Origin of the sequence: Streptomyces dryopteridis (assembly GCF_049606955.1) — a bacterium.
In the GTDB taxonomy this organism is placed as follows: Bacteria; Actinomycetota; Actinomycetes; order Streptomycetales; family Streptomycetaceae; genus Streptomyces.
In genome coordinates, this window is record NZ_CP187113.1 from 4,536,839 (window position 1) to 4,594,509 (window position 57,671).

Here is a 57,671-nt window from a genome sequence, read left to right on the forward strand (position 1 = left end):
GCCTGCCCGGCCGGGACGGGGGTGATGGTGCGGCCCACGTCGATCACGAAGGGTTCGTCCAGCAGCAGCAGGTGGTCGCCGGGGACGTCCACGACCTCGATCCGGCCGCTGGTGAGGGTGGCCCAGCCGTTGGCGGGCGCGTCGTGCAGGGTGCGGGCCGCGCCGTGCATGGGGCGCAGCACGTCGGGCAGCGGGGCCGTGGCCTTGACCAGCGTCAGGTCGATGGGCTCCGGCTCGGGCGTCCACTCGCGCAGCGCGTTCCAGTTCGCCTTGTACACGTCGAACAGGCGGCGGATCGCGGTCCGCGCGGTGGCCGCCGGCACGATCCCGACCTCCGCCGCGCGTTCGGCGATGTAGTCGAGGCGGGAGTCCTCGGTGTCGAGGTGCTCGGGGATCCGGTCCACGGGGGCGCTGCCGCCCCGGTCCACCCAGATCAGCTCCCAGAAGAACCACTCCATCATGGCCAGTTCGGCGACCTCCGGCCGCTCGCCCGGGTCCGGGGCGATGGAGTCCAGCAGCACCAGCTGTTCCAGTTCCGCCTCCCCGGTGCGGCGCAGTTCCCGGGCCATCTCGAAGGCCACGAACCCGCCGAAGGACCAGCCGCCGATCCGGTACGGGCCCTCCGGCTGCACCCGGCGGATCGCGTCCAGGTAGGAGCGGGCCAGCCCGGCCAGGGTGGTGATCGGGGTGGTGCCCGGTTCCGCGCCGGCCGCCTGGAGGGCGTACAGCGGCTGGTCCGCCGGCAGGTGCCGGGCCAGGCGCACGTAACAGAGCACGTTGCCGCCCAGCGGGTGCACGAGGAACACCGGCCTGCGGGCCGGGGCCCCGGCCGGCGCGGTGCGGATCGGGACCACCGGGTCGAAGGCCGCGCTCGCGTCCCCCGACCGCAGCCGCTCCGCGAGCGTCGCGATGGTCGGGGCCGCCACGAACGCCGTCAACGGCATCCGCACCCCGTAGCGCTTCTCGATCGTCACGATCAGCCGCATCGCCGTCAGCGAGGTCCCGCCGAGCGCGAAGAAATCGTCGTGGACACCGATCCCGGGCCGGTTCAGCATCTCCCCGAACAGCCCGGCCAGACCCGCCTCCAGGGCGTCCCGGGGCGGCACCGACTCGGCGCTCGGACCGGCCTCGATCTCCAGCGCCCGCAGTGCCGCGTCGTTGCGCTTGCCGCTCGGCGTCATCGGCAGCCGCTCCAGCCACACCAGGTGCGCGGGCACCATGTACTCGGGCAGCGACTCCCGCAACCGGCCGCGCAGCGCCGTCGGATCCGCCGCGCCCTCCTCGCCGAGGAGGTAGCCGACGAGGAAGGAGTCCCCGCCCTCGCCGCGCCGCTTGGCGACCACCGCCGCGCCCCGGATCCCCGGGAACTCCTCCGCCAGCGAGGTGATCGCGATCTCGACCTCCGCGGGCTCCACCCGGAACCCGCGCACCTTCACCTGGTCGTCGGCGCGGCCCAGCCACACCGTCGTCCCGTCCGGCAGCACCCGGGCCACGTCCCCGGTCCGGTACAGCCGCGCCCCCGGCCGCGAGGGGTGCGGCACGAACCGCTCCTCGGTCAGGTCCGGGCGGTCCTTGTAGCCCAGCGCCAGGCAGGCCCCGCCCAGGTACAGCTCCCCGGCCACGCCCACCGGCACCGGCCGCAGCCGCCCGTCCAGCACGTGCGTCTCCGCCCCGTCGATCGGCACCCCGATCGGCGGCAGCGCCGGCCACCCGGCCGGGTCCCCGGACAGCAGGTGGGCGCCCGCGATGTTCGTCTCGGTGGGCCCGTACTGGTTCTCCAGCAGCGTCGGGCGGGCCGCGCAGAACCGCCGCAGCTCGTCCGTCACCCGCAACTGCTCGCCGGAGGAGATCAGGATCCGCAGCGCGCGCGGCCGGATCCCCAGCAGATCGCTCGCCTCGGCCACCGCCTGGAGCGCCACGAACGGCATGAACCAGCGCTCGATCCCCTGCTCGTCGAGGATCCGCAGCAGCGCCGCCGGATCCCGCCGATCGCCCTCCGACACCAGGTGCAGGGTGCCGCCGCAGGCGGTGGTGGAGAAGATCTCCTGGAAGGACACGTCGAAGCTGAGCGGCGCGAACTGCAGGGTCCGGGCGCCCGGCGCGTTCGTCTCCGCCCGCAACTGCCACTGCGTGTAGTTCGCCCACAGCCGGTGCGGCAGCTCCACGCCCTTCGGCTCGCCCGAGGAGCCCGAGGTGAACAGGATCAGACACAGGTCGTCGAGGTCCGGGGTACGGTCCGCGATCCCCGTGCCGGCCGCCTCGACGGCCTCGGTCGCCGCCGCGAACCCGGGATCCCCGGGCATCGGCAGCCCCTCCACCGGCAGCAGCAGCGCCGGATCCGGCACCAGGCCCGCGTGCGCGGCGTGCGCGATCACCCGGAACGGGCGGGCCCGCTCGATCATCCGCGCGATCCGCTCCGCCGGGTACGACACGTCCAACGGCACGCAGGCCGCGCCGGCCCGCAGCACGCCCAGCACCGTCGCGATCATCTCGGGGGAGCGGTCCAGGGCGATGCCCACCCCCGCCCCGGCCGGCACCCCCGCCGCCAGCAGCGCCGACGTCACCTGCCGGGCCGCCAGGTCCAGCTCCCGGTAGGTCCACGTCAGCTCGCCGAAGACCACCGCCGGCGCGTCCGGGATCCGCCCGGCGGTCTCCGTGAACCGGTCCGTGACCGGACGCGGCACGTCCGTCGGGTTCGCCGGCAGCTCCCCGGCCGGGGCCAGGAAGTCGAAGGACACGTCCTCCGTCGGCCGGGTCGTGATCCGGCGCACGATCGCCGCCATCGCCTCCCCGTACAGCGCCGCCTGCGCCGGGGTGTAGATCCGGCCCGAGCCGTTCAACCGCAGCCGCACCGAACCGTCGCGCGGGTCCACCAGCGCGTTCACGAGCAGACCGAAGTTCGTCTCCTCCCACGTGGTCAGGTCCAGCAGCTCCAGCCGGTCCGCGTCCAGCACCGACTCCAGGTTGTGCAGCCGCACGAACGTGAACGCCGTGTCCAGCAGCGGAGCCCCGCCCCGCGCCTCCTGCACCGCGCTCAACGGGTACGCCCGGAACGGATGCGCCGCCCGCTCCCGCTCCACCACCTCCCGCACCACCGACAACCAGTCCGGCTGCCCGTCGCCCAGACGGAACGGCATCGTGTTCAGGAACAGGCCCGTGAGCCGGTCCGCGTGCTCCACCTCCGGCCGGCCGTGCGTCACCAGGCCCGTGGTCACGTCCCGCGCCCCCGACAGCAGCCGCAGGGTCAGGCAGTGCGCCGCGAACAGCAACAGCCGCAGCGGCACCGCGTACTCGGCGGTGAACTCACGGATCGAAGCCTGGAGTTCGGCGTCCAGCTCCACGTGGTGCACCACGCCCGCGCCGTCCCCCGGCGCCTCGTACGAGGTGAACGGGTCCAACTGGGTCGGCTCCGCGCCCGCCAGCGCCTCCCGCCAGAACTCCCGCGCCTCCGGCGAGGCCAACAGCTCCCGCTCCCGCCGCACGTGCGCCACCGGCGAGGGCAGCGGCGGGTGCTCGGGCAGCGACCCGCCCGCCGACAGCGCCAGGTAGTCGCCCAACAGCTCCGTCACCAGGTTCGCGACGCTCCAGCCGTCCAGGATCGCGTGGTGGAAGCTCACCACCAGGTCCAGCGTCCCGTCCCCGCGCACATGGCACCGCGTCAGGTGCAGCCCCGGCACCTCCGGGTCGTAGCGGAACGCCGCCCGCTCCGCCACGTGCGCCAGCACCGCCGCCTCGGCCGCCGCCGGGTCCTCGTCCCGCAGGTCCACGAGCTCCAACGAGCCCGCCACCCCCGCGTGCACCACCCGCAGCGGCTCCGTGTGCCCGCCCAAGGAGAACGAGGACCGCAACGCCGGGTGCCGTGCCACCAGCGCCGCGTGCGCCGCCCGCAACGCCGCCCCGTCCCACCCGGCCCGCAGCCGGTACCGGAACACGTCCTTGTAGACCCGCTCCGCGCCCTCCTCGTCCCCGTGGTACAGCATCCCCAGCTCCAGCCGGGTCATCGGCACCGCGTCCACCGCGCCCGCCCCCAACAGCCGCGCCCGGTCCATGCCCGTGACCAGCGCGAACGGCTGGTCCACGGGCTCGGGCACGAGCTCCGCGAGCGGGCTCGCCAACGGGGCCAGGGCCGCGATCGTGGGCAGCCGCGTCATGTCCGACAGGCCCACCGACCAACCGCGCCGCTCCGCCCCGGCCCGCGCCCGCAGCATCGTGATCGAGTCCCCGCCCAGCACGAACCAGTCGTCGTGCACCCCCACCCGGGGCAGGCCCAGCACCTCGGCCCACACCTCGGCCAGCACCGACTCCACCCCGTCCCGGGGCGCCACGAACCCGGCCGCCGGCTCCGCCCGCTCCGGCAGCGCCGCCAACAGCGCCCGCCGGTCCGCCTTCCCGTTCGCCGACAACGGGATCGCCGGCACCCGCGCGAACCGGGCCGGGATCATGTACTCCGGCAGGTCCCGCGCCAACACCGCCCGCACCTCGGCCGGATCCAGCTCCGCGTCCCCCACGTATACCCCGACCAGCACGGCGACCCCGACCAGGGAGTCCCCGCGCCCCGCCGACACCCGGTGCAGCACGACCGCGCCCCGCACCCCCGGCACCAGCGACAGGCGGTGCTCGACCTCACCGAGCTCCACCCGGTTCCCGCGCACCTTCACCTGGTCGTCCAGACGCCCCAGGTACTCCAGGGACCCGTCCGCCAAGCGGCGCGCCAGATCCCCCGTCCGGTACATCCGGGCCCCCGGCGTGAACGCGTGCTCCGTGAACACCGCCGCCGTCAGCTCCGGCCGCCCCAGATAACCGCGCGCCACCCCCACCCCGGCCACGCACAGCTCACCGGCCGCGCCCACCGGCTGCGGGTGCCCGTACGCGTCCAGCACGTGCAGCTCGACGTTGTCGATCGGGAACCCGATCGGCACCCGCGTCACCGGCGTCCCCGGGTCCGCCGGGCAGTCCCAGTACGACACGTCCACCGTCGCCTCGGTCGGCCCGTACAGGTTCACCAACGCCGGCACCCGCACCCCGGCCGCCGCGAACACCCGGTTGAACCGGTTCACGTACTCCGCCGGCAGCGCCTCGCCCGAACAGAACACCCGCCGCAGCGAACCCGCCCGCGCCGTCAGCTCCGGCCGCTCCTCCAACAGCTCCAGGAACTGCCCCAGCATCGACGGCACGAAGTGCGCCACCGTCACCCGCCGCGACTCCACCGCCTCCAACAACGCCCGCGGGTCCCGCTCCGCGCCCGGCGGCAACAGGGTCAGCTCCGCCCCCGCCGACTGCCACCAGAACAACTCCCACACCGACACGTCGAAGGTCACCGGGGTCTTCTGCAACAACACGTCCCCCGGACCCACCGGATAGCGCCGCTGCATCCAGTGCAGCCGGTTCACCACCGACCGGTGCTCCACCATCACGCCCTTGGGCCGGCCCGTGGACCCCGAGGTGTACAGCACGTACGCCAAGGACCCCGGCCCCGCCGGCTCCCCGAACCCCTCCGGCGCCGCCGGCAGCTCCCCGCCCGCGTCCACCACCTTCACCTCCGACAGCGCCCCCCACCCGGGCTCCACCCCCGGACCCGTCACCGCGACCCGAGCCCCCGAGTCCGCCAGCAACAGCCGCACCCGCTCCTCCGGGTGCGTCGGATCCACCGGCACGTACGCCGCGCCCGCCCGCAACACGCCCAGCAACGCCGGCAGCAGCGCCCCCGACCGCTCCATCACCACCGCCACCCGGTCCCCGGGCTCCACCCCGGCCCCCGTCAACGCGTGCGCGACCCGGGCCGAACGCTCCGCCAGCCCCGCGTACGAAAGCCGCTCCTCCGCCCCCGGACCCGTCACCGCGGCCCGCTCCGGCACCGCCGCCGCCCGGTCCAGGAACAAGCCGTGCAGGGTCGCCTCCGACGGGAACGCCACCGCCGTCCGGTTGTGCTCCGCGATCAGCGCGGCCCGCTCCGCCGGCGCCGGCCCGCTCAACGCCGACACCGGCGCGTCCGGGTCCTCCAACGCGGTCAGCACCAGGTTCCGCACGTGCCGGCCGAACGCCGCCACCGGGAAGTCCGCGTCGAACACGTCCGTCGCGAAGTCCAGGTCCACCACCAGGTCCGAGCCGTCCGCCGGCTCGTTCACCACCACCGCGAGCACGTCGTGGTCGTGCGCCCGCGTGGCTCCCGTCGTCTCCTGCGCGACCCCGGCCAACTCCTGCCCGGTGGGCCACTGCACGTACGACAGCGTCACGTCGAACAACGCCCGCCGGGCCCCGTCCGCCGCCGGCGCCTCCCGCAACACCTCGCCCAGGGGGAACCGCTCGTGCCGCTGCAACTCGCGGTTGTCCCGCAGCACCGTCGCCACCAACTCCGCGAACGGCACCTTCCCCGCCGCCCGCACCGGCAACGGCAGGGTGTTCGCGAACTGCCCCACCGTGCGCCGCTGCGCCGCCCCCCGCCGGTTGAACAGCGGCACGCCCAGCACCACGTCCTCCACCCGGTGCAGCCGCGCCAGGTGCACGGCGAACACGGCGGCCAGGAACGCGAACGGGGTCTGGCCCCGCTCCCGGATCCGGGCCGCCGCCGAGGCCGGCAGCGTGAACGAGTGCCGGGCCGAGACCCGCTCCCCGCTCCCCGCGCGCCGCGTGAACAACGCCGGCTCCACCCCCGTGAGAGCCGTGCGGAAATACCCGCGGTCCTTCTCGTACTGCGCGGAGTCCCGGTAGCGGGCCTCGTCCTCGAGCGCGTCCAGCGCGGAGGGCTCCACGCCGGTCGGCGCCTCGCCCGCCAGCACCGCCACCACCTGAGCGAGCAGCAGGTTCAACGCCCACGCGTCGGCCAGCAGGTGGTGGGCCACGACGCACAGGTGCACCGCGCCCGGCCCCTCCACCAGCACCGCGATCCGCACCGGGGCCCCCGCGAACAGGTCGAAGGGCCGGCCGGCCGTCTCGGCCACCCAGCGCTCCACCGCCCCCGGGCCCTCCTGCGACAGGTCCACGAGCGCCACGGCCGGGGCCGCCGCGCCGACCCGCTGCCCGGGCACCCCGTCGACCTCGCGGAACTCCAGGCGCAGCGCGTCGTGCCGGGCCGCGACCGCCTCGGCCGCCGCCCGCAGCGCACCCGCGTCCACCGGGCCCGCGAACCGTCGCGAAACGTGCAGATTGAACTGCGGCAGCCCCGGGAACAGCGCGTTCGCCACCCAGATGTCCCGCTGCCAAGCCGTCAACGATGCCCACGCCGGTGAATTCACGGTTCCCCTGTCGAGTCGAGCCCTGCGGACGTTGCGCCGCTCAGCCTGTGCGCCGAGTTCCACCGGATCCAGAAATTCCCCTGCCTGGTACTGCCACTACCAGGCAACGCTGTGCCGGCCTCGGAAACACCCCCGAGAACGCTGCCCGGCGGAACACTTCCGGGACGACCCGGAAATAACCGGACAGTCCGGCGACCCCCCTGGCGGAGACGGGTTTCCCGTGGCAACAATCCCAGGGGTGTCCACGCCCGTCGACCGGAAAGGAACGCAGTGAGCAGGGAAGTGCCGCTCGTCCCCGGCCAGCCGTTTCTCGGCTCGCTGAAGGAATTGCGCGAGGACGTACTCGCCGCGTATCTCAAGGCCCAGTCGACCGTCGGGGACGTGGTCCGATTTCAGGCCGGACCACCCGGAATGCGCACCGAGGTGTACGGCGCGTTCTCCCCGGAAGCGGTCCGGCAGATTCTCGCGGGACAGGCCCCCGCATTCCGCAAGGACAATCCGACCTACACCGAGATACGGGAAACCGTCGGAAACGGACTGCTCACCAGCCAGGACGCGGAATACGCCTTCCAGCGTCGCATGGTGCAGCCCCTTTTCACCCCGAAACGGGTCGGCGGATACGCCTCCGTCGTGCACGCCGAGGCGATGCGCACCCTCGACGCGTGGAAAACCGCCCCCGAGGCCACGACCGACGTCGGCGCCGACACCGCCGAATTCGCGCTGCGCGTCGTCGGCCGGGTCCTGTTCGGCACCGACACCGACACGGCGGCCGACGTGATCCGCCGCTGCTTCCCCGTCATCGGCGAGAGCGTCCTGCGCCGGGGCCTCTCCCCGGTCCGCGTGCCCCGCACCTGGCCCACCCCGGCCAACCGCCGCACCGAGGCCGCCCGCCGCGAGTTGTACGCCGTCTGCGACGCGATCATCGAACGCCGCATCGCCGCCGGGGAACGCGAGGAGCGCGAGGACATGATCTCGCTGCTGCTGCGGGCCCGCGACGAGGACGGCGCCGCCCTCGACGCCGACGCCGTCCGCGACCAGATCCTGATCTTCCTGCTCGCCGGCCACGAGACCACCGCCACCACCCTCGCCTACGCCCTGCACCTCCTCGCGGCCCACCCCGAGGTCCAGGCCGCCGCCCGCGCCGAGGTCGACGCCGTCCTCGGGGACCGGCCCGCCGGCGCCGCCGACCTCGACGCCCTCCCGCTGCTCGGCCGGATCGTGAAGGAGACCACCCGGCTCTACCCGGCAGTCGCCATCATGGGCCGCCGCTGCGTCACCGACACCGAGGTCGACGGGCACCGGATCCCGGCCGGCGCCGACGTGTACGTCACCCCCTGGGTCACCCACCGCCGCCCCGACCTGTGGGAACGCCCCGAGGAATTCCACCCCGACCACTTCCTGCCCGAGGCGGAGGCCACCCGCCCCCGGCACGCCTGGTTCCCCTTCGGCGCCGGCCCCCGCGCCTGCGTCGGCGCCCGCTTCTCCACCCTGGAGATCACCGTGGCCCTCGCCACCGTGCTCCGCCACACCGCCCTGCACGCCGTGGCACCCGCCGGCGCGCCGCTGCCGCCGGCGGACCTCGGCATGGCCCTGCGACCCGCCGGCCCGCTGCGGATCCGCACCACCGCCCGCACTCAGGAGGCCGCCGCGTGAACCCCCTGCTCGACATCCTCCTCGCCGAGGACCGCACCCCCGCCGACGTGGCCGCCCTGGCCCTGCCCGAGTCCTACCGGGCGATGGTGCTGCGGGCCGAGGACACCGGGATGTTCGCGGGCATGGACAGCCGCGACAAGGACCCCCGCAAATCCCTCCACCTCGCCGAGGTGCCCGTCCCCGAACTCGGCCCCGGCGAGGCCCTCGTGGCCGTCATGGCCTCCTCGGTGAACTACAACACCGTGTGGAGCTCGATCTTCGAACCGCTGCCCACCTTCGGTTTCCTGGAGCGCTACGGGCGCCGCTCGGACCTCGCCAAACGGCACGATCTGCCGTATCACGTGATCGGTTCGGACCTGGCCGGTGTGGTGTTGCGGACCGGTCCCGGGGTGAACGCCTGGCGGCCGGGGGACGAGGTGGTCGCGCACTGCCTGTCGGTCGAGCTGGAGTCCTCCGACGGCCACAACGACACCATGCTCGACCCCGAACAACGCATCTGGGGCTTCGAGACCAACTTCGGCGGCCTCGCCGAGATCGCCCTGGTCAAGTCCAACCAACTCATGCCCAAACCCGCCCACCTCTCCTGGGAGGAAGCCGCCGCCCCCGGCCTGGTCAACTCCACCGCCTACCGCCAACTCGTCTCCCGCAACGGCGCCGGCATGAAACAAGGCGACAACGTCCTCATCTGGGGCGCCTCCGGCGGCCTCGGCTCCTACGCCACCCAAATGGCCCTCGCCGGCGGAGCCCACCCCGTCTGCGTCGTCTCCTCACCCCAAAAAGCCGCGATCTGCCGCGCCATGGGCGCCGAAGCCGTCATCGACCGCACCGCCGAGGACTACCGCTTCTGGAAGAACGAACACACCCAGGACCCCAAGGAATGGAAACGCCTCGGGGCCCGGATCCGCGAGTTCACCGGCGGCGAGGACGTCGACATCGTCTTCGAACACCCCGGCCGCGAGACCTTCGGCGCCTCCGTCTACGTCACCCGCAAGGGCGGCACCATCACCACCTGCGCCTCCACCAGCGGCTACCTCCACGAATACGACAACCGCTACCTGTGGATGTCCCTCAAACGCATCATCGGCTCCCACTTCGCCAACTACCGCGAAGCCTGGGAAGCCAACCGCCTCATCGCCAAGGCCAGGATCCACCCCACCCTCTCCAAGACCTACACCCTCGCCGACACCGGACAAGCCGCCCACGACGTCCACCGCAACGTCCACCAAGGCAAAGTCGGCGTCCTCTGCCTCGCCCCCGAAGAAGGACTCGGCGTCCGCGACCACGAAACCCGCGCCCGCCACATCGACGCCATCAACCGCTTCCGCCCCCGCACGGGCGACGCGGCCCACCCCGAGGTGAACCAGACGTGACACGCACCGAGCCCGCCGAGGACCCCTCCTTCTACCGGGACGGCGGCGCCCCCGCGATCATGCGGGCCGCCCACTTCCCCGACGAACTCCTCTCCTACCTCCAGATGGAGGGGCTGGTCGCCCTGGAGTCCGCCGGCCGGCACCTCAGCGACGGCCTCGTCGAACTCGGCTGTTACGACGGCCGCGCCCTCGAAGTCGCCCGCGCCGCCGGCATCCCCTACCTCGGCGTCGACATCAGCCCCGGCGCCATAGCCGCCCTGGCCCGCCGCATCGAGGCCGAGGGGCTCGGCGCCCAGGCCCGCGCCGTCGTCGGCGACGTGCTGCACAGCGAGACCTGGCAGGGCGAGGTCACCGCCCGCCGCCCCCTGCAATTCCTCCCCTTCAACCTGCTCGGGAACTTCGCCGAACCCGAGAAGGTCCTCGCGAGCGTCGCCGCGGTCGGCGGCACCGCCGTGGTCTCCGTCTTCAACGAACAACCCCACACCACCACCCTGCGCCGCGCCTACTACACCGCCTGCGGCATCGACGCCCTCGTCGAGAGCCCCGGCGAGTACGGCGGCGTGGTCTTCCGGGGCGCCGGCGGCTTCGCCTCCCAGTCCTTCAGCGCCGCCGGCCTCGGCCGGCTCCTCGGCTCCATCGACGCCACCGTGCTCGGCACCACCGCCAACCGCTTCGGCCAGTGCGTCACCGTCCGCCTCGGCGAGGACCGCCAAAGCCCCCTGCACTAACCTGAGTTCCCGTCAACCCGCCCCACAGCGAAGCGAGCAGCGAACCCCATGAGCGACGAGCGCGACACCGCCAAGCCCGAGACCGACCCGGCGCACTTCTTCGCCACCGACATCCGCGTGGGCCGGATCCTCACCGTCGACGAGTTCCCCGAGGCCCGCAAGCCCGCCTACAAGATCACCGCCGATTTCGGCCCGGCCGTCGGCACCCTCGCCACCAGCGCCCAGGTCACCAACTACCGACCCGAGGACCTCAAGGACCGCCTGATCATCGGCGTGGTCAACCTCGGCGCCAAGCGCATCGCCGGCTACACCAGCCGCTTCCTCGTCCTCGGCTCCTACGACGCCGACGGCCTGGTCAACCTCCTCGCCCCCGAACCCACCGCGGAACCGGGCGACGTCATCGGCTGAGCCCCCGACCCCTCACCCGCGGCCCCGTCCGATCCGCGCCGAACCCCGGTTCGACGTGGATCGGGCCCCGTGCGACTAAGGTCGAACCCGACGGGTGGTGGCGTGGTGCACGCGTGCCTTTTCCGCCGCCCGACCGGGACCGGGTCAACACCGATCCAACACCCGGTCAAACCCGGGCAAGGTCGGGGCACACCCCGGCCCGTCAGGGCAGCACCAGGACACGACCAGGGCAGGGTCGCGTCATGACGACGAGCGCGATGGTGACCGCGGAGCACGACGGACCACCCCCCGAACAGGGGCCGGACCCGGACGATCCGCACCCGCCGAGCCCGGAGGACGACGCGCCGCAGGAGCGAGAGGGCGGGCGCATGACGGTCCCCGGACGCAGGAGCAGCACCTTCATCAGACTGCTGCGCAGCGGCTTCACCGACCCCTCGGCCGCCGCCGCCCTCCTCGACGACGAGGTCCTCGCCCCCGTCCGCCAAGACCCCGTCCTCCTCGACGCCCTCGGCGCCGTCGCCGACCCCGACCTCGCCCTGCGCGGCCTGGTCCGGCTCGCCGAGGCCCAAGCGGACGACGAGGAACGCCGCACCCTGCTCTCCACCCTCCTCGGCGCGAAACCCCTGCGCGATCGACTCCTCGGCGTGCTCGGCGCCTCCGAGGCCCTCGCCGACCACCTCGCCCGGCACCCCGGCGACTGGCACGCCCTGGAAACCTACGACGCCGCCGACCTGCACCCCGGCGTCGCCGAGTTCGAGACCGGCCTCGCCGAGGCCCACGACCCCGTCACCCTGCGCGTCGCCTACCGCCGCTGCCTGCTGTCCATCGCCGCCCGCGACGTGTGCGGCACCACCGACGTGGCCCAGACCGCCGCCGAACTCGCCGACCTGGCCACCGCCACCCTCCGCGCCGCCCTGCGCATCGCGACCGCCGCCGCCCCCCGCGACGCCGAGAACTGCCGGCTGTCCGTGATCGCCATGGGCAAGTGCGGCGGCCACGAGCTCAACTACGTCTCCGACGTCGACGTCATCTTCGTCGCCGAACCCGCCCAGGGCGCCCCCGAGGGCACCGAGACCGCCGCCCTCCAGGCCGCGACCCGCCTCGCCTCCCACCTCATGCGGATCTGCTCGGAGACCACCGTCGAGGGCGCCATCTGGCCCGTCGACGCCAACCTGCGCCCCGAGGGCCGCAACGGCCCCCTCGTGCGCACCCTCTCCTCCCACCTCGCCTACTACCAGCGCTGGGCCAAGACCTGGGAGTTCCAGGCCCTGCTCAAGGCCCGCGCCGTCGCCGGCGACCCCGAGCTCGGCGCCCGCTACATCGAGGCCATAACCCCCATGGTGTGGCAGGCCGCCGAACGCGAGAACTTCGTCGCCGACGTGCAGAAGATGCGCCGCCGCGTCGTCGACAACATCCCCGCCGACCGCGTGGAGCGCGAACTGAAGCTCGGCCCCGGCGGCCTGCGCGACGTGGAGTTCGCCGTCCAGCTCCTCCAGCTCGTGCACGGCCGCAGCGACGCCACTCTGCACTCCGGCACCACCCTCGACGCCCTGCACGCCTTGGCCGCCGGCGGCTACGTCGGCCGCACCGACGCCGCCCAGCTCGGCGACGCCTACCGCTTCCTGCGCGCCATGGAGCACCGCATCCAGCTCTACCGGCTGCGCCGCACCCACCTCGTGCCCGAGGACGAGGCCGACGTGCGCCGCCTCGGCCGCTCCCTGGGCCTGCGGACCGAGCCCGTGGTCGAATTCCACAAGGCATGGAAACGCCACGCCTCCGTGGTCCGCCGACTGCACGAGAAGCTCTTCTACCGGCCCCTCCTCGACGCCGTCGCCCAGCTCGCCCCCGGCGAGACCCGACTGTCCACCCGCGCCGCCGGCCAGCGCCTCGAAGCGCTCGGCTACAACGACCCCGTCGCCGCCCTGCGCCACCTGGAGGCCCTGTCCTCCGGCGTCACCCGCAAGGCCGCCATCCAACGCACCCTGCTGCCCGTCATGCTCGGCTGGTTCGCCGACTCCGCCGACCCCGACGCCGGCCTCCTCGGCTTCCGCAAGGTCTCCGACGCCCTCGGCAAGACCCCCTGGTACCTGCGGCTGCTGCGCGACGAGGGCGCCGCCGCCGAGAACCTCGCCCGGGTCCTGTCCGCCGGCCGGCTCGCCCCCGACCTGCTGCTGCGGGCCCCCGAGGCCGTCGCCCTCCTCGGCGACCCCGAAGGGCTGGTCTCCCGCACCCACGAGGCCCTCGAACAGGAGGTCCTCGCCGCCGTCGGCCGCGCCGAGAACGCCGAGGCCGCCGTGGTCGCCGCCCGCGGGGTGCGCCGCCGCGAGCTCTTCCGCACCACCGCCGCCGACATCATCGCCTCCCACGGCACCGAGGACCTGCCCGCCACCGACGACGCCGGCGCCCTCGTCGACCGGGTCGGCGACGCCGTCACCGACCTCACCTCCGCCACCATCGCCGGCGCCCTGCGCGCCGCCGTCCGCGAGACCTGGGGCGAGACCCTCCCCACCCGCTTCGCCGTCATCGGCATGGGCCGCTACGGGGGCCACGAACTCGGCTACGGCTCCGACGCCGACGTCCTCTTCGTCCACGAACCCCGCCCCGGCGTCGACGAACAGGAGGCCGCCAAGGCCGCCCAGACCGTCATCGCCGAGATGCGCAGACTCCTCCAGCTCCCCACCGCCGACCCGCCGCTGCTCATCGACGCCGACCTGCGCCCCGAAGGCCGCTCCGGCCCCCTCGTGCGCACCCTGTCCTCCTACGCCGCCTACTACCGGCGCTGGTCGGTGGTCTGGGAGAGCCAGGCCCTGCTGCGGGCCCTGCCCGTCGCCGGGGACGAGGAGCTCGGCGCCCGTTTCATCGAACTCGTCGACCCCCTGCGCTACCCCGCCGAAGGACTCGGCGAGGACGCCGTTCGCGAGATCCGCCGGCTCAAGGCCCGCATGGAGTCCGAACGGATGCCGCGCGGCGCCGACCCCACCCTGCACACCAAACTCGGTCGCGGCGGCCTCAGCGACGTGGAGTGGACCGTCCAGCTCATCCAGCTCCGGCACGCCTGGGCCGAACCCGGACTGCGCACCACCCGCACCCGGGCCGCGCTGGCCGCCGCCCACGCCGCCGACCTCATCGGCACCGACGACGCCCGCACCCTGGACGAGGCATGGGTGCTCGCCACCCGGGTCCGCAACGCCGTCATGCTCGTGCGCGGCCGGGCCGGCGACACCTTCCCCACCGACGCGCGCGAGCTGGCCGCCGTCGGCCGGCACCTCGGCTACCGGCCCGGTCGGGCCGGCGAGATGCTGGACGACTACCGGCGCGTGACCCGCCGGGCCCGCGCCGTCGTGGACGAGCTGTTCTACGGCTCCTGACCGCACCCGCCCGCACACGCCGCCGGCCCCGGGGGAGACCCGGGGCCGGCGGCGTGGACGAGGAGCGTGAGCGAAGGGAGAGGGCCGGGCGGCTCAGGCCCGGCGCAGGGCCCGGACCCGACGCGACAGCGCCGCCGTCACCGGATGCGGATCGGAGCACTCCGGCAGCCGGGGCAGCCGGTGCGGCATCGCCCCGTACCAGGCCCGCGACACCGCGTAACCGAAGGCCAGGCAGATCATGCCGCCCACCGCGTCCAGCCAGAAGTGGTTCGCGGTCGCCACGATCACCACCAGCGTCGCCGTCGGGTACAGCAGACCCAGCACCCGCGCCCACGGCACGGTGGCCACCGCGAAGATCGTCAGCCCGCACCACAGCGACCAGCCGATGTGCATCGACGGCATCGCCGCGTACTGGTTCGACATGTGCTTGAGGTCGCCCGAGGCCATCGACCCCCAGGTCTTGTGGACGAGCACGGTGTCCACGAAGTCCACCCCGTTCATCAACCGGGGCGGCGCGAGCGGGTACAGCCAGTAACCGAGCAGGGCCACGCCCGTGGTCGCGAACAGCACCATCCGCGTGGCCGCGTACCGGCCCGGGTGGAAGCGGTAGATCCACACCAGCACGCCGATGGTCACGATGAAGTGGAGGGTGGCGTAGTAGTAGTTCATCCCCACCACCAACCACGTCACCGAGTTCACGGCGTGATTGATCGTGCGCTCCACGGCGATGCCCAGATCCCGCTCCACGCCCCAGATCCAGTCGGCGTTTCGCAGCGCGATCGCCTTCTGCTCGGGCACCGCGTTGCGGATCATGGAGTAGATCCAATAGCTGAGGCCGATCAGCGCCAGCTCGAACCGCAGACGCGGTCGGCGCGGCGTTCGCATACGGCCCCACACGCCCCCGCCGGTCGGCTCGGCGGTGTCGTTCTCGCGCACGCTGGGCGGCGGGACGTCAGTCCGGGTTTCCAGTGTCTTCACGCTCGCTTCGCCCATAGGGGGAGAGTCTGCCAGATCGGCCCCCCGGCTCCGATCATCCCGTGGAACGGTCTTCGGCGCAGGACGTACACCTTGCGGAGGACCCTCCACCGGTTCCGGAGAAGGCCGAGCAAACCCCCTCCCACCTGCGAATGTTCCGGGGAGGGGGCGGGAAGCGAGGAATTCCGGATCAGCCGGAGCCGCGGGCCGGCGCCGAGGCCGTGGAACCCCGCACGACCAGCTCCGGGAGGAACACGAACTCGCTGGGCGGCGCCGGGGTGCCCCCGATCTCCTCCAGCAGGGTCCGCACGGCGGCCTGCCCCATCGCGAGCACCGGCTGCCGGATGGTGGTCAGCGGAGGATCGGTGAAAGCTATCAACGGGGAATCGTCGAACCCGACCACCGACACGTCCGCCGGCACCCGCAGGCCCCGCTGCCGCGCCGCCCGGATCGCGCCCAGCGCCATCATGTCGCTCGCGCACACCACCGCCGTGCACCCCTGCCCGATCAACGCCGACGCGGCGGCCTGGCCGCCCTCCAGCGTGAACAGGGAGTGCTGCACCAGCCGCTCGGTCTCCGCCTCCGACAGACCCAGCCGTTCCGTCATCGCGGCCCGGAAGCCCTCGATCTTGCGCAACACCGGAACGAACCGTTTCGGCCCCACGGCCAGCCCGATCCGGGTGTGCCCCAGCGCCGTCAGATGGGTCACCGCCAGGTGCATCGCCGCCCGGTCGTCGGGCGAGACGAACGGGGCCTGCACCTTCGGCGAGAAACCGTTGATCAGCACGTAGGGCACGCCCTGGCCGCGCAGGGCCTCGTAGCGGTCGGTGTCGGCGGTGGTGTCGGCGTGCAAGCCCGAGACGTAGATGATCCCGGCCACGCCCCGGTCCACCAGCATCTCGGTCAGCTCGTCCTCCGTGGACCCGCCCGGCGTCTGCGTCGCGAGCACGGGGGTGAACCCCTGCCGGGTCAGCGCCTGGCCGATCACCTGCGCGAGCGCCGGGAAGATCGGGTTGTCGAGTTCGGGGGTTATCAGGCCCACCAGGCCGGCGCTGCGCCGGCGCAGACGCACCGGCCGCTCGTACCCGAGCACGTCGAGCGCGGCCAGCACGGATTCACGGGTGCCCGCGGCCACACCGGGCTTGCCGTTGAGCACGCGGCTGACTGTGGCTTCGCTGACCCCCGCTTGGGCTGCGATGTCGGCTAGCCGCGCGGTCATGATGGCCGACTGTACCGGGCGCGCGGCACGCCGGGCATCCCCGCGCGCGGCCCGACGCGCCGGACTCCCTCCGCCCGGCCCCCGGGCCCCGCCCCCTTCGCACCGGATCCTCCCGCCCCGTCCGGCTTCGTCGGCGCCCCCCGCCGGCCGCGCGCCCCCTCAACTCCGGGCGGTGGGAGGTCGATTGGCCCCGGTCGAGGGGCCGGCGCCGTCGGCTCCGGCTCGCACGGGGCGCCCCCGCCCGCGCCGGGCGCACCGGACCGGCGCGTTCCGTCCGCCGCGCGCCCCGTTCACGCCGGGCGGAATCCGGCCGGCGCCGGAGCGGCCCCCGACCGGCCCCCGGCCCGGACGCCCCGGGCCTCAGGCGCTCCACCACGTGCAGGAATCCGCCGGCAGCGCGGCCCGCCGGCCGTCCGTCGTGATCGGCGCGCTGGAGAGCACCGGCCGGCCCGGCGCCGCCAGCTCCACCGGCTCCGGCAGGGTGTTCACCGTGCACGCGAACCCCGGCCGGGTGAACAGCAGCACCCCCTCCGCCGACGGCGACCACACCAGCGGCCCGGCCTCCGGCGCGCCCAGCCCCGGCAGCGCCCGCCGCAACTCCAGCGCCGCCCGGTACAACTCCAGCGTGGAATGCGGGTCCCCGGTCTGCTCGGCCACCGTCAGCGCCGCCCACCCGGCCGGCTGCGGCAGCCAACTCCCCTCCGGGCCGAAGGCGAACGGCGGCCGGTCCCCGCCCCAGGGCAGCGGCACCCGGCAGCCGTCCCGCAGCCCGGAGTGCCGCCCCGCGCGCCCGCCCGCTCCCGCGCCCCGGTGCAAGGCCGGGTCCGCGCGCAGCCCGTCCGGCAGGTCCGCCACCTCCTCCAGCCCCAGCTCCTCGCCCTGGTACAGGTAGGCGGAGCCGGGCAGGGCCAGCATCAGCAGGGCGGCGGCCCGGGCCCGGGCCAAGGACCCGAAGCGGGTCCGGTGCCGGACCGTGTCGTGGTTGGACAGCACCCACGTCGGGCTCGCGCCCACCGCCGCCTCCGCCGCCAGCGCCCCGTCGACCACCGCGCGCAGCGCCCCCGCCTCCCACGGGCAGCGGGCCAGGGCCAGGTTGAACGCCTGGTGCAGTTCGTCGGGGCGCACGTACCGGGCCAGCCGGTCCGGGGTCGGGGCCCACGCCTCGGCCACGGCGATCCGCTCGCCGGGCCATGAGTCCAGCAGCCGGCGCCAGGAGCGGTGGATCTCGTGCACCCCGTCCTGGTCGAACCAGGGGCGCGGGGTGGCGTCGAGGAGGGCGGGGGCGGGTTCGTCGGGGCGCCGGCCGCCGTGGTCGGGCAGGCCGGGGGCCTTGACCATGCCGTGCGCGACGTCCACCCGGAAGCCGTCCACCCCGAGCTCCAGCCAGAACTCCAGCACCCCGGCGAACTCGGCCCGCACCTCGGGGTGTTCCCAGTTCAGATCGGGTTGTTCGGGGGCGAACAGGTGCAGGTACCAGTCACCGTCGTCGGGGGGCGTCCCGAGTCGGGTCCAGGCCGGGCCGCCGAACAGGGAGGGCCAGTCGTTGGGGGGTTCGGCGCCGTCCGGGCCCCGGCCGGGGCGGAAGTGGTAGCGGGCGCGTTCGGGGGAGCCGGGGCGGGCGGCGCGGGCGGCCTCGAACCAGGGGTGGGCCTCGGAGGTGTGGTTGGCGACGAGGTCCACGAGCACGCGCAGCCCGAGCGCGTGGGCGGCGCCGATCAGGTCGACCGCGTCGTCGAGGTCGCCGAACCGGGGGTCGACGGCGCGGTGGTCGGCCACGTCGTAGCCGCCGTCGGCCTGGGGGGAGCGGTAGAAGGGCGTGAGCCACAGGGCGTCGACGCCGAGCCGCGCCAGGTGGGGGAGGCGGTCGCGGACCCCGCGCAGGTCGCCGATCCCGTCGCCGTCGGAGTCGGCGAAGGAGCGCACGTAAATCTGGTAGACGACGGCGTCGCGCCACCAGGCCCGGGCGGGCGGGGGCCCCGTGAGCGGTCCGCCGGCCGGGTCCGCGGGGAAGTGGGTGGTCGACTCGTGGGTCATGCCCGGTCAACGCGGGTGCCGAAGGGCAGGTTGCGGTGCCGCCGTGTCGAACGTTCCGGCCCCCGCACAGGGGCGTGACAACCGTCCGGACACGTGGATGTAACGATCGCGTGTTCTTGCAGAAATTTGCGGCAAGCTCTTTCGGGAGGGGTTCCGCCGTTGTTACGTTCCCCTCGCAACTCGGGACCGCGAGGGCGCGGCCGGGATATCGAAGGAGTTCACATGCGGCGAGGCACAGCGGCCGGCGCGCTCATCGTGGCGATGGCGCTCGCGGCGACGGCCTGCTCGGGCGGCGGCGAGCAGGGCGCGGACGACCCGGCGGCGGGCGGCGAACTGTCGGGGACGGTCACCTGGTGGGACACCTCCAACGACGCCGAGAAGGAGACCTTCCGCAAGATCGCGGAGGGCTTCACCGCGAAGCACCCGAAGGTCACCGTCAAGTACGTCAACGTGCCCTACGGCGACGCGCAGAACAAGGCGAAGAACGCCTTCGGTTCCGGCTCCGACGCCCCCGACGTGATCCGCGCCGACGTGGGCTGGGTCGCCGACTTCGCCTCCCTGGGCTACCTCGACGAGATACCGGCGGCCGACGCGGCGAAGGTGAAGGCCGAGTTCCTGCCGCAGGCCGCCGCCAGCGGCGAGTACGAGGGCAAGACCTACGCCGTCCCGCAGGTCATCGACACCCTGGGCCTCTTCTACAACAAGAAGATGCTCGCCGACGCCGGGGTCAAGCCCCCGACCTCACTGACCGAGCTGAAGGCCGCCGCCGCCACCATCAAGGAGAAGACCGGCAAGACCGGCCTGTACCTGCGCGGCGACGACTCGTACTGGGCGCTGCCGTTCCTCTACGGCGAGGGCGGCGACCTGGTGGACGCCAAGACGAAGACGGTCACCGTCGACAACGCCTCCGGGGTGAAGGCGTTCGCGGCGGCCCGGGACCTCGTCACGTCCGGCGCGGCGATCACCAACGCCACCGACGGCTGGGCCAACATGCAGACCGCCTTCAAGACCGGGCAGGTCGCGATGGTCGTCAACGGCCCCTGGGGCGTGGCCGACACCTACGCGGGCGAGGCGTTCAAGGACAAGGCCAACCTGGGCGTGGCCCCGGTGCCGGCCGGTTCGGCGAAGCAGGGCGCCCCGCAGGGCGGGCACGACCTCGCCGTGTACGCGGGCTCGAAGAACCGGGCCGCGGCCCACGAGTTCGTCCGCTACATGACCTCGCAGGAGACGCAGGTCCGCACCACCAAGGAACTGAGCCTGCTGCCCACCCGCACGGCCGCCTACGAGCAGCCCGACGTGAAGTCCCAGGAGATGGTCGCGTTCTTCAAGCCGGCCGTGGACAAGGCCGTGGAGCGGGCCTGGATCCCGGAGAACGGGTCCCTGTTCGAGCCGTTGAAGGTGGAGTGGACGAAGGCGGTCACCGGCGCGTCGAGCCCCGAGGACGCCGCCAAGGCCACCGGCGTCGCCTTCCGCAAGATCCTCAAGGGCTGGAAGTAGCCGATCGTGAGCGCCGACACCGCCGGCCGCCCCCGCGCGGCCCGCACCCTGCCCGGTGACGGCCGGTCCCGGTCCCGCCCCCGTTCCCGGGGCGGGGCCCGCCGGGCCCTGGCCACGCACTGGTACGCGTGGGCCATGGTCGCCCCGGTCGTCCTCGTCCTCGGCGTCATCGTCGGCTGGCCGCTGGCGCGGGGCCTGTGGCTGTCGCTGACGGACGCGAACGAACGCAACGTGGCCCGCACCATCGGGGTGCGGAAGATCGAGGCCACGTACTCCTTCGTCGGCCTCGACAACTACGCCGCCGTCCTGTCCGACCCGGTGTTCTGGCAGCGGCTGAGCTGGACCGTGCTGTGGACGGTGGCCTGCGTGGGCGTGACCTTCGCGCTCGGCCTCGGCCTCGCCGTGCTCCTGAACCGGCCGCTGCGCGGGCGCGGGGCCTACCGGATGGCGCTGATCCTGCCCTGGGCGGTGCCCGGGTTCGTCTCCGTGTTCGCCTGGCGGTTCCTGTTCAACCGCGACAACGGCATCCTCAACCGGGTGCTGGACGGCGGCGGGATCGCGGCCGTGCCCTGGCTCGACGACCCGACCTGGGCCAAGTTCTCCGTGATCGCCGTCAACGTGTGGCTGGGCGTGCCCTTCATGATGGTCGCCCTCCTCGGCGGCCTCCAGTCCATCCCGGCCGAACTGCACGAGGCCGCCGAGATGGACGGCGCGGGCCCGTTCCAGCGGTTCCGGCACATCACCCTGCCCGGGCTGCGGGCCGTGTCCATGACCGTGATCCTGCTGTCCACCATCTGGACGTTCAACATGTTCCCGGTGATCTTCCTGCTGACCCGGGGCGGACCCGGCGACGCCACCGAGATCCTCGTCACCCAGGCATTCCGCGAAGCCTTCGTGGAGAGCCCCCGCGACTACGCCGGCTCCGCCGCCTGGGGCGTGCTCATCCTCGTCCTCCTCGTCGGCTTCGCCCTGGCCTACCGCCGGGCCCTGCGCAAGGAAGGGAACGCCTGGTGACCGCCGTCATCGCCCCGCCCGACAAGGCCCCCGCCGGCCCGAGGCCGGCGCGCCGCCGCCGGGACCGCCGCTCCCCGCTCGCGTCCACCGCCCTGCACACCACCCTGCTGCTGGCGTCCGTGATCGCCGTCTTCCCCGTGCTGTGGGTGCTGCTGACCTCCCTCAAGCCCGCCGACCAGGCCCTCACCACCGATTTCGTCAAGGACCCGGGCCTGGGCAACTACACCCGGCTGGTGGCCGACAGCCACTTCCTGGACTGGTTCGGCAACTCCGTCCTCGTCGCCGGCGTCACCACCGTCCTCGCCGTCACGATCGCGGCGACCACCGGCTACGCCGTCAGCCGCTTCCGCTTCCCCGGCATGCGGCCCCTGATGTGGACCCTGCTCATCACGCAGATGTTCCCCATGGCCATCCTCATCGTCCCGCTCTACACCCTGATGGGACAGCTCGGCCTGCTCAACCAGCCCGTCGGCCTGATCGTCACCTACCTCACCATCGCCGTGCCCTTCTGCGCGTGGATGATGAAGGGCTTCTTCGACACCATCCCCGTCGAGATCGACGAGTCCGGTCGCGTCGACGGCCTCAACCCCTTCGGCGTCTTCTGGCGCCTGATCCTCCCGCTGGCCCGCCCGGGCCTGGCCGTCACCGGCTTCTACGCCTTCGTCACCGCCTGGGGCGAGGTGGCCTACGCCTCCGCGTTCATGGTCGGCGAGGAGAACCTGACGCTGGCCGGGGGCCTGCAGACCTTCGTCACCCAGTACACCTCCGACTGGGGCGCCATGACGGCCGCCTCCGTCCTGATCGCCGTGCCCGCCGCCGTGTTCTTCCTCTTCGCCCAACGCCACCTCGTCGCCGGCATGACCGCCGGCGCCACCAAGGGCTGAGCCCCCGCACCCGGCCCGCCCCCGACCCGACCGCACGCCCCGCACCCCTCAAGGACGCCATGACCCAGCACCTCGCCGACACCCCCGTCACCCCGGCGCCGCCCACCGCGACGACCGGCTGGTGGCGGGACGCGGTGATCTACCAGGTCTACCCGCGCAGCTTCGCCGACTCCGACGGCGACGGCACCGGCGACCTCGAAGGCATCCGCCGCCGGCTGCCACACCTGCGCGACCTCGGGGTCGACGCCGTCTGGCTCAGCCCCTTCTACGCCTCCCCGCAGGCCGACGGCGGCTACGACGTGTCCGACTACCGCGCCGTCGACCCCCGCTACGGCACCCTCCACGACGCCGACGCCCTGATCCGCGAGGCCCACGCCCTGGGGTTGCGGGTCATCGTGGACGTGGTCCCCAACCACTGCTCCGTCGAGCACGAGTGGTTCCGCCGGGCCCTGGCCGACGGCCCCGGCAACCCCCTGCGCGACCGCTTCCACATCCGCCCCGGCCGGGGCGTCGACGGCGAACTCCCGCCCAACGACTGGGAGTCCGTGTTCGGCGGCCCCGCCTGGACCCGGATCACCGAACCCGACGGCGCCCCCGGCCCCTGGTACCTGCACCTGTTCGCCCCCGAACAGCCCGACTTCGACTGGGACCACCCCGCCGTCCACGACGAGTTCCGCTCCATCCTGCGGTTCTGGCTCGACCTCGGCGTCGACGGCTTCCGCATCGACGTGGCCCACGGCATGGTCAAGGCCCCCGGCCTGCCCGACCTCGGCCACGCCGAACAACTCCGCCTCCTGGGCAACCAACCGCTGCCCTTCTTCGACCAGGACGGCGTCCACGCCATCCACCGCTCCTGGCGCGCCGTCCTCGACGAGTACAGCGGCGAACGCATCGGCGTCGCCGAGGCATGGACCCCCAGCGCCGCCCGCACCGCCCGCTACCTGCGCCCCGACGAGCTCCACCAGGCGTTCAACTTCCCTTACCTGAACACCGACTGGGACGCCGAGGCCCTGCGTGCCGTCGTCGACGAATCCCTCGACGCGATGCGGCCCGTCGGCGCCCCCAGCACCTGGGTGCTCTCCAACCACGACGTGGTCCGCCACCGCACCCGCCTCGGCTCCCTGGCCCGGGCCCGCGCCGCCGCCCTCCTCATGCTGGCCCTGCCCGGCTCCGCCTACGTGTACCAGGGCGAGGAACTCGGCCTGCCCGAGGTCGTCGACCTGCCCGACGAGGTCCGCCAGGACCCCTCCTTCTTCAAGGAGAACGGACAGGACGGGATGCGCGACGGCTGCCGCGTCCCCCTGCCCTGGGAGGGCCAGGCCCCGCCCTACGGCTTCGGCGCCGGCGGCAGCTGGCTGCCCCAGCCCGCCGACTGGGCCCCGCTGACCGTCGCCGCCCAGACCGGCGACCCCCGCTCCACCCTGGAGCTGTACCGCACCGCCCTGCGGCTGCGCCGCGAACACCCCGACCTCGGGGCCGGCGACGCCGTGGACTGGCTGCCCACCCCGCCCGGGGTCCTCGCCTTCCGACGCGGCACGCTGATCTGCGCCGTCAACACCACCGGCGCCGCCGTCCGCCTCCCCGAACTCCCGGCCGGCACCGACCTGCTCACCAGCTTCGCCGACGACACCGAGGCCACCGCCCGGCACACCGCCGACCCCGCCGAACTCCCCGCCGACGGCGCCCTGTGGCGCACCACCGCGGACGGCGTGAACGGCCGGTGAAACCCCCCTTGCGCCTGGCCGAGATCGCCGCCCACGCCGAGGTCAGCGAGGCCACGGTCAGCCGCGTCCTCAACGGCCGGGCCGGGGTCGCGGCCGGCACCCGCCACCGGGTGCTGGCCGCGCTCGACGTCCTGGGCCACGAACGCCCCGTGCGCCTGCGTCGCCGCAGCCACGGGCTGATCGGCCTGGTCCTCCCCGAACTCACCAACCCGATCTTCCCCGCGTTCGCCCAGGTCGTCGAACAGGCACTGGCCGCGCGCGGCTACACCCCCGTGTTGTGCACCCAGACCCCCGGCGGCGCCACCGAGGACGAACTCGTGGAACACCTGGAGGAACGCGGGGTCGCCGGCATCGTCTTCCTCTCCGGCCTGCACGCCGACATCCACGCCGACACCGGCCGCTACCGGGGCCTGGCCGCCCGCGGCCTGCCCTTCGTCACCGTCGGCGGCTTCCGGCCCGAGATCCCCGCCCCCGCCGTCTCCCCGGACGACCGGGCCGCCGCCCACACCGCGCTGGCCCACCTCGTCGAACTCGGACACACGGTGACGGGCCTGGCCGTCGGCCCCGACCGCTACATACCCTCCGCCCGCAAACAGGAGGGCTACCGCGCCGCCCACGCCGCCCTCGGCCTGCCCGGCGAACCCCTGGTCCGCCGCACCCTGTTCAGCGTGGAGGGCGGCCACGCCGCCGGCCTCTCCCTCCTCGACGCCGGGGTCACGGGCGTGGTCTGCGGCAGCGACCCGCTCGCCCTCGGGGTGATCCGGGCCGCACGGGAACGCGGCCTGCGGGTCCCGGAGGACGTCTCGGTGGTCGGCTTCGACGACTCCCCGCTCATCGCGTTCACCGACCCGCCCCTGACCACCGTCCGCCAACCCGTCCGCGCCATGGCCACGGCCGCCGTCGGCGCACTGCTGGAGGCGATCGGCGGCAACCCGGTGCAGCACACCGAATACCTCTTCGCCCCCGAACTCGTGGTCCGCGCCTCCACGGCGCCACCCCCGACGCGATAGCCGACCGCCCCGCCGGGGGCGGGGCGGGGCCGGTACCCGGTATTGCTCGGTCTGGTTCGGCGCGGCCCGGTCCGGCCCGGCGCGGCCCGGTCCGGCCCGTACGGGTCGGACCTCACCGGGCCGCGCCGGGTCCCTGAACCGCCCTCGCGACCCACCCCGCCGCGCGAGGGCACCCTCGTCCGGAACCCGTCGGTCGGCACGCGTCCCCGCGCCCGCCGACCGGCGGGTTCCGGCCGCTCCCGCCGCCCCGAACTACCGCTCCCCGCCACGGGAGTTGATCGGACGATTCTGCTCCGGTTGCCTCGTGATCAAGGGTGCCCGATGCTGACCACCGCCGCCGCCGCACCCGCGCGCGGCGGGCCGTCAGTACCAGGGGGAACACACGCATGTCCGAAAACCACGGGTCCGATCCCGGCCGCCGCGCGCTCCTCGGCGCCGGCGCCGCCCTCGGCGCCACCGCCGCCCTCACCGCCGCCGGGGCCGCCCACGCGGCCGACCGCCCCGACCCCCGCCGCGCGCACCCGTCCCGGATCGACCAGGCCGCCGTGGACCGGGCCGCCGCCCGCCTCGACGCCGACCTGATCGCCCTCCGCCGCGACCTCAACGCCCACCCGGAGACCGCCGGGGCCGAGGCGTACGCCGCGTCCGTCGTCGCCGCCCGCCTGACCGCCGCCGGCCTGGAGGTCCGCACGGGCATCGCCGGGCACGGCGTGGTCGCCGTCCTGCGCGGCGCCCTGCCCGGCCGCGTCGTCGCCTACCGCGCCGACCTCGACGCCGTGCCCGCCAACGGCGTGCAGACCCCCGGCGGCGCCCCCGGCCCCGTCCACGCCTGCGGCCACGACCTGCACACCACCATCGGCATCGGTGTCGCCGAGATCCTCGCCGGCCTGCGCCGTCGCCTCGCCGGCACCGTCGTGTTCGTCTTCCAACCCGCCGAGGAATCCCTCAAGGGCGCCGCCGCCATGCTCGCCGCCGGCGCCCTCGACGACCCGACCCCGCGCGAGATCCACGCCCTGCACACCGGCCCCTTCCCCGTCGGCACCCTCGCCGTCACCCCCGGCGTCGGCCTGCCCGGCCAGGACAGCGCGGTCGTCACCTTCGGCGGCCCCGACCCGGCCGGCTCGGCCCGCGCCTTCGCCGCCGCCCACGAGGCCGCGGCCACCGTCGCCTTCCCCCGCGACAACGCCGACCTCGAACGCCTCACCGCCCAGGTCCGCACCCCGAACGGCCCGCTGAGCGAGTTCCTCGTCACCAAGGCCGGCCCGCCCCAGCCCGCCGGTGAGGGTCGCCTCGCCCTGCGCGCCGTCTACCGCTGCTGGCCCGAACCCCGCTGGACGGAGATCCGCGAACGGATCCGGACCCTGGCCCGCACCTTCCCCGACACCACCGTCACCTTCGAACCCACCCCCTTCCCCGCCCTCGTCTGCCCCGAGGACGACGCCAACGCCCTCGCCCGGCACCTGCGCCGCGCCCTCGGCCCGCGCGCCGTCACCACCCTGCACGCCGCGTTCCCGTTCAACGGGGAGGACTTCAGCCTGCTCCTCGCCGGCCGCGCCGGCACCTACACCTTCCTCGGCGTGCGCACCCCCGGCGCGCCCATCGACACCGCGTTCCCGCACTACCCGGGCTTCACCCCGGACGAGCGGGCCATCGGCGTCGGCGTCCGCGCCATGGCCGGCTGGCTCGCGACCCGCACGGCCGCCCGCGACTGACCCGGCGCGGGGGAGGTGCGGAGGAGCGGGGGAGGGCGGGTTCTGCAAGACATTGCGCAAAGTCTTGCAGCGGGCTTCGGGCCCCTCTACGGTCGCGACCAACCGCACCGCGCCCGGTGCGCCCGGCACCCCGCCGCGCACCGGGCGCCCGCCCCCGCACGCCGCCTTGTCAGGAGGCCCCCGTGTCCCGACGCACCCCCACCCGCACCACCGCCACCAGACGCACCGGCCGCACCGTGCCGGCGCTGTTCGCCACCGCCTTGGCCGCCGCCCTCGCCCTGCCCCTCACCGGCCCCGCCGCCCCCGCCCAGGCCGCGCCGCCCGGGGAGAAGGACGTGACCGCCGTCCTCTTCGAGTGGCGCTTCGACTCGGTCGCCCGCGCCTGCACCGACCGGCTCGGCCCCGACGGGTACGGCGCCGTGCAGGTCTCCCCGCCCCAGGAGCACATACCGGGCCCCCAGTGGTGGACCTCCTACCAGCCCGTCTCGTACAAGATCGCGGGCCGGCTCGGGGACCGCACCGCCTTCAAGAACATGATCGAGACCTGTCACGCGGCGGGCGTGAAGGTGATCGCGGACTCGGTGATCAACCACATGAGCGCCGGCAGCGGCGTCGGCACCGGCGGCAGCCCGTACACCAAGTACGACTACCCCGGCCTCTACTCGGGCGCCGACATGGACGACTGCCGCACCGCCATCGCCGACTACCGCAACCGCGCCGACGTGCAGAACTGCGAACTCGTCCAACTCGCCGACCTCGACACCGCCGAGCCCTACGTCCGCGACCGCATCGCCGGATACCTGAACGACCTGCTGTCCCTCGGCGTCGACGGCTTCCGCATCGACGCCGCCAAGCACATGCCGGCCGCCGACCTCGCCGCGATCAAGTCCCGCCTGACCCGCCCCGACGTGTACTGGAAGCAGGAGGCCATCTTCGGCGCCGGCGAGGCCGTGGACCCGGCCGAGTACCGGGGCACCGGCGACGTGCAGGAATTCCGCTTCGGCCGCGACCTCAAGCGGGTGTTCCAGAACGAGAAACTCGCCTACCTGAAGAACTTCGGCGAGGCATGGGGCTACCTCCCCTCCGCCGGCGCCTCCGTCTTCGTCGACAACCACGACACCGAACGCGGCGGCGACACCCTCAACGCCAAGGACGGCCGGACCTACACCCTCGCCCAGGTCTTCACCCTGGCCTGGCCCTACGGCGCCCCCGACGTGCACTCCGGCTACGCCTGGACCGACAAGGACGCCGGACCCCCCAACGGCGGCGCCGTCACCGCCTGCGGCTCCGACGGCTGGACCTGCCAACACGCCCGGCCCGAGATCGCGTCCATGGTCGGCTTCCGCAACGCGACCCGGGGCCGCGCCGTCACCGACTGGTGGGACGACGGCGACGACCGCATAGCCTTCGGCCGCGGCTCGGCCGGCTTCGTGGCCGTCAACCACACCGGCACCGCCCTGACCCGCACCTACAGCACCTCCCTGGCCCCCGGCGCCTACTGCGACGTGCAGACGGGCGGTCAGGTCACGGTCGCGGCGGGCGGCGCCCTCACGGCCACGATCGCCCCGGAGTCCGCGCTGGCCGTCCACGTCGGCGCCCGCACCTGCGGCACCCCCGGCAGCGGCCGGTCCGCGGCGGCCTTCGGCGTCAAGGCCGAAACGACCTGGGGCGAGAACCTGTACGTGGTCGGCGACCTCCCGGCCCTCGGCGCCTGGAACCCGAACGCGGCCCTCGCCTTGGACCCGGCCGCCTACCCGACCTGGACCCGGACCGTCCCCCTCCCGCCCGGCACCACCTTCGCCTACAAGTACGTGCGCAAGACGCCCACGGGCACGATCACCTGGGAATCCGGCCCCAACCGCACCGCCACCACCCCGACAATCGACGCCCCCCTCAACCTCACGGACACCTGGCGCCCCTGACGCGAGCGTGCCGCCCCGGCCGCGCCGGCACGGCGGAACGGGGCGGCGGGGCAGAACGGGGCGGCGGGGCGGGTGCCCGCCCCGCCGACTCAGGCCCCGCCGAGCACAACCCCTTCGGCCCCGGCCCGCACGTGCTCCATCACCCGATCCGCCAACTCCGGCGTGTGCCCTCCCGGATGCCCGTGAAAGTTCACGCACACCTCGTCCCCGACCCGCACGAGGCAGTCCCGCCGCAGGGCGATGGTCCAGGTCAACTCGTCCGACCAGCTCAACCAGGCCCCACACGGGTCGTTGTCGTCCCGCAACCCCCGCAACAGCCCTCGGTGCGCGTACCCCGCGTGCGGCCCCTCGGTCACGCACTCCACCAGATCCGCCACGACCTCGGCCGGCGGATACCCCGCCAACCCCCGCACCTCCCCCCGCAACCCGGGCCCGGGCACCACGCTCGCCCCACACGCGTACCGAGCGGACCGCCCGGTCACCGCGCGCCCCCCTCCGCGACGAGGTCCCCGGGCGCGGCGGTGAACTCCACCCCGTCCCCACCCCGCACGAACGCCCACACCCGCGACCGCACGAGCCCACTCCTGCCGGTCTCCTCACAGTCCAAGGTGTCCATCCACACCCCGACCCGCCCACTCCCCACATCCCGCACCCGATCCCCGACCCGGGGCGCGTGGCGCACGGTGATCTCGTCGTTCACGCGCCCACCTCCTGACGAAGCGATTCCGGGAGGCAGACGATGAAGACGCCGTGCCGCCCCAGCCAGTCTCGCCAAGCGGTCTGTCGGCCGCCGGGGCCCGTCATGTGTTCCTCGCTCGGGACCAAGAGGCCCGAGATCCTTCGTTCCCGGATCAGCTGTTCCAGAACGGGCCAGGCCGGGCGGGCGTCGCGCGGGGTGTCCAAGGGGCAGGTGTCGTACGCGATGGCCTCCGGCGGGACCGTCCAGTCCCGCGCTTGGGCGTAGTGGCCCAGGTACCGGAGTACGGTGGTCGGGGAGAGGGCGGGCCGGTCGACGCAGGCGTACAGGGCGACGGTGATCCGCCCGCAGCCGGCGGCGGCATCCGAGATGTTCCGGCGCCGCTCACGAGTCATGAGGCTTCGGTTCATGCTTGAGAGAATCCCGCGCCGAAGCGCCTTGTCCCAGCCCCGCCCCGTACGAGCCGAAAGTGAGATTGAGCTTCGACTCATACGGGGCGTAAGACTTTTGACGAGTCAACAGATCCGACTCGTACGCCCACTTACAGTGAGGTGGTCCGATCGGCCGCCGCGAAGCCGGGGTCCACCGGTGTGCGGATTCCGATGAGGCGAGACACGCGGGTGAGGCGGTGCGTCGACTGTCGTCCGACCTTCTCGGCGATGACGCTCGGGAGGGTTTGGTGCCGGGCCCATTCGGGTGCGCCCCGGAGCGTGCTTTCCAGGGTGTCGAGGGAGGTGTCCCACATCTTCGCGTCCGCCTCGGCCATGGCCTTGTCCAGCCCGTACCGGGAGCGTGCGGCCCCGGAGAGCTGCCCCAGCTTTCCTTCGTCGAGTGACTGGATCAGGGTCAGAGCCTTCCCGGAACTGCCCAGGGCCACGTTGATGCCGACGGCCTGGGTGGTTGCGGTGACCGGGCCGAAGAGGGTTCCGTAGGCGCGGTGTTCGTGCTCCATCCGGGCCCCGACACCGTTTGATTGGGACAGGTACGTGGCGGCCAGGTCCTTGTCGCCTTTGCGGCTCGCGACGACGGCGGCGAAGTTGATGTGGGCGCCGTACACGACCAGTTCGTCGGTCGTCGCCGTCGACCAGCGCGGCTCGATGTCGGTCGCGGCCTTTTCGGCAAGCCGGACGGCATCGTCGAGTCGGGCGTCCCGCATGTACACCCAGGCCCGCCCCGAGTCCACGAGTGCGAGGCGGACGGGGTCAGCGCCCCGTTCGGCTGCGATCCGGGCGTGGCCGATCGCCGCGTAGGCGAGGTCCCGCACCCCGGTGAGGTTCGAGACGTAGGCCGCGATGCGGTACACGTCGGAGATCACGGTCCAGACGATGCTCTGCCGGCCGGTCGGTTGGGCGTGGAGGGTGGCCATGGCTGTGGCGAGCAGTGGTGTGGCGGTGACACCGGCTTCTGTGTACCGGCCCTTCCAGTAGAGGGCCCAGCACTGGTCGACCATTCTGCGGAGGTCGGCGATGGACGCCGGCTCGGCGCCGGGGGGGAGGATGCCAGCCGCGCTGTCGTGGACGCTGCCGGACAGGGATCGCACCATCATCCGGTCGTCCTGCTCCATCGCACGGCGGGGCGGCTGCTGCCCTTCGATGACCGAGATGTCGGTCCCGAGCGCCGCGGAGATGCGCATGAGGGTGGGCAGGGTGCGGCGCTTGTCCTGTTCGGCGGCCTGGATGGTCGCGATGGACAGGCCGGTCAGGGTGGCGAGCTTCTCCTGGGAGATCTTCCCCCGGAGGATCTTGATGCGTTCGCCAGTGGAGTAGTCGGACCACGCAGGCATGATGGGCTCCGTTCTGAACCTCAACTACCCGAAACCGTACCGGTCGGAGACCGTGACCGGCAGGGCGATTCGCAGGCGCGCACGGTGCGGGCCGGTGCGAGAGCGGTCATGTCGTTCCGCACCCCTGTTGGGTCCGTGGCGGTCAGACGGCTCGCGCGTTGAACTGCGTGATGCGGGCCGGCAGCTCGGTCAGGCTCTCGATCCGGAACGTCGGCAGGGACCTCGCCTCCTCGCTCTCCCACTGGATCGTGGCCCACGGACCCCGGCGGATCAGGGCCGTGCGCATGCCCGCCTTCGCTCCCGGGCGGAGATCGTTGTCGACGCGGTCGCCCACGTACAGGATCTCGTCCTCGGCGAACGGGACCACGTCCGCGACCCGCTCGAAGAACGCGATGTCGGGCTTCGACGCGCCCCAGTCGTCGCTCGTGCCGATCAGGTCCACGTCCTCGGCGAACAGCCCCCGCAGCAGCCCGCCGGCGCGCACCGTCTGGTTGCCGGCGATGCCGAGCCACAGGCCGTCGGCGCGCAGCCGGGCGAGGGCGGGGCGCACGTCGGGGTACAGATCGCCCTCGTCGAAGTGTTCCGGCTGCCCGGCGGCCGCTCGGGCCTCGCGTTCCGCCGTCAGATCGAACCCGGGCCGGAACGGCTGGAACACCTCGCGGTAGTCGCGGCCTTGGGCGATGACCGCGCCGAACATCGCGGCGAAGGTGTGTCGGGGCACGCCGAGCCAGTCGGCCCACGTGCCGTACTCCCGGGTCTCGTCCACGAGACACTCACCCACGTCGAAGACCACCGCGCGAATCGTCATGCCGGCACCCTACGACGTGCGCGAGGGGTCGAGCAGACGCTCTGTTGATCCTCCACGGGGTAGGGAGACCTGATGATCGAGGCGGAGTTGAAGGCTCGGGTTCGGGACGTGGGGGCCGTGGCGTGGCGGCTGGCGAGACTGGCTCCGGGGCGGGGCGCGGTGTACAGGGACACCTACTACGACACGTCCGACCGGGCCCTGGAGGCCCGGGGCGCCGAGTTGCGGGTGCGGACGGTCGGTGGAGACGGCGGGACGCGGACCGTGCTCACGTACAAGGGGGCCGTCGTCGACGAGGTTTCCGGGTCCAGGCCGGAGCACGAGAGCGGGGTGGCCGACCCGGATGCCGTGCACGCGATGCTGCGGGGGCTCGGGTACGGGCCCGTGATCGCCTTCGAGAAGCACTGCCGGAACCACGAGTTCACCGCTCGTGGTCGGACGATGCTCGCCACCCTCGTGCGCGTCCCCGAGCTGGACGGGACCTTCCTGGAGGTGGAGGCCCTGGTGGAGCCCGAGGAGCTCGCCGATGCCCTCGCCGACGTGCGGGCGGTCCTGGCCGACCTCGGCATCGGCGAGGGGGATCTCACCCGCGAGCTGTACACCGACGCGGTCCGGGCCCGCCGGGACGCGTAGGCCCCCGGACCCCGGCCCCCGAACCCCCGGACCCCCGGCCCGGTCAGGGCTACGCTGCCAGGTTTCGGGGGTGGGTGGCGCCGTGGGGTGGGGTGTCGAGGCGTTTCTCCAGGAGGACGACCCCGTAGACCCGGCCGTCCGCGCCCTGTTTCGAGGGGAACTCGCCGACCACCCTGTATCCGGCGCGCAGGTAGTACGCGAGCAGGGTGGGGTTGGTGGAGACGCAGTCGAGGCGGGCGCGTTCGCGGCGGGTGCGGGCGATGCGGTATTCGGCGTGGGCGAGCATGGCGCGGCCGGTGCCGGCGGGGGCGGCGTCGCGGTCGGTCATCAGGCGGTGCACGTAGCCGGCGACGGGCGGCTGCACGCCCCACGCCTCCTCGTCCGACCACCACAGTTCGTACGCGCCCAGCACCCGGCCCTCGGGGTCGCAGGCCAGCCAGACCTCTCCGTCGCGGATCCGGGCCCGGAAGTGGTCCGCGTCCTTGTCGCCGGGCTTCCACTGGGCGATGTCGTTGCGCCGCATCCAACGCGCGGCCCCGTCGTACAGGCGCACCAGCATGGCCGCGTCCCGGTCCGCGGCCTGCCGGAACACGATGCCCTCGTCCATGATCACGGGGTCATTGTCGCGCTTCCGGGCGTGGCCGGCCCCGCCAGGGCGGCCAGTCGGGTCAGCAGGTCGCCGAAGGGGCCGTCGGCGGGTTCGGCGGCCACCATGCGGGTGACGATCGCGGCCATCTCCGGGTCGTAGGCGGCCGAGACCGCGGCGAGGGCCGCGAAATCGTGCACGAGTTGCCGTTCGAGTTCCTCCCGGGGCACGCGCCGGCCGTCGAGCCACAGCAGGGCGGTGGTCTCGGCGAGGGAGACCCAGGAGCGGACGACGAGTTCGAGCCGGGCCGGGACCTCGCCGGTCGGGTCCACGTCCAGGTGGCGCAGGATCTGTTCGTACGCGGCCTGCCGCACCTCGTCGATCATCGCGTTGGTGCGGTTGCTGCCGGCGGCCGGGCCGCCGCGCATGAGGGCGGAGAAGCCGGGCCCGTGTTCCTCGACGAACGCGAAGAACCGTTCCATGACGCGCAGCAGCCGCGCCCCCAGGGGGCCCTCGCGGGGTTCCTCGAAGCGGCCGGCGAGGTCGTCGGCGGCCCGGCGCAGCGCGGCCTCGTACAGGCTGCTCTTGCCGGGGAAGTAGTGGTAGACGAGGGGACGGGAGATGCCGGCGGCGGCGGCGATCTCGTCGATGGACACGTCCTCGGGCGAGCGTCGGCTGAACAGGTCCAGGGCGACCGCGATCAGCTGCTGTCGTCGTTCCTCGACACCCATCCTGCGCCGCACTCCGGTGGTCATGCCCGTCAGCCTATCCGGCGCCCGCCGATCGGGGGTTCGGCAGGGCGCCGCACGGGCCGGCGGGCGGGCGCCGGACGCGGTCCGGCCGCCGCGCCTACAGGTCGATGACGAGGTGTTCGCCCCGGGCCCGCGAGACGCACAGCAGCATCGAGTCGGCGCGTTCGCCGTCGGTGAGGAGGTCGTCGCGGTGGTCCACGGCCCCCGCGAGCACCCGGTGTTGGCAGGTGCCGCAGAAGCCCTGTTCGCACGAGTAGGGCACGCCGGGCAGTTCGGCGCGGATCGCGGCCAGGGTGCTGGTACCGGCCGGGACCTCCACCACGCGTCCGGTGCGCCGCAGTTCCACCGTGAACGGCCGGTCGGTGCCCGCCGCCGCGCCCGCGCCGGGGGAGGCCGGGGCGAAGCGCTCCAACCGCAGCCGGTCGCGGGCGCCCTCGGGGCCGAGGGCCTCGGCGACGGCCGTCAGCATGGGCTCGGGCCCGCAGGCGTGCACGAGGGTGCCGGGCGGCAGGTCGGCGAGGTCCGTCAGGTCGGGCAGCCCCGTCTCGTCCTGCGGGCACAGGGTCACGCGGTCCCCGTACGCGGCGAGTTCGTCGCGGAACGGCATCGTGGCGAGGGAGCGCCCGCCGTAGCGCAGCCGCCACGGCGTCCCGGCCGCCTGCGCGGCCCGCAGCATCGGCAGCAGCGGGGTGATGCCGATCCCGCCGGCCACGAACTCGTACCGGGCGGCGGGCTCCAGCGGGAACCGGTTGCGCGGCGGTCGCAGCTCCAACTCGGCCCCCTCCACGAGCTGTTCGTGGGCCTCGATCGAGCCGCCGCGCCCGCCGTCGACGCGCCGGATCGCGATCCGCCAGCGGCCGGTGTCGGCGGGGTCCCCGCACAGCGAGTACTGGCGCACCCGGCCGGAGGGCAGCACGAGGTCCACGTGCGCCCCCGGTTCCCACGCGGGCAGCTCGGGGGATTCGACGGTCACCACGAGCACGTCCTCGGCGGGCCGGTCGCAGGAGGTGATCAGCGCGCGCAGCGGGCGGCGCGGCGAGTACCCGGAGACGGGGGTCTCCAGGGCGGGCAGCGGCCACAGCGGGGCGTCCTGGATGCGGCGGCGCACGGCCCGCTTGGCCAGCCAGGCCGCCGCCGTGCCGGCCAAGAGCAGCGCGGCGGCGCGCGGCGCGCGGCGGGGGCCCGCGGGGCGGGGGCTCACGGGGCTCACGGGGCTCACGGGGCCACCCCGCCGTTCGCGCCGGGGGAGCTCGCGAGGTAGGCGACGGCCTGCGCGGTGGAGCCCTCCTGGGAGGGGTGGTAGGAGCGGGCGAGGTAGCGGGGGATGGAGCGGAGCATCGCGGGGGTGGAGGGCAGGGTGCCGCGTCGGCCGGCGCGCACGAACTGACCTATGGACGCCTTGCCGCCGGGCAGCGAGGGGTCGTTCTCCATGAAGAAGCGGGCCCCGCGTTGCCACAGGAAGACGAGGGAGGCGAAGGCGATGGCCCAGGTGCGCACGCGCCGGCTGCGGCTGCCGTCGAGGTGGGTGAACAGGTCGAAGGCCACGGACCGGTGCTCGACCTCCTCGGCGCCGTGCCAGCGCAGCAGGTCCAGCATGACGGGGTCGGCGCCGCACGCGTCGAGGGCGTCGGCGTTGAGGATCCAGTCGCCGAGGAACGCGGTGTAGTGCTCGATGGCCGCGATCATGGCCACGCGTTCCTTCAACCACCACACGCGGGCCCGGCCGGGCGGCAGGGTGCGGTCGCCGAGCAGCTTCTCGAAGAGCCAGTCCACCTGCGCGGTGTACGGGGTGGGGTCGAGGCCGAGGCGGCGCAGGTGCGGCAGCACGTCGTCGTGGGCGGCGGCGTGCATGGCCTCCTGGCCGATGAACCCGATCACGTCCGCGCGCAGCCGCTCGTCGCGGATCAGCGGCAGCACCTGCTTGTACACGTGCACGAACCAGCGTTCGCCGGCGGGCAGCAGCAGGTGCAGCACGTTGATGGTGTGCCCGGCGAAGGGCTCGCCGGGCAGCCAGTGCAGCGGGGTGTTCTCCCAGCCGAAGGCCACGTCGCGGGCCTTGAGTTCGATGTGTTCCGACGCCACGGGGGCCGGAGCGGGCGGCGTATTAGACATGGCGTCAATGTACTGACGGGTATGCCGGTGCGGTAGCCCCGCGACGCCATTTCTCCCCCCGGAAGGGCCCGCGATCAGAGCCCCGCGAGGGCCTCCCGGGCCGCGAACCCCTCGTTGGAGATCAACTGCACGCTACCTTCCGGCGCCCCCGCGACCGGCAGCCCGACGGCCGACTTCGGCAAGTCGAGGGCATCGGCGGACGGGCCGGTGCGGAGCGGGGCGTAACGGAAGAAGCCGATCGTGGCCGGGGCCCCGACGGCGGTCCTGGCGGAGGCCCCGACGGCGGCCGCCGCGACCTCGGGGCCGGGCACGGAGGCGGGGGTGGTGGCCCGGGCCGCGCCGCCGCCGAGGGCGAGGACGGCGAGGGCCGGGAGGACGAGGGCGAGGCCACGGCTCACGGGGCGCACGAGGGATTCCTTTCGCGGGAGGGCCGCACGGAGTCCCCGCGGAGGGGGCGCCGCGCACGGAAGCCCCGCACTCTCCCGACCCCGCCCCGCCCACCGCAACCGACACGACGCACCACCACCCCCGTTCCCCCATTCGCGCGCCCCGCCCCCGGCCCGACGCCGTCCCGCGCCCGGCTCGATGCCGTCCCGCGTCCGGCCCGATGCCGCCCCACACCCGGCTCGACGCCGGCCCGCGTCCGGCCCGATGCCCGCCCCACACCCGGCCCGACGCCGGCCCGCGTCCGGCTCGACGCCGGCACGACCTTCGCACGAGCCCCGCCCGACGTCCGCGCGGGCCGGTCGGGCCGCCGACGCGCGGCGGCCGACGCCGGCCCGCTTCCGGCGTCCCCGCCGCTACCGCAGCGCCCCGAAGCGGGTGCCGTTCGCGACGCGGCCCGACAGTTCCACCCGCGCCCCCGCCGGCGCCTTCTCCGCCAGCAGCGGGCCCGCCGACGCGCCCGTCACCGCGCCCGTCACCGACACCGAGGTCACCACCGGCGAGCCCGCCGCCAGCACGTACCACTGCCCGGCCCGCGACTTCCACAACACCCCCGCCAGCACCTTCGGCTCCCGCACCCCGCACGCCGGCGAGTCCTCCGCCCGCGCCGCCTGCGCCGCCATCGGCGCCCCCGGGGCCAGGAACTGCACCTGCGCCCGCTCCCCGACCCCGCTCCAGGTCTCGGCCCGCGCGCACAACCACGCGGCCGAACCCTCGCCGCCCGGCAGGGCCTGCGTCGCGTACGCCCACGAGTTCACCGTCCGCACCCCGTGCGAGCGCACGGACGGCAGCAGACAGGCCGTCTTCGACCACTCCGTCAGGTCCGTGTTCCCGGTGAGCTCGCGCGGCGAGCCCGGCGCGCCCGACGTGAGCCGGGCCGGGGTCAGCTCCCCGAGGTCGGTCACCGTCCGCGTCCCGTCCGGGCCCGACAGGGTCAGCGCGTTCCAACTGGAGCACGTGCCGCGCGGCGCGGGCGCCGGCACCGGCGGGGTCATCCCGTCCGGCGTCGACCTCAGCACGGTGGGCACCCCCTCCGGCTTGAGGAGGTCCCGCACCGACACCTTCGTCACCCACGGCGCCGTCAGGTAGCGCACGTTGCCGTCCACCCGGCTCAGCACCAGCGCGCCCGCGTCCGCCGCCCGCGCCCCGTCCGTCCGCGCGAAGTCCAGGGCCGCGCCCGCCGTGCCCGTCAGGGGCTCCGCGTAGCGCACCACCCGCAGCCCGTCGTGGAAGAGGACCACCACCGCCTGGTCCACGGTGCCCGCGAACAGCAGCCGGGCCGGGCCCATCGGCGGGCCGGCCGGGGTCTGCGGGGTCGCGGAGGTCAGCACGGTCGGCCCCGGGCGCGCCCACACCGCCAGGGCCCGGCGCAGCAGCGCCGTGTCGTCGGCCCGGTCCCCGCGCACGGGCCACGCGGCCCAGTCGGCGCGGGTCGCGGTCCGCCACGCGTCGGGGGCGGTGCCCCGGATCAGCCGGGCCGGGTCGAGGGCGGCCTCGGCGGCGGCGTTGCGGGCGTAGAGGGGGGCGGCGGCGCCGTCCTCGCCCCAACCGTCCGCGCCGAACAGGGGGATGGCCGCGCACACGGCGAGGGCCACGGCCGCCGCGACGGCGGCCCGCCCGTAACGCCGCCTGCGCAGCAGGTCGGAGGGGCGGGTCTGCACGACGCACGGGTCGAACTCGGCGGAGGCCAGCAGCGCGTCGTCGGCGGGTTCGGCGCTCGCGGCGGCCTCGGCGAGGGCCGCGTCCGGGTCGGCGACCCCGGCCTCGGCGAGGACCCGGGCGCACGCCTGCGGGTCCAGGCCGTCGAGGGCGGCCAGCGCGCGGGCCGCCCGGCCCGGCCCGGACAGCGCGGCCAGTCGCTGGTCCAGGGCGAGTTCCTCGGCCCCGCCGGCGCGCGGGAACAGTCGCAGGCCGCGCACCTGGGGGAGCAGCGGCGGGAGTTGGGAGCGGTGCGGCAGCCGCTTGTCGCGCGGGTGCCAGGGGCGTTCGGCCTCCAGCGCGGTCCGCAGCACGCGCGAACGGACCCACGCGTAGCCGGGGTCGGCGGGCGCGGTGCCCGCCGCCGGCTCCTCGGTGCGGGGCGCGGGGATCTTCTCGCGGCGGGTGCGCGGCAGGGCGCGTTGGGCCAGGGAGTGGGCGGTCAACACCCTGCGGTGTCGGCCCAGGGTGGGCGGGAGCACCAGGTAGGCCAGGCGCACCAACCGGGGATAGTGCTCGACGATGGCGGCCTCGGCGCGCTCGACGTCGAGCGGGCGGGGGCGGGTGGCGGTCGCGGTGTCCGGCGCTGTCACGTCCAAGGCAACGAGCCCGCCCCCGGATGGTCACCGGCGCGGGCGGAGCGCCGACCGCACCCGAACACCCCCGGCGCACGGCCCGCGACGGGCCGAACCCGGCCGCGAGCCGGGGCACACGCCGGGCGAGAACGGGCGGAGGTCCGGCCGGGTCGGTCGGGGTCGTCGGTGTGTGGGCGGCCCGTGGTCGCGGCCGGGGCGGGGTGGGGTCGGGTGGGGCTGATCGCGTCCCGTCCCGGGGCGTCCCGGGGATCAGCGCCGTCCGCGGGCCCCGCGTCCCGGCGCGTGCTGCGCCGCCCCCAGCACGAGGATGCCCGCGACGAGGATCGCGCCGCCGGCAAGGGTGAACCACTCCCGGGTGCCGCGGTCCTCGACGACCGTTCCGAAGACCGCGTGCCAACACATCGCGGACGAGATCAGCAGCAGCCCCATGCCGTGCAGGCGGGTGTCGCGCACGTGGCGCCGACTCACGGGGAGCACCCACCCCCGCGTGGCCGCCGCCACCCCGCAGCCGGTCAGGAACAGGGCCGCCAGGACGAGCGGTACGGCGATGAAGGCGGACACGTTCCCTCCCCGAGGGCCGGACCCGCGCCGGACACCGGCACGAGCATCGCACCGGCCCGCGGGGCCGTCCACACCGCCCCGGGTTCACCCGAGCGGCCGGGTGCGGGAGCCGGCGGCCCCGTGCGGGGAGGGGCAGCGGCGGGTCAGACCACGAGACGGGCGCGGAGCGCGGCCACCGTCTCGTCCGGGACGCCCAGCGCCTCGCGGACGTACTTGTCCATCGAACCGTGCCGCAGCTCGACCTCGTCGAGGGCGGCGCGCAGGTACGCGGGGTCCACGCCGATCAGCGCGAGCACGATCTCGGGGTCGCCGCCGGCGGCCACGAAGCCCTCGATCATGGGGGCGAACGCCTCCCGCACGGCCGCGTTGACCGACATGTACTCGGCCATCACCGTCTCCTCGTCGGCCCCGAGCAGGGTCAGGACGATGGTGGCGGCCCAGCCCGTGCGGTCCTTGCCGGCGGTGCAGTGGAAGAGGACGGGGCCGGCGGCCTCGTCGGCGACCTCGGTGAGGAACATCCGGTACGCGGCGCGCGCGGACTCGGAGGTCACGAAGCCGCGGTAGATGTCGCCGAACAGGGCCTGGGCCTTGCCGCCGCCGAGTTCGCGCTCGGCCAGGGCGGGGTCGCGCAGCAGGTCCTTCAACTGGGCGGCGGCAGCCATCTCGCCGGCGGCGACCTTGTCCGCGAACACGTCGCCGACGAGGTTGCGGACGCCCTCGGGGGTGCGGTCGGGGTGGTCGACGCGCTCGGCCTCGGTGCGGAAGTCGACGATCGTGCCCAGGCCCAGCGCGGCCACGGTCGGGTCGCCGGCCAGGTCGAGCCGGTCGAGCTGACCGGAGCGCAGCAGCACCCCCGGGCGTATGGAGCGGCCGTCGGCCAGGGGGGTGCCACCGAGATCGCGGAGGTTGGCGACGGTGGTGGAGGGCAGTGCGGTCATCGGTGTGGCTCCCACGGAGACGGAGATCAGTCCTTTTGGATGATTCTCCGATGGTTTCGCGGGGAAAGACAATCGACCACCACGGCCACCCCCACCCCCAGGGCCACGGCCGTCGCGTGCCCCGCGTCCGTGAACGTCCGCCGTCGCGACACCACCGGCACCGCGGCCAGCGCCACCAGCCCCACCCGCGCCGCGATCCGCACCCGCCCGGCGGGCAGGGCCGAGGTCAGCGCCCCGACGACGGCGTTGAACCCGTAGCTGGTGCCCACGTCCACCGCGCCCCGTATCACCGCCTCCCGCCGCGCCGCGACCCGCGCCGCCCGGCCCCGCGCGACGGCGTCCCCGCCCGTGCCGTCCCCGCCCGTGCCGTCCCCGTCCGTCCCGGCCCTGGCGCCGGCGTCCCCGCCCGGATCGCCGGCCGTCGGGACGCGGCGGGCCCGCAGGCCGCCGTAGACCAGCAGGCTCGCCCCCACGTGCCCGAAGAGGAACACCGCCGCCGTCCACCACACCCCGTACGCGTACTCGGCGTAGCCCAGGACGGCGAGCAGCAGCAGCGCGTACGGCAGCGGCATCGGCTCCTCCACCACCAGCGCGCTCTGCCCCAGCGTCAGCCACCGCCCCGCCGCGAGGTTGTCCACGTTCGTGGACCACTCCCGCAATACCCGCCGGCGGGCCTCCGGGTCCATCCGGGCCATCGCCCACGCGCCCGCCTGCACCCCGCCCACGTACGCCGGTCCCCACACAGCTGCCCTCATGCCCGCCATGATCCCCGAACCGACCCCGCCACCGGGTCGCCCCCCCCGGGGTGTCGCCCCGCGCGCCCGGCCGGCACCATGATGCGGCCATGACCGAAACCCCCCACCCGATGCGCCTGACGCGCGCCGCGATGTTCGCGGCCGTGTGCGTCACCCTGGCCGCGGTGGGGCACGTCCACATGTCGGGGGCCGACGTGCCGCCCGGCACCCTGCTCGCCTCCTTCGCGGTGATCGCGACCGCCGCCTGGCACGCCGCCGGCCGCCGGCGCGGACCCGTCGGCATCACCGCCGCCCTCCTCGCCGGTCAGGGCCTCCTGCACCTGCTGTTCACCACCGGCCAACAGGCCGCCGTCCGGGCCGCGACGGGCGTTTCGGGCGGAGCCGGCGCGGGCGGGCCGCACTGCGGGCACGCCGCCCACGCCGGGCACCCGCACCTCGCCGAACTGCCGGCCCCGCTGCCCGACCTGCCCGCCGACCACGCCGGCGTCCTCGACGCGGCCCCCGCCGCCGTCCCGGTCCCCGTGCCCGTGCCCGTCACCGTCCCCGTGTCCGCCGTCGACCCGGGCACGCTCGACCCGGCCGCCATGGGGGATCCGACCGGCATGGCGGGGATGGCGGGCATGGCCGGGATGGACCACGGCGGGCTCGGGATGCTCCTCGCGCACCTCCTCGCCGGCCTGTTCTGCGCCCTCTGGCTCGTCCACGGCGAGGCCGCCGTCTTCCGCCTCGCCCACCTCGCGACCCGCCCCCTGCGCCGCGGCCTCACCCTGGCCGCCGCCCTCCTGACCCTCCTCGTGCCCGCGCCGGCCCGCCCCGCCGGCCCGCGCCCCCGCACCGCCCCGCGCCCCGCGCGCCGGCTGCGCGGCGCCCTCCCCGCCCACACGGTGATCCGCCGAGGCCCGCCCACCGGGCCCCGCACCCGCGCCATCCCGACCCCCGGCCGTCCCGTGCCCGCCTGATCCGGCGCGCCCGCGCCCGCCGCGCCGACGTGCCCAGGGGGTCGATCCCTCCTGCCCACGTCGAAACGTGAGGATCACCCGTGTCCACGGACCAGATACCGGACGCCCCCGTCCGCACCCCCGGGGCCGCGCCCGCCGCGCCCCGACCCGCCCGCCCCAAGGTCGGCGCCGCCCTGCGACCGCTCCTGCTCCGGCTGCACTTCTTCGCCGGTCTGCTCATCGCCCCCTTCCTCCTCGTCGCCGCCGTCACCGGCCTGCTCTACGCGGGCTCCTGGCAGGCCGAGCGCCTCGTCTACGCGCACGAGCTGACCGTGGAGAACCCCGGCAGCCACCCGCTGCCGCTCGGCGCCCAGGTCGACGCGGCCCGCGCCGCCGCCCCCGACGGCGAGGTCGTCTCCGTGTGGCCCGCCCCCGACCCCGGGAGCACCACCCGGGTCCTGATGGAGGCCCCGGGCCTGGCCGAGGGCGAGACCCGCACCGTGTTCGTCAACCCCTACACGGGCGACGTGCACGGGCAGCTCACCACCGTCGGCGACGCCCTGCCGCTGCGCGCCTGGCTCAGCACCCTCCACGCCGATCTGCACCTCGGCCCCGTCGGCCGCAACTACAGCGAACTCGCCGCGAGTTGGCTGTGGATCGTGGCCCTCGGCGGCCTCGCGCTGTGGATCGGCCGGCGCCGCGCCCGCCGCGCCGACCTCGTGCGCCCCGACCGGCGGGCCACCGGCCGGCGCCGCGCCCTGTCCTGGCACGCCACGGTCGGCCTGTGGGCCGTCGCCGGTCTCGTCCTCCTCTCCGCCACCGGCCTGACCTGGTCGAAGTACGCGGGCGAGAACATCGGGCAGCTCCGCGAGTCCCTCGGCCAGGCCACCCCCAGCGTCTCCGCCGCCCTCGACGGGGCCGCGCCGGGCGGCGCCGACGAGCACGCCGGGCACACCATGGCCCCGGGCGAGACCATGCCCGAGCCGGCGGCCGGCGCCGACGTGGGCCTGGACCGGGCCTGGGCGGCGGCCCGCGCCGCCGGGGTCACCGAAGAGGTCCGCATCACCCTGCCCACCCCCGGCACCGGCTACGTGTTCAAGGAACAGGACAAGCAGGTGCCCGTGCACCTCGACGCCGTGTCCGTGAACCCCGCCGACGGCACCGTCCTGGACGAACTGCGCTTCGCCGACCAGCCGTTGCTCGCGCAGGCCACCCGCTTCGGCATCGACCTGCACATGGGGCTGACCTTCGGCCTCGCCAACCAGCTCGCGCTGGCCGCGCTCGCCCTCGCCCTGATCCTCGTGATCGTGCAGGGCTACCGCATGTGGTGGCTGCGCCGGCCGACGAAGGACCGCCGGCTGTCGGTGGGCCGGGCGCAGCCGCGCGGGGCCTGGCGCAAGGTGCCGGTGACTGCGCTGCTGCCGCTCGCGGCGGTCACCGCGCTCGTCGGCTGGTTCGCGCCGCTGCTGGGCTGGAGCCTGCTCGCGTTCCTCGTCGTGGACGGGGTCCTCGGGCTCGTGGCCCGGCGCCGCGCGAAGGCGTAGCCGACATGCGAAGGGGCCGGCGCCGCCCCCGGGAACACTCCCGGGGGCGGCGCCGGCCCCTCGTCGTGCGGGTTACGGCACGTACTTGTAGCCCACCCGGCGGACGGTCTGGATGACCCCGCGCCGGCCGGTGCCGAGCTTGCGGCGCAGCCGCGCCACGTGCACGTCCACGGTGCGGCCGTCGCCGACGTGCCCGTAGCCCCACACGGTGGTGACGAGCTGGTCGCGGCTGTGCACCCGGTGCGGGTGGGCCACCAGGTGGGCCAGCAGCTCGAACTCCAGGTAGGTCAGGTCCAGGGCCCGGCCGTCGATCTCGGCGGTGCGGCGCCCGGTGTCGATGCTGATGAGGTCGTCGCCGGTGGTCTCGACTCGGCCCGGCTCGACCGGGGACGCGACGGCGCCGGCCCAGGCGGCGGCGACGGGATGACCGGGGGCCGCGGCCGGCCGGCCGGGCTGGGGGGCGAAGCCGAGCGGCGGCTGCTGGTCGGCGGGGACGAGCACGAGGTAGCCGACCATCGGCGGTCGACCGGGCAGGGTGGGCACGGCGCCCTGCGGGGCCGGCAGCCAGGTGGCGCCGGGCGGCAGCAGGTCCACGACGCGCGCGGCGGGGGCGGTCTCGTCCCGGTCCACGGCGCGCAGCCGGTGGCGGGGCGGGAAGGAGAGGGGAGTGGTGCCGGGCAGGTCGTCCGCGCGGGGGTGGGCGTGGGCGTGGGCGGCAGCGGAGAGGGTACGGGTGTTCGCCATGGGTGGTCGGCTCTTTCACGCGAGGATCGGCAGGAGACGTGAGATTGCGTCGTCGTACCGCGCAGACCGAAGGCCGGGTCGAGGAGCGCCGAACGGCGCGTCGATCGAGGGGCGTTAGAGGGCCGGCGCGTTCTGCGCGCGGCAACACACCCGGTCGAAGTCGTGATCCTGACGGGACGGCCAGAACGGCTCCAGGTCGCGGCGACCCGTCTTGGTGTGCGAATGGCTGGCCATGGGCGTCATTGAAGCAGATTCGAGCGCGACCGGGCAGAATGCGTCCCACATGGTGGATCGGAATCTCATATTCAGCCGACGGGGCCCGGCGAATCACCCCAAAGCGCCCTCGCGACCTGCGGATTCGGCGATCCGGATCACGCCCGTCTCGGCGCCCGTATCGCATCGCGGGCACCTTCTTCCGCCCTGCGGGCACCCCGGAGCCGCCTTCCGGTCGCGTTCCGACCGTGCGCCGATCGCGTGCCGGCCGTGCGAATCCGTCAACTCGACCGGCTGGAGCGGGTGTTGCGGGACGCGCCGACGCCCGCCCCCGGGCGGCTGCCGGGAACGGGCGACGGGCGGTGCGGTGTGAACGCGGGTCGCGCGCGGCGCGCGGGCGCCCGGGGGGCCGGACGCCGGGGGGGCTCAGACGAGGCCCTCGCGCTCCAGCCCCGTGCAGCAGGTCTCCACGATCAGCCGGGTCACCACGTACGGGTCCACGTTCGCGTTGGGCCGGCGGTCCTCGATGTAGCCCTTGCCCTCCTGCTCAACCTGCCACGGGATCCGCACCGAGGCGCCCCGGTCCGAGACCCCGTAGCTGTACTCGTTCCACGGCGCCGTCTCGTGCAGCCCGGTCAGCCGCTCGTCGATGCCCGCCCCGTAGTTCTTCACGTGCTCCAGCGGCTTGCCGCCCTCGCCCAGCGCCTCGCACGCGGCCACGATGGCCCGGTAGTCGGAGCGCATGGCGCGGGTGGAGAAGTTGGTGTGCGCGCCCGCCCCGTTCCAGTCCCCCTTGACCGGCTTGGGGTCCAGGGTGGCCGAGACGTCGAACTCCTCCGCCGTCCGGTACAGCAGCCAGCGCGCGATCCACAGCTGGTCGGCCACGGCCAACGGCGCCAGCGGGCCCACCTGGAACTCCCACTGGCCCGGCATCACCTCGGCGTTGATCCCGGAGATCTCCAGCCCGGCGGCCAGACAGTGGTCGAGGTGCTTCTCGACGATCTCGCGGCCGAAGATCTCATCCGAGCCGACCCCGCAGTAGTAGCCGCCCTGCGCGGCCGGGAACCCGCCGACCGGGAAGCCGAGCGGGCGGGTCCCGTCGAAGAAGGTGTACTCCTGCTCGATGCCGAAGATCGGCTCCTGCGCCGCGAACCGTTCGGCGAGCGGGGCCAGCAGGGCGCGGGTGTTGGAGGCGTGCGGGGTCATGTCGATGTCCAGGACCTCGCAGAGCACGAGCAGGTTCGCCCCGCCCCGGATCGGGTCCGGGCAGGAGAACACCGGCCGCAGCACCCGGTCCGAGGCGTGGCCCTCGGCCTGGTTGGTGCTGGAGCCGTCGAACCCCCAGATCGGCAGGTCCGCGCCGTCGGCGAGGACCTTCGTCTTCGACCGCAGCTTGGCGGTCGGCTCGGTTCCGTCGATCCAGATGTACTCGGCCTTGTATGTCACGGGCACCGTCCTCGGGGAGGGCTGGGAGTCTGCTTGCGGGGCGTGCTGAGGGGGGAGGGGGAGGCGCGCGGTCCGGACGAGGTCGCGGGAGCGGCCCCGGGCCGGCGTCACCGCCGGCGACACGGGTGGGCCGCGACGATGACGGAAGGTTGCCCGGGGTCGGTTTCCCTTCCGTTGCCCCGGTGTGAATGCCGTGTTACCCCGGTTTGTGCGCAGGTGGGGGGCCGTGCGCGCCCTGCCGCCCTGCGGCCGTCCGGGTGCGGCAGACTGATCCCATGGCCATTTCGTACGATATGAACCACGCCGACGGTGACGCCCCCCGCCCCCGGATCGGGCTGCTCGGCACGGGTCCCTGGGCCCACCGCACCCACGCCCCCGCCATCGCCGCCCACCCCGGCTCCGAGTTCGCCGGCGTCTGGGGCCGCAACCCCGAGGCCGCCGCCCAACTCGCGGCCGCCCACGGCGTGAAGGTGTACGAATCCCCCGAGGCCCTGTTCGCGGACTGTGACGTCGCGGCCTTCGCCCTCCCGCCGGACGTGCAGGCCCCCCTCGCCGTCCGCGCCGCCGAGGCCGGCCTGCACCTCCTCCTCGACAAGCCGATCGCCACCGACCCCGTCGCCGCCCGCGCCCTCGCCGACGCCGTCACCGCCCACAAGGTCGCCTCCGTCGTCTTCCTCACCCTCCGCTTCGCCGACCCCGCCGCCGGCTGGATCGCCGAGCGCGCCGCCCGCCCCGGCTGGTTCACCGCCCAGGCCCACTGGCTCGGCGCGGTCTTCCCCACCGACGGCGGCCCCGGCGGCACCCTCGACTCCCCGTGGCGCCGGGAGAAGGGCGGCCTGTGGGACGTGGGCCCGCACGCCCTGTCCGTGCTCCTGCCGATCCTCGGCGAGGTCACCGAGGTCACCGCCCGCCCCGGCCCCGCCGACGTGACCCACCTCGTGCTCCGGCACGCCTCCGGGGCCTCCTCCACCGCCACCCTCAGCCTCTGCGCCCCGCCCGCCGGCTCCGGCGTCGGCGTCGAGGTCCGGGGCACCGAGGGCGTGTTCACCCTGCCCGACTGGAACGACGTGCCCGGCGCCTTCGGCCGCGCCCTCGAAGCCCTCCTCGTCGCGGCCCGCACCGGCACCCCCGACCCGCGCGACGCCCGCTTCGGCCTCCGCCTGACCGAGATCCTCGCCGCCGCCGAGTCCTCCCTCGCCGACGGCGCCCCCCGCCCCGTCTGACCCCGCCCCGTCCGCCCCCGCCGCACGGGAGCGCGAGAGGGGGCGTCCGAACCGGACGCCCCCTCTCGGCCGCGCGCGCCGCGCCGTGCGCGATCAGCCCAGGAACGGGCGCGCCACCCGCGTCAGCAGGTCCAGGGCGCGGTCGAAGGCGTGGTCGCCCAGGCCCGCGTAGCCGATGACCAGGCCCTCCCGCACCGGGTGCTCGCCCCCCGCCGCCCGGTGCCGGTACTCCGACAACCCGTCCAGGGACAGGCCCACCGTCCGCGCCGCCGCCAGGGCCGGCGCCTCACGGCCCGGCCCCAGCTCCAGCACCGCGTGCAGCCCGGCCGCCACCCCCGACACCGGCAGCGCCGCCGCCAGCCGCTCGCGCCGTTCCCGGTAGCGCTGCCGGGTCCGCCGCACGTGCCGGTCGTAGGCCCCGCACTCCATCAGCTCCGCCAGCGCCAACTGCTCCACCACCGAGGCCCACTGCTCCCGCTCGCCCTTGAGCGCCAACACCGGCTCCACCAGCGCGTCCGGCAACACCAGCCACCCCAACCGCACCGCCGGGGACATGCTCTTGCTCACCGAGCCCACGTACGCCACCCGGTCCGGGGCCACCCCCTGCACGCTCCCGATCGGCTTGCGGTCGTAGCGGAACTCCCCGTCGTAGTCGTCCTCCACCAACAGCGCGTCCGCCCGCGCCCGCGCCCACTCCACCGCCGCCACCCGCCGCGCCGGCAACAACGGCACCCCGGTCGGGAACTGGTGCGCCGGCGTCAGCAGCGCCGTCCGCACCTCCGCCGGCGCCGCCCCCAACAGGTCGGTCCGCGCCCCGTCCGCGTCCACCGGCAGCAGGTGCTGCCGCACCCCCGCCGCGTCCAGGATCCCGTGGTGGAACGGCAGCCCGTACGACTCCACCGCCCACCCGCCGCCCGCCCGACGCCGCGCCCGCCCCTCCGGGCCCCCCGCGCCGACAGGCCGAAAAGCATCGCCCGCGCCGGCCCCCGGACCCGCGCCCCGGACCTGCGCCAACAGCCGCAGCCCCGCCGCGAAGCCCGAGCAGACCACGACGTGCTCCGGATCCGTCCGCACCCCCCGGGTCCGCCCCAGGTACGCCGCCAGCGCTCGCCGCAGCTCCACCCGCCCGCGCGGGTCCCCCGGACCGAACGCCTCCACCGGCGCCGAGGCCAGGGCCCGGCGCGTGGCCGCCGCCCACGCGGAACGGGGGAAGGCCGCCGGATCCGGCCGGCCCTGGTTCAGGTCGTACGGCGCGGGCGCGCCCGCCGCCGCGGCACCGTTGCGCCCGCCCGCCGCCGGCCCCGGGGCGGGCAGCGCGCCCTCGGCCACCCGCGTCCCCGAACCCTGCCGGGCCGTGAACCAGCCCTCCGCGACCAACTCCGCGTACGCGTCCGCCACCACGCCCCGGGCCAGGCCCAGATCGGCCGCCAGCGAGCGGTACGGGGGCAGCCGCGCGCCCGCCCGCAGCCGCCCGGAGCGCACGGCCTCGCGCAGGGCCCGGGCCAGCGCCGTCCGCCGGGGCCCCTGCGCCGCCAACTCCAGGTGCAGGTCCCCGCCCGCGCCGGAGGCGGCGCGCGGCCCGGGCACCGCGACGGGAACGGTGACGGTGACGGGCGCGGCGGCGGGCGCGGTGACGGAGGGCGGCGCGACCACGTCGACCGTCGCCCGTCGGGCCGGGCTCAGCGACCCGTCCGTCCGGTACCGGCGGCGCCGACCAGGCACCACAGCGCCACGGCCAGGCACAGGGCGAGGAGGAGGACCGTGGTACCGCTCACGGAGGAACCTTTCGTCGGATGGCCGGCGCCGGGGCGCGGGCCGGGTGCGAGGGCGGGGCGGGAGCGCCCGCGAGCCGCCGACGGGCGGGCACGACGGTCGGCCCGACCGCACAACGATCATGAGCGCCCCATGGTGCCCGCCCCCGACGCGGATCGGGCCGGCCCCCGCGCCCCGCCGGCCGAAAACCGCCCACGGAAGGCACGGCCGACCGCCAGAAGCCGACCGCCGGAAGCGGGCAGCCGGCAGCGGGTCCCGGTCCCGTCAGTGCCCGCGGCCCCGGGACAGCGCCTCCCGCACCGCCTCCTCCGAGCGCGCGACCAGCGCCGTGCCGTCCTCCGCCGTGATGATCGGCCGCTGGATCAGCCTCGGGTGCGCCGCCAGCAGCGCCACCCAGCGGGCCCGCGCCTCCTCCGTCGGCTCCTTCGGCAGCTCCCGCACGCCGACCTCCTTCGCGAGCGCGTCCGAGGTCCGCGTCACGTCCCAGGGCTCCAGCCCGAGCCGGTCCAGCACCCCGCGCAGCTCCGCCTCCGAGGGCACGTCCTCCAGGTACCGGCGCACGGTGTACTCGGCGCCCTCGGCGTCCAACAGGGTCAGCGCGCTCCGGCACTTCGAACAGGCCGGATTGATCCAGATCTCCATGCGCCGGGACCTTACCGGCCAGGGCCTTTGTCAGTGCCCGACGGTAAAATCGAACCTGTACGAAAAGCCGTACGAGGGGACGTCAACCACCGTTTGGGAGGCTGTGGATGGCCACTGCGACGATCGTCAACCACCCGAAGAAGAAGCCGCTGCCGGCGGGGCTGCCGCGCGAGTGGTACGAGGCGCACAACCGACGCCTGAAGGCCATGCGCCTGGCGATCTCCCTGCTCGACTCCGGCACCTACGACGCCCAGCGCGCCACCAACCGCAAGATCCGCACGATGGCGGTCCGCACCGGCATCCGCCGCCCGTCCAACACCACCTGCCGCATGGTGCGCTCGCTGATCACCGCCCGCGCGGCCTGAGCGACCCGGGCGACCCCGCACCACCGCGCACCACGCACCGCACCGCACCGTCCCGCCCCGTCCGCCCGCACCCGGGGGCGGGGCGGGGTCACGCCGGGTCGGTGACGGTCAGCAGCAACAGCGCCACGTCGTCCCCGGGCCCGTCCCCGGTGAACCGCAGCAGGTCCCGCCACACCGCCGCCGGCAGGCCCGCCGGGTCCGTGGCCAGCGCGGCCGTCCGGGCCGCCAGCGGGTAGAAGGCCCCGTCCGCGTCCCGGGCCTCCGTCACCCCGTCGGTGTGCAGCAGCAGCCGGTCGCCCGCCCGCAGCGCGAACTGCGCGGGCGCGGGCGTCGCCGGGCCCGCCACGCCCAGGCCGAGCGGCGGACCCGGCTCGGGGCCCAGCTCGGACACCCGCCCGGCCCGCACGAGCAGCGCCGGCGGATGCCCGCAGGACACGATCCGCACCACCGTGCCCTCGCCCCCGTCCGGTTCGGCCGGGGCGGGCGGGAACTCCAGCAGCAGCGCCGTCGCGAACAGCTCCGCGTGCCGCACCCCGGCGTCGGCCGCGTCCCGCACCAGCCGCCGGTCCAGCCGCGCCGCGACCGCCGGCAGGTCCGGATCGTCGAGCACCCCCTCGCGGAAGGCGCCGAGCAGCGCGGCCACCGTGCCCACCGCCGCCAGCCCGTGCCCCTGCACGTCGCCCACCACCGCCCGCACCCCGAACGGCCCGGCCCGTACGTCGTACAGGTCCCCGCCGACCAGGGTCCCGTGCTGCGCCGCCCGGTACAGCCCGGCGCAGCGCAGGGGCCCCACCCGCGCGGGCACCGGCGGCAGCACCGCCAACTGCGCGGCCTCCGCGACCGTGCGCACGCTCACGAGCTGCGCGTCCCGTTTGCGCCGCACCCACGCGATGACCACGCTCAGCAGCCCCACCGCCGCCACCGTCGCCAGGTCCGTGCCCCGCGCGTGCGCCACTCCCAGCCGGGGCAGCGCCAGCAGGGTCAGCACGAGCACGGCGAAGAAGGCGGTGCCCGTGGCCCCGTAGGCGAACGCCGCCACCGGCGGCAGCGCGGCCAGGAAGAAGCCCAGCTCCACGTCGCCCGGGGTGACGGCCTGCGCCAGCACCAACAGCACCAGCGCGACCACCGGCGCCGGCCGGGCCCAGCGCGGCGGCGGGGTCCCCCCGAGCCCGCCCGGCTCCTCGCGTCGGCGTCTCACCCCTCCACCCTCGTACCGGGACGGGGCCGGCGCACCCCGGGGCCCGGCGCGGGCCGGGCGGGCGCGTCCGACCGGGTGGGGCGGCGGCGGGCACGGATGCGGGTGGGGGTCCGGGGGCAGGATGGGGCCATGCGCATCGCGGTCACCGGCTCGTCCGGACTCATCGGCAAGGCCCTCGTCCGTTCGCTGCGGAGGGACGGGCACGAGGTGGTCCGCTGGGTGCGGCGCGAGCCGACGGCACCCGACGAGGCCCGCTGGGACCCCGACGCCGGGCACGTGGACCGGGCCGCCGTCGAGTCCGCCGACGCCGTCGTCCACCTCGCCGGCGCCGGCATCGGCGACCACCGCTGGACCGAGGCGTACAAGCGGGAGATCCGCGACAGCCGGGTGCGGGGCACGACAGTGCTCGCCGAGGCCCTGGCCGCCGCCGAACGCCCGCCCGCCGTCCTCGTCTCCGGCTCCGCGATCGGCTACTACGGGGACACCGGCGCGGACCCCGTCACCGAGGACAGCCCGGCCGGCGAGGGCTTCCTGCCCTCGGTGTGCGTGGCCTGGGAGGCCGCCGCCGCCCCCGCCCACGCCGCCGGGGTCCGCACCGCCTTCGTCCGCACCGGCCTGGTCGTGGCCAAGGGCGGCGGGGCCTGGGGCCGGCTGCTGCCGATCTTCCGCGCCGGGCTCGGCGGCCGGCTCGGGGACGGCCGGCAGTACTGGTCCCCGATCTCCCTGGCCGACGAGGTCGGCGCCATCCGCCACATCATCGACACCGCGGACCTCACCGGCCCCGTCAACCTCACCGCCCCCCACCCCCTCACCAACCGCGAGGCCACCGAGACCCTGGCCCGGGTGCTGCGCCGCCCCGCCCTCCTGCCCGTCCCGGCCGCCGCCCTGCGACTGGCCCTGGGCGAGTTCGCGCAGGACGTGCTGAGCAGCCAACGGGTGCTGCCGACCCGCCTGGAGCGGACCGGCTTCGCCTTCCGCCACCCCACCCTGGAATCCGCCCTCCGCGCCATGCTCGGCCACCGCCGGACCTGACCGCGTGCGACCGTTCGTGACCCGGATGCGCCCGTCCCTGATCGGTGTGCGACCGGATTGGCGACCCCGACTCGGGTTCCCCGCACGCCCGTCGGGGGAAGGAGGACGAGACAAAGCCGCCGCGCCGACCTCGGGGAGGGGCACGTGCTCAGCAGCGCACACCACGCGGACGTCGTCATCGTGGGGGGTGGGGTCGCGGGACTCGCCGCCGCCCGCCACCTCATCGCCGCCGGGGTGACCGTCACGGTCCTCGAAGCCGCCGAAGAACCCGGCGGACGCATGTCGGGGGAGACCGTCGACGGATTCCGGCTCGACCGGGTCGGTCGCCTCATGGGCACCGCCGACCCCGAACCGGCCCGCACCCCCGGCCTGGAGGACCTCGTGCTGCGCCCGTTCGCGCCCGGGGCCCTCGTCCAGACCGAGGAGGGACGCCGGGTCCGGGTCGGGGCCCGCACCCCGGCCCGCTCACTGGCCGTCGGCTCCCTCGACGAGGCCCGGATCGGCGCCGCCCTCGCCCGGCTCGCCGCCCTGCCCGCCGATCGGATCCTGGCCCGGACCGAACGGGCCGCGCCCGCCGCGCTCGACGCCCTGCGCCCCCGGGGCCGCGCCCCCGGCGGCGCCTCCACCGTGCTCCGCCCGCTGCTCGCCTCCCTGCTCGGCGACCCGGGACTGACCACCTCCAGCCGGGTCGCCGACCTGGCCCTGCGCTCCTTCGCCCGCGGCCGGCTCGCCGTGCCCCGGGGCGGGGCCCGCGTGCTGCCGGACCTGCTCGCCCGCGGCCTGCCCACCGGCACGGTCCACACCGGGGTGCGGGTCCGCTCGGTGGCCACCAACCTCGTGGTCACCGAGGAGCACGGCGAGTTCCGCTGCCGCTCCGTGCTGCTGGCCACCGGCGCGCGCGACGCCGCCGACCTGCTGCCGGGGCTGCGGGTGCCCGCGTTCCACGAGATCACCGTCGTCCACCACGCCACCCCTGCCGGCTCGCCGCTGCCCTGGGACGGCTCGCTGCTCGTGGACGGCGACCCGAAGTGGCCCGTCTCGCACACCGCGGTGATGAGCTCCGTGGACGAGACCCGGGCCCCGGTCGGCCGCTCCCTGGTCACCACGACCGTGCTCGGACCCCCGCCGCCGACCCGCGCCCTGGCCTCCCGACTCGCCCGGCTCTACGACACCCCGACCCGGGACTGGGACCTGCTCGCCGTGCACCACACCCCGGACGCGGTGCCCGCCATGCCGCCACCCCACGACCTGCGCAAACCGGTGCGGCTGCTGGCCGGGCTGTACGTGTGCGGGGACCACCGGGACCTCAACACTCCGCAGGGCGCCCTGCACTCCGCGCGCCGGGTCTCGGAGGCGATCCTCCGCGATTTCGGCGTCCCGCTGCCGGTGGCGGAACCGGCGCTCCCGGCGGCGGCCTGACCCCGCGCCCCGCCCCGGACGCCCACTGAGGCGCCCCGGGGCGGGACCCATCGGGACCGGACCGGCGGCCTCAGGACAGGGCCGGCGCCGCCACGCGCTCGCGGTAGCCGCGCACGGCCGCCGCGTCCCGGTACGGCTCCAGCCGCCGCTCGAAGTCCCGCACGTACTCGACGGCCCGCACCGAGCGCATCTCGGCCGCCTGCTGGGCGGCCTCCGCGCCCAGCGCGCACGCCGCGTCGAGCTCGCCGAGCCCGAGCCGGGCGGTGGCCAGCACCACCTTGCAGAACAGGCGGGAGCGGGCGTACGCGGGGGAGCGCAGTTGCAGGGAGCGCTCGGCGTGGCCGGCGGCGGCCCGGAACTGTCCGAGGTCGCGGTGGCTGTGCCCGCACTCGTCGGCGAGCTGGGCCTCGTCGAAGAAGCGGCCCCAGTGCGGCACCTCGTCGCCGGCCCGGGCCACCCCCAGGGAGCGTTCGGCGCGGGCCAGTGAGGCGGTCGCGGCCCGCACCTCGCCGAGGACGGAGTGCCCCCGGGCCTCGGCGGCGTGCAACAGGGCCTGCACCACGGGCGGGGCGCCCGTGCCGATCCCCTGCTGGGCCACCCGGGCGAGCTGCACGGCTTCGCGGCCGTGGCCGAGGTAGACGGCCTGCCGGCTCATCGTGACCAGCACGTACGCGCCGAAGGCCCGGTCCCCGGCCGCCTGGGCCAGCCGCAGGGACTGCACGAAGTAGCGCTGGGCCAGCCCGTGGGCGGTGATGTCGAACGAGGTCCAGCCGGCCAGCCGGGTCAGGTCGGCGGTGGCCGCGAACAGCCGGCGGCCGGTGTGCTCCCCGTAGCTGCCGCGCAGCATGGGCTCCGCCTCGTGTTCGAGGTAGCGCACGAGGGCCTGGCGGGCGTGGCCGCCGCCGTAGGCGTGGTCGAGGGTGCGGAACAGGTCGGCGACGGAGCGCAGGGCCGCGATGTCCCCGCCCGTGACGCGCTGGCCGGTGGACCGGTCGGCCTGCCGCTGGCGGGGCACCGAGGTGCGGCCCTGGAGCGGCACCCGGGCCGTCTCGGCCTCGGCGTTCGGGTCGGCGCCGCGCGCGATCCGCTCGTCGGGCCGGCCGATCAGCCAGTCCCGGCTGGGGACCACGAGCCCGGCCGGGGTGAAGGCGATCTTGCGGAGCTCGGCGTGACTGCCCGAGTCCTTGCGCCACAGGCCGCCCGCGATGTCCACGGCCTCCTCGGGGGTGGAGGCGTACTCCAGGCCCGCGTAGACCGGGGCGCACGCGTCGAGGCCGAGGTCCTGGGCGGTCAGGCGGCGACCCAGGCGGCGGGTGAACACCTCGGCGATCAGCGCCGGGGTGGTTCCTCGGGGTTGTTGCCCGCGCAGCCAGCGGGTCACCGAGGTCTTGTCGTAACGCAGATCGAGGCCGTGCTCCAGGCCGAGCTGGTCCACTCGGCGGGCGAGACCGGCGTTGGAGAAGCCCGCCTCGGCGATCAGGGCCGCGAGCTGCCGGTTGGGGACGCGCTGCGCAGGTCGTTCCGTCATCGGCTCCACGGTCTCCGGGTTTGCGGACCGCTTGGTCGGCCCTGCGAACGGCGTGAATGTAGCGGCGAACTTGGCCCGGACCGCCCCCTCTGCCCCACATTCATCCGATCGTGCGAAGAAGTCCGCTCGCCGGTGGACAGAACGCGCTTTCCCGAGGGCGAAAGGACGGCCGGCGAACAGTCGGTCGGACGGGACGTGGCGGACGGGTGACACGGCGTACGCTGCCGGGTATGCCGAGCCGTTCCCCGGAGTCCCGCCCGCCCCGCCCGACCCGTGCGGGACGCCCGCCGGCGGTCGAGCCCGAGGAGGTCGAGGCGCGGACCCCGCTGCGGGCGCCGGAGATCACCGAGTCGGAGTGCCGGCGCTGCGGGACGCTGATCGCGGGGCTCGACGGCCGGTACGCGTGCGGGGTCTGCGGATGGGTGAACGACCACTCCGAGGGCCACCACCGGCTGCCGCGCGCCGACGAGGACCCGGACCGGCCGCGGGTCCGCCGGCGCCGTCCGCCGACCTCCGCCACGCCCCCCGCGCCTCCTTCGACGGGTACCTGACAGGCCCGAACAGGGGCCGCCGTACCCTAGCGGGGTGGGATACGTGCACACAGCAGGTTCTATGAGGAGGCACCCCCGTGTCTGAGCTGCGGTTTGTCCGCCTGGGTCTGGGCGACGAGGCGGTCGAGTACACCGAGGCGTGGGAGGAACAGCGTCGGGTGCACGCGGCGCGCTTCGCCGACGAGGTCCCCGACACCTGCCTGCTGCTGGAACACCCCCCGGTCTACACCGCCGGCCGCCGCACCGAGGACAGCGAACGCCCCCTCGACGGCACCCCCGTCATCGACGTGGACCGCGGCGGCAAGATCACCTGGCACGGCCCGGGCCAGCTCATCGGCTACCCGATCCTCAAGCTGCCCCGCCCGGTGGACGTGGTCGCGCACGTGCGCCGGCTGGAGGAGGCGCTGATCCGCACCGCCGCCGAGTTCGGGCTGGAGACCACCCGGATCGAGGGCCGCTCCGGGGTCTGGGTGCTCGGCGACCCGGTCGAGGAGCGCCCCGCGCTCGGCGGCCTCTCGCTGGAACTCGACCCCCGCATGACGGACCCCGAGTTCGACCCGCGCCTCAACGGCCCCGAGTACGCCCCGTCCAACGCCGGGCAGCGCCGCGAGGACCGCAAGCTGGCCGCGATCGGGATCCGCGTGGCCAAGGGCGTCACCATGCACGGCTTCTCGCTGAACGTGAACCCCGACACCACCTGGTTCGACCGGATCGTCCCCTGCGGCATCCGCGACGCCGGTGTGACCTCCCTCTCCTGGGAGCTCGGCCGCGAGGTCACGATCGACGAGGTGCTGCCGGTCGCCGAACGGCACCTGCGGGAGGTGCTGGAGAACTCCGTGCCCGCTCCGCGCCCGGTGCCGGAGGAGCCCGCGCCGGCGGTCGCCGGCGGCCGGGACTGATCCCGGGCCCGGTCCGCGTCCGTCCGGGGGAATTCACCCGGGGGTCCACGGGTTGGGCGTCGTAAGAGCGTGTGAAATTACGGGCGTACCCTGGTGGGCGCCGAAGAATCGAAGTCACAGGGAGCCGGTCGTGTCCGCAGTCGCACCCGACGGACGCAAGATGCTGCGCTTGGAGGTCCGCAACAGCCAGACCCCCATCGAGCGCAAGCCCGAGTGGATCAAGACCCGGGCGAAGATGGGTCCCGAGTACACGAAGATGCAGAACCTCGTGAAGGGCGAGGGCCTGCACACGGTGTGCCAGGAAGCCGGTTGTCCGAACATCTACGAGTGCTGGGAGGACCGCGAGGCGACCTTCCTCATCGGTGGCGACCAGTGCACCCGGCGCTGCGACTTCTGCCAGATCGACACGGGCAAGCCCGAGGCCCTCGACCGTGACGAGCCGCGCCGCGTCGGCGAGTCCGTCGTCACCATGGACCTCAACTACGCCACCATCACCGGCGTCGCCCGCGACGACCTGGCCGACGGCGGCGCCTGGCTGTACGCGGAGACGGTCCGCCAGATCCACGAGCAGACCGCGAACCGCGAGACCGGCCGCACCAAGGTCGAACTGCTCGCCCCCGACTTCAACGCCGTCCCGGAGCTGCTGGAGGAGGTCTTCGCCTCCCGCCCCGAGGTCTTCGCGCACAACGTGGAGACCGTGCCCCGGATCTTCAAGCGGATCCGCCCCGGCTTCCGCTACGAGCGCTCCCTCGACGTGATCCGCCAGGCCCGCGCCTACGGGCTGATCACCAAGTCCAACCTGATCCTGGGCATGGGCGAGGAGCGCGAGGAGGTCAGCGAGGCCCTGCGCGACCTGCACGAGGCCGGCTGCGAGCTGATCACCATCACCCAGTACCTGCGGCCCTCGCCCCGGCACCACCCCGTGGAGCGCTGGGTCAAGCCGGCCGAGTTCGTGGAGCTGGCGAAGGAGGCCGAGGAGATCGGCTTCTCCGGCGTCATGTCGGGCCCGCTGGTCCGCTCCTCGTACCGCGCCGGCCGGCTGTACG

General features: G+C 74.9%; 46 protein-coding genes (2 of these 46 running past the window's edge). 22 read left to right on the forward strand and 24 right to left on the reverse strand.

What is annotated here, in order from left to right:
• Window positions 1-7,232 carry the 5' portion of an amino acid adenylation domain-containing protein gene (locus tag ACN20G_RS19355; RefSeq protein ID WP_424214054.1) on the reverse strand. It extends 34 nt beyond the left edge of the window, so the window shows 7,232 of its 7,266 coding nt (coding positions 1-7,232); it begins with the start codon at window positions 7,230-7,232; the stop codon falls past the left edge of the window.
• 270 nt (window positions 7,233-7,502) lie between these two features.
• On the opposite strand from ACN20G_RS19355, the gene ACN20G_RS19360 reads away from it, so the two are divergent.
• From ACN20G_RS19360 to ACN20G_RS19380, 5 genes are all read left to right on the forward strand, one after another.
• The gene (locus ACN20G_RS19360; protein WP_424214055.1) at window positions 7,503-8,885 is read left to right on the forward strand and encodes a cytochrome P450; all 1,383 of its coding nucleotides are present in this window, start codon (window positions 7,503-7,505) and stop codon (window positions 8,883-8,885) included.
• Complete coding sequence (gene ccrA, locus ACN20G_RS19365; RefSeq protein WP_424214056.1) at window positions 8,882-10,255, forward strand: crotonyl-CoA carboxylase/reductase; 1,374 nt, start codon at window positions 8,882-8,884, stop codon at window positions 10,253-10,255. The genes ACN20G_RS19360 and ccrA overlap by 4 nt, the downstream gene beginning before the upstream one ends.
• Window positions 10,252-10,983 carry a class I SAM-dependent methyltransferase gene (locus ACN20G_RS19370; protein WP_424214057.1) on the forward strand — a complete coding sequence of 244 codons (732 nt, stop codon included), beginning with the start codon at window positions 10,252-10,254 and terminating at the stop codon, window positions 10,981-10,983. The genes ccrA and ACN20G_RS19370 overlap by 4 nt, the downstream gene beginning before the upstream one ends.
• A 48-nt stretch (window positions 10,984-11,031) precedes the next feature.
• Window positions 11,032-11,391, forward strand: a complete 360-nt coding sequence (locus ACN20G_RS19375; protein ID WP_424214058.1) for a tRNA-binding protein — start codon at window positions 11,032-11,034, stop codon at window positions 11,389-11,391.
• 368 nt (window positions 11,392-11,759) lie between these two features.
• Window positions 11,760-14,759, forward strand: coding sequence for a bifunctional [glutamine synthetase] adenylyltransferase/[glutamine synthetase]-adenylyl-L-tyrosine phosphorylase (locus ACN20G_RS19380; protein WP_424215583.1), 3,000 nt, complete (start codon window positions 11,760-11,762; stop codon window positions 14,757-14,759).
• A gap of 93 nt (window positions 14,760-14,852) precedes the next feature.
• Here ACN20G_RS19380 and ACN20G_RS19385 read toward each other — a convergent pair whose 3' ends face one another.
• The 3 genes from ACN20G_RS19385 to ACN20G_RS19395 all read right to left on the reverse strand — a co-directional run bounded on the left by ACN20G_RS19385 (window position 14,853) and on the right by ACN20G_RS19395 (window position 18,987).
• Window positions 14,853-15,752 carry a phosphatase PAP2 family protein gene (locus ACN20G_RS19385; RefSeq protein WP_424214059.1) on the reverse strand — a complete coding sequence of 300 codons (900 nt, stop codon included), beginning with the start codon at window positions 15,750-15,752 and terminating at the stop codon, window positions 14,853-14,855.
• 172 nt (window positions 15,753-15,924) lie between these two features.
• Window positions 15,925-16,953, reverse strand: coding sequence for a LacI family DNA-binding transcriptional regulator (locus ACN20G_RS19390; RefSeq protein ID WP_424214060.1), 1,029 nt, complete (start codon window positions 16,951-16,953; stop codon window positions 15,925-15,927).
• 360 nt (window positions 16,954-17,313) lie between these two features.
• Window positions 17,314-18,987 carry a glycoside hydrolase family 13 protein gene (locus ACN20G_RS19395; RefSeq protein ID WP_424214061.1) on the reverse strand — a complete coding sequence of 558 codons (1,674 nt, stop codon included), beginning with the start codon at window positions 18,985-18,987 and terminating at the stop codon, window positions 17,314-17,316.
• 222 nt (window positions 18,988-19,209) lie between these two features.
• Here ACN20G_RS19395 and ACN20G_RS19400 point away from each other — a divergent pair, with 222 nt between their 5' ends.
• From ACN20G_RS19400 to ACN20G_RS19430, 7 genes are all read left to right on the forward strand, one after another.
• Window positions 19,210-20,484 carry an extracellular solute-binding protein gene (locus tag ACN20G_RS19400; RefSeq protein ID WP_424214062.1) on the forward strand — a complete coding sequence of 425 codons (1,275 nt, stop codon included), beginning with the start codon at window positions 19,210-19,212 and terminating at the stop codon, window positions 20,482-20,484.
• A 135-nt stretch (window positions 20,485-20,619) separates the two neighbouring features.
• Window positions 20,620-21,498: a carbohydrate ABC transporter permease gene (locus tag ACN20G_RS19405; RefSeq protein WP_424215584.1), complete on the forward strand. Its 879-nt coding sequence runs from the start codon at window positions 20,620-20,622 to the stop codon at window positions 21,496-21,498.
• Between the two features lie 8 nt (window positions 21,499-21,506).
• Window positions 21,507-22,382, forward strand: a complete 876-nt coding sequence (locus ACN20G_RS19410; protein ID WP_424215585.1) for a sugar ABC transporter permease — start codon at window positions 21,507-21,509, stop codon at window positions 22,380-22,382.
• Between the two features lie 59 nt (window positions 22,383-22,441).
• The gene (locus ACN20G_RS19415; protein WP_424214063.1) at window positions 22,442-24,106 is read left to right on the forward strand and encodes a glycoside hydrolase family 13 protein; all 1,665 of its coding nucleotides are present in this window, start codon (window positions 22,442-22,444) and stop codon (window positions 24,104-24,106) included.
• Window positions 24,103-25,116 carry a LacI family DNA-binding transcriptional regulator gene (locus tag ACN20G_RS19420; protein ID WP_424214064.1) on the forward strand — a complete coding sequence of 338 codons (1,014 nt, stop codon included), beginning with the start codon at window positions 24,103-24,105 and terminating at the stop codon, window positions 25,114-25,116. Before ACN20G_RS19415 ends, ACN20G_RS19420 begins: the two co-directional genes overlap by 4 nt.
• 386 nt (window positions 25,117-25,502) lie before the next feature.
• Entirely contained in the window at window positions 25,503-26,828 is a 1,326-nt protein-coding gene (locus tag ACN20G_RS19425) for a M20 metallopeptidase family protein (RefSeq protein ID WP_424214065.1), read from the forward strand.
• Window positions 26,829-27,064: 236 nt separating this feature from the next.
• The gene (locus tag ACN20G_RS19430; RefSeq protein ID WP_424215586.1) at window positions 27,065-28,750 is read left to right on the forward strand and encodes a carbohydrate-binding module family 20 domain-containing protein; all 1,686 of its coding nucleotides are present in this window, start codon (window positions 27,065-27,067) and stop codon (window positions 28,748-28,750) included.
• 89 nt (window positions 28,751-28,839) lie between these two features.
• Here the strand turns inward: ACN20G_RS19430 and ACN20G_RS19435 are convergent, their stop codons facing one another.
• The 5 genes from ACN20G_RS19435 to ACN20G_RS19455 form a co-directional block, all read right to left on the reverse strand.
• Window positions 28,840-29,154 (reverse strand): hypothetical protein, encoded by a 315-nt coding sequence (locus tag ACN20G_RS19435; RefSeq protein ID WP_424214066.1) that lies wholly within the window; start codon window positions 29,152-29,154, stop codon window positions 28,840-28,842.
• Between the two features lie 74 nt (window positions 29,155-29,228).
• Window positions 29,229-29,450 carry a hypothetical protein gene (locus ACN20G_RS19440; protein WP_424214067.1) on the reverse strand — a complete coding sequence of 74 codons (222 nt, stop codon included), beginning with the start codon at window positions 29,448-29,450 and terminating at the stop codon, window positions 29,229-29,231.
• Window positions 29,447-29,857 (reverse strand): hypothetical protein, encoded by a 411-nt coding sequence (locus ACN20G_RS19445; RefSeq protein ID WP_424214068.1) that lies wholly within the window; start codon window positions 29,855-29,857, stop codon window positions 29,447-29,449. Before ACN20G_RS19445 ends, ACN20G_RS19440 begins: the two co-directional genes overlap by 4 nt.
• A 131-nt stretch (window positions 29,858-29,988) precedes the next feature.
• A complete protein-coding gene (locus ACN20G_RS19450) occupies window positions 29,989-31,230 on the reverse strand; it encodes a helix-turn-helix domain-containing protein (protein ID WP_424214069.1) in 1,242 nt (413 codons plus the stop codon).
• A gap of 142 nt (window positions 31,231-31,372) precedes the next feature.
• Window positions 31,373-32,038, reverse strand: coding sequence for an HAD family hydrolase (locus ACN20G_RS19455; RefSeq protein ID WP_424214070.1), 666 nt, complete (start codon window positions 32,036-32,038; stop codon window positions 31,373-31,375).
• Between the two features lie 72 nt (window positions 32,039-32,110).
• Between ACN20G_RS19455 and ACN20G_RS19460 the strand changes: the two genes are divergently transcribed.
• Window positions 32,111-32,668 carry a class IV adenylate cyclase gene (locus ACN20G_RS19460; protein ID WP_424214071.1) on the forward strand — a complete coding sequence of 186 codons (558 nt, stop codon included), beginning with the start codon at window positions 32,111-32,113 and terminating at the stop codon, window positions 32,666-32,668.
• 49 nt (window positions 32,669-32,717) lie between these two features.
• On the opposite strand, the gene ACN20G_RS19465 is transcribed toward ACN20G_RS19460, so the two are convergent.
• The 9 genes from ACN20G_RS19465 to ACN20G_RS19505 form a co-directional block, all read right to left on the reverse strand.
• On the reverse strand, window positions 32,718-33,275 hold the full coding sequence (locus ACN20G_RS19465) for an N-acetyltransferase family protein (protein WP_424215587.1): 558 nt from the start codon (window positions 33,273-33,275) through the stop codon (window positions 32,718-32,720).
• A gap of 2 nt (window positions 33,276-33,277) precedes the next feature.
• On the reverse strand, window positions 33,278-34,009 hold the full coding sequence (locus ACN20G_RS19470) for a TetR/AcrR family transcriptional regulator (protein WP_424214072.1): 732 nt from the start codon (window positions 34,007-34,009) through the stop codon (window positions 33,278-33,280).
• Between the two features lie 94 nt (window positions 34,010-34,103).
• Window positions 34,104-35,216, reverse strand: coding sequence for a PDR/VanB family oxidoreductase (locus ACN20G_RS19475; RefSeq protein ID WP_424215588.1), 1,113 nt, complete (start codon window positions 35,214-35,216; stop codon window positions 34,104-34,106).
• Between the two features lie 5 nt (window positions 35,217-35,221).
• A complete protein-coding gene (locus tag ACN20G_RS19480) occupies window positions 35,222-36,118 on the reverse strand; it encodes a metal-dependent hydrolase (RefSeq protein ID WP_424214073.1) in 897 nt (298 codons plus the stop codon).
• A 74-nt stretch (window positions 36,119-36,192) separates the two neighbouring features.
• Window positions 36,193-36,525, reverse strand: a complete 333-nt coding sequence (locus ACN20G_RS19485) for a hypothetical protein (RefSeq protein WP_424214074.1) — start codon at window positions 36,523-36,525, stop codon at window positions 36,193-36,195.
• Between the two features lie 393 nt (window positions 36,526-36,918).
• On the reverse strand, window positions 36,919-38,853 hold the full coding sequence (locus ACN20G_RS19490) for a hypothetical protein (protein WP_424214075.1): 1,935 nt from the start codon (window positions 38,851-38,853) through the stop codon (window positions 36,919-36,921).
• A 252-nt stretch (window positions 38,854-39,105) separates the two neighbouring features.
• Window positions 39,106-39,417, reverse strand: coding sequence for a hypothetical protein (locus ACN20G_RS19495; protein ID WP_424214076.1), 312 nt, complete (start codon window positions 39,415-39,417; stop codon window positions 39,106-39,108).
• Between the two features lie 143 nt (window positions 39,418-39,560).
• Window positions 39,561-40,355, reverse strand: coding sequence for a tyrosine-protein phosphatase (locus ACN20G_RS19500; protein WP_424214077.1), 795 nt, complete (start codon window positions 40,353-40,355; stop codon window positions 39,561-39,563).
• Between the two features lie 26 nt (window positions 40,356-40,381).
• Window positions 40,382-41,110 (reverse strand): rhomboid-like protein, encoded by a 729-nt coding sequence (locus ACN20G_RS19505; RefSeq protein WP_424214078.1) that lies wholly within the window; start codon window positions 41,108-41,110, stop codon window positions 40,382-40,384.
• Window positions 41,111-41,199: 89 nt separating this feature from the next.
• Between ACN20G_RS19505 and ACN20G_RS19510 the strand changes: the two genes are divergently transcribed.
• Both ACN20G_RS19510 and ACN20G_RS19515 read left to right on the forward strand, forming a co-directional pair.
• A complete protein-coding gene (locus tag ACN20G_RS19510; RefSeq protein WP_424214079.1) occupies window positions 41,200-42,069 on the forward strand; it encodes a hypothetical protein in 870 nt (289 codons plus the stop codon).
• Between the two features lie 80 nt (window positions 42,070-42,149).
• Complete coding sequence (locus tag ACN20G_RS19515) at window positions 42,150-43,592, forward strand: PepSY-associated TM helix domain-containing protein (RefSeq protein ID WP_424214080.1); 1,443 nt, start codon at window positions 42,150-42,152, stop codon at window positions 43,590-43,592.
• Between the two features lie 72 nt (window positions 43,593-43,664).
• Here ACN20G_RS19515 and ACN20G_RS19520 read toward each other — a convergent pair whose 3' ends face one another.
• Together ACN20G_RS19520 and glnII are read right to left on the reverse strand one after the other, a co-directional pair.
• A complete protein-coding gene (locus tag ACN20G_RS19520; RefSeq protein ID WP_424214081.1) occupies window positions 43,665-44,336 on the reverse strand; it encodes a winged helix-turn-helix domain-containing protein in 672 nt (223 codons plus the stop codon).
• Window positions 44,337-44,975: 639 nt separating this feature from the next.
• Window positions 44,976-45,995: a glutamine synthetase gene (gene glnII / locus ACN20G_RS19525; protein WP_424214082.1), complete on the reverse strand. Its 1,020-nt coding sequence runs from the start codon at window positions 45,993-45,995 to the stop codon at window positions 44,976-44,978.
• Window positions 45,996-46,270: 275 nt separating this feature from the next.
• Here glnII and ACN20G_RS19530 point away from each other — a divergent pair, with 275 nt between their 5' ends.
• Window positions 46,271-47,218 (forward strand): Gfo/Idh/MocA family protein, encoded by a 948-nt coding sequence (locus ACN20G_RS19530; RefSeq protein WP_424214083.1) that lies wholly within the window; start codon window positions 46,271-46,273, stop codon window positions 47,216-47,218.
• 93 nt (window positions 47,219-47,311) lie between these two features.
• Here the strand turns inward: ACN20G_RS19530 and ACN20G_RS19535 are convergent, their stop codons facing one another.
• Both ACN20G_RS19535 and ACN20G_RS19540 read right to left on the reverse strand, forming a co-directional pair.
• Entirely contained in the window at window positions 47,312-48,805 is a 1,494-nt protein-coding gene (locus tag ACN20G_RS19535) for a PLP-dependent aminotransferase family protein (RefSeq protein WP_424215589.1), read from the reverse strand.
• 450 nt (window positions 48,806-49,255) lie between these two features.
• Window positions 49,256-49,633 carry an ArsC/Spx/MgsR family protein gene (locus tag ACN20G_RS19540; protein ID WP_424214084.1) on the reverse strand — a complete coding sequence of 126 codons (378 nt, stop codon included), beginning with the start codon at window positions 49,631-49,633 and terminating at the stop codon, window positions 49,256-49,258.
• A gap of 107 nt (window positions 49,634-49,740) precedes the next feature.
• Here ACN20G_RS19540 and ACN20G_RS19545 point away from each other — a divergent pair, with 107 nt between their 5' ends.
• Window positions 49,741-49,998, forward strand: coding sequence for a hypothetical protein (locus tag ACN20G_RS19545; RefSeq protein WP_424214085.1), 258 nt, complete (start codon window positions 49,741-49,743; stop codon window positions 49,996-49,998).
• 88 nt (window positions 49,999-50,086) lie between these two features.
• On the opposite strand, the gene ACN20G_RS19550 is transcribed toward ACN20G_RS19545, so the two are convergent.
• Window positions 50,087-51,196 carry a PP2C family protein-serine/threonine phosphatase gene (locus tag ACN20G_RS19550; protein WP_424214086.1) on the reverse strand — a complete coding sequence of 370 codons (1,110 nt, stop codon included), beginning with the start codon at window positions 51,194-51,196 and terminating at the stop codon, window positions 50,087-50,089.
• A 129-nt stretch (window positions 51,197-51,325) separates the two neighbouring features.
• Here ACN20G_RS19550 and ACN20G_RS19555 point away from each other — a divergent pair, with 129 nt between their 5' ends.
• Both ACN20G_RS19555 and ACN20G_RS19560 read left to right on the forward strand, forming a co-directional pair.
• Window positions 51,326-52,228: a TIGR01777 family oxidoreductase gene (locus tag ACN20G_RS19555; protein ID WP_424214087.1), complete on the forward strand. Its 903-nt coding sequence runs from the start codon at window positions 51,326-51,328 to the stop codon at window positions 52,226-52,228.
• Window positions 52,229-52,372: 144 nt separating this feature from the next.
• Window positions 52,373-53,647 carry an FAD-dependent oxidoreductase gene (locus tag ACN20G_RS19560; RefSeq protein ID WP_424214088.1) on the forward strand — a complete coding sequence of 425 codons (1,275 nt, stop codon included), beginning with the start codon at window positions 52,373-52,375 and terminating at the stop codon, window positions 53,645-53,647.
• Window positions 53,648-53,717: 70 nt separating this feature from the next.
• Here ACN20G_RS19560 and ACN20G_RS19565 read toward each other — a convergent pair whose 3' ends face one another.
• On the reverse strand, window positions 53,718-55,175 hold the full coding sequence (locus ACN20G_RS19565) for a regulator (RefSeq protein WP_424214089.1): 1,458 nt from the start codon (window positions 55,173-55,175) through the stop codon (window positions 53,718-53,720).
• 230 nt (window positions 55,176-55,405) lie between these two features.
• Here ACN20G_RS19565 and ACN20G_RS19570 point away from each other — a divergent pair, with 230 nt between their 5' ends.
• From ACN20G_RS19570 to lipA, 3 genes are all read left to right on the forward strand, one after another.
• Complete coding sequence (locus ACN20G_RS19570; protein ID WP_424214090.1) at window positions 55,406-55,726, forward strand: hypothetical protein; 321 nt, start codon at window positions 55,406-55,408, stop codon at window positions 55,724-55,726.
• A 77-nt stretch (window positions 55,727-55,803) separates the two neighbouring features.
• Entirely contained in the window at window positions 55,804-56,625 is an 822-nt protein-coding gene (gene lipB / locus ACN20G_RS19575) for a lipoyl(octanoyl) transferase LipB (protein WP_424214091.1), read from the forward strand.
• 130 nt (window positions 56,626-56,755) lie between these two features.
• Window positions 56,756-57,671 carry the 5' portion of a lipoyl synthase gene (gene lipA, locus ACN20G_RS19580; RefSeq protein ID WP_424214092.1) on the forward strand. The gene runs 41 nt beyond the window's last position, so only the first 916 of its 957 coding nucleotides appear in the window; the start codon lies at window positions 56,756-56,758; the stop codon falls past the right edge of the window.

What these genes read in the sequence shown, in the direction of transcription:
- ACN20G_RS19520 (WP_424214081.1), bottom strand. Translation starts at nt 44,336, where the DNA reads ATGGCGAACACCCGTACCCTCTCCGCTGCCGCCCACGCCCACGCCCAC.
- ACN20G_RS19405 (WP_424215584.1), top strand. Translation starts at nt 20,620, where the DNA reads ATGGTCGCCCCGGTCGTCCTCGTCCTCGGCGTCATCGTCGGCTGGCCG.
- ACN20G_RS19480 (WP_424214073.1), bottom strand. Translation starts at nt 36,118, where the DNA reads ATGTCTAATACGCCGCCCGCTCCGGCCCCCGTGGCGTCGGAACACATC.
- ACN20G_RS19425 (WP_424214065.1), top strand. Translation starts at nt 25,503, where the DNA reads ATGTCCGAAAACCACGGGTCCGATCCCGGCCGCCGCGCGCTCCTCGGC.
- ACN20G_RS19465 (WP_424215587.1), bottom strand. Translation starts at nt 33,275, where the DNA reads ATGGACGAGGGCATCGTGTTCCGGCAGGCCGCGGACCGGGACGCGGCC.
- ACN20G_RS19565 (WP_424214089.1), bottom strand. Translation starts at nt 55,175, where the DNA reads ATGACGGAACGACCTGCGCAGCGCGTCCCCAACCGGCAGCTCGCGGCC.
- ACN20G_RS19555 (WP_424214087.1), top strand. Translation starts at nt 51,326, where the DNA reads ATGCGCATCGCGGTCACCGGCTCGTCCGGACTCATCGGCAAGGCCCTC.
- ACN20G_RS19510 (WP_424214079.1), top strand. Translation starts at nt 41,200, where the DNA reads ATGACCGAAACCCCCCACCCGATGCGCCTGACGCGCGCCGCGATGTTC.
- ACN20G_RS19450 (WP_424214069.1), bottom strand. Translation starts at nt 31,230, where the DNA reads ATGCCTGCGTGGTCCGACTACTCCACTGGCGAACGCATCAAGATCCTC.
- ACN20G_RS19415 (WP_424214063.1), top strand. Translation starts at nt 22,442, where the DNA reads ATGACCCAGCACCTCGCCGACACCCCCGTCACCCCGGCGCCGCCCACC.
- ACN20G_RS19570 (WP_424214090.1), top strand. Translation starts at nt 55,406, where the DNA reads ATGCCGAGCCGTTCCCCGGAGTCCCGCCCGCCCCGCCCGACCCGTGCG.
- ACN20G_RS19545 (WP_424214085.1), top strand. Translation starts at nt 49,741, where the DNA reads ATGGCCACTGCGACGATCGTCAACCACCCGAAGAAGAAGCCGCTGCCG.
- ACN20G_RS19460 (WP_424214071.1), top strand. Translation starts at nt 32,111, where the DNA reads ATGATCGAGGCGGAGTTGAAGGCTCGGGTTCGGGACGTGGGGGCCGTG.
- ACN20G_RS19375 (WP_424214058.1), top strand. Translation starts at nt 11,032, where the DNA reads ATGAGCGACGAGCGCGACACCGCCAAGCCCGAGACCGACCCGGCGCAC.
- ACN20G_RS19455 (WP_424214070.1), bottom strand. Translation starts at nt 32,038, where the DNA reads ATGACGATTCGCGCGGTGGTCTTCGACGTGGGTGAGTGTCTCGTGGAC.
- ACN20G_RS19400 (WP_424214062.1), top strand. Translation starts at nt 19,210, where the DNA reads ATGCGGCGAGGCACAGCGGCCGGCGCGCTCATCGTGGCGATGGCGCTC.
- ACN20G_RS19540 (WP_424214084.1), bottom strand. Translation starts at nt 49,633, where the DNA reads ATGGAGATCTGGATCAATCCGGCCTGTTCGAAGTGCCGGAGCGCGCTG.
- ACN20G_RS19470 (WP_424214072.1), bottom strand. Translation starts at nt 34,009, where the DNA reads ATGACCACCGGAGTGCGGCGCAGGATGGGTGTCGAGGAACGACGACAG.
- ACN20G_RS19385 (WP_424214059.1), bottom strand. Translation starts at nt 15,752, where the DNA reads ATGGGCGAAGCGAGCGTGAAGACACTGGAAACCCGGACTGACGTCCCG.
- ACN20G_RS19530 (WP_424214083.1), top strand. Translation starts at nt 46,271, where the DNA reads ATGGCCATTTCGTACGATATGAACCACGCCGACGGTGACGCCCCCCGC.
- ACN20G_RS19390 (WP_424214060.1), bottom strand. Translation starts at nt 16,953, where the DNA reads ATGACCGCGCGGCTAGCCGACATCGCAGCCCAAGCGGGGGTCAGCGAA.
- ACN20G_RS19445 (WP_424214068.1), bottom strand. Translation starts at nt 29,857, where the DNA reads ATGAACCGAAGCCTCATGACTCGTGAGCGGCGCCGGAACATCTCGGAT.
- ACN20G_RS19505 (WP_424214078.1), bottom strand. Translation starts at nt 41,110, where the DNA reads ATGAGGGCAGCTGTGTGGGGACCGGCGTACGTGGGCGGGGTGCAGGCG.
- ACN20G_RS19500 (WP_424214077.1), bottom strand. Translation starts at nt 40,355, where the DNA reads ATGACCGCACTGCCCTCCACCACCGTCGCCAACCTCCGCGATCTCGGT.
- ACN20G_RS19380 (WP_424215583.1), top strand. Translation starts at nt 11,760, where the DNA reads ATGACGGTCCCCGGACGCAGGAGCAGCACCTTCATCAGACTGCTGCGC.
- ACN20G_RS19395 (WP_424214061.1), bottom strand. Translation starts at nt 18,987, where the DNA reads ATGACCCACGAGTCGACCACCCACTTCCCCGCGGACCCGGCCGGCGGA.